The 49,278-nt window shown below is 71.9% G+C and carries 47 protein-coding genes; 20 read left to right on the forward strand and 27 right to left on the reverse strand.

The features are described from left to right. Positions 1–85: 85 nt before the first annotated feature. Positions 86–487, reverse strand: a complete 402-nt coding sequence (locus IEY93_RS01875) for a YbaB/EbfC family nucleoid-associated protein (RefSeq protein ID WP_189161175.1) — start codon at positions 485–487, stop codon at positions 86–88. Positions 488–678: 191 nt separating this feature from the next. Here IEY93_RS01875 and IEY93_RS01880 point away from each other — a divergent pair, with 191 nt between their 5' ends. From IEY93_RS01880 to IEY93_RS01890, 3 genes are read left to right on the forward strand one after another with little or no spacing between them, the layout of a single operon-like run. Beyond that, complete coding sequence (locus IEY93_RS01880) at positions 679–1,008, forward strand: hypothetical protein (RefSeq protein ID WP_189161176.1); 330 nt, start codon at positions 679–681, stop codon at positions 1,006–1,008. A 1-nt stretch (position 1,009) separates the two neighbouring features. Then, entirely contained in the window at positions 1,010–1,885 is an 876-nt protein-coding gene (locus IEY93_RS01885; protein WP_189161177.1) for a hypothetical protein, read from the forward strand. 12 nt (positions 1,886–1,897) lie between these two features. Then, positions 1,898–2,413: a hypothetical protein gene (locus IEY93_RS01890; RefSeq protein WP_189161178.1), complete on the forward strand. Its 516-nt coding sequence runs from the start codon at positions 1,898–1,900 to the stop codon at positions 2,411–2,413. A 422-nt stretch (positions 2,414–2,835) separates the two neighbouring features. Here the strand turns inward: IEY93_RS01890 and IEY93_RS01895 are convergent, their stop codons facing one another. Beyond that, on the reverse strand, positions 2,836–3,831 hold the full coding sequence (locus tag IEY93_RS01895; RefSeq protein ID WP_189161179.1) for a threonine ammonia-lyase: 996 nt from the start codon (positions 3,829–3,831) through the stop codon (positions 2,836–2,838). Positions 3,832–3,906: 75 nt separating this feature from the next. On the opposite strand from IEY93_RS01895, the gene IEY93_RS01900 reads away from it, so the two are divergent. Beyond that, positions 3,907–4,791, forward strand: a complete 885-nt coding sequence (locus IEY93_RS01900; RefSeq protein ID WP_189161180.1) for a LysR family transcriptional regulator — start codon at positions 3,907–3,909, stop codon at positions 4,789–4,791. 119 nt (positions 4,792–4,910) lie between these two features. Further along, positions 4,911–5,549 (forward strand): LysE family translocator, encoded by a 639-nt coding sequence (locus IEY93_RS01905; RefSeq protein ID WP_189161181.1) that lies wholly within the window; start codon positions 4,911–4,913, stop codon positions 5,547–5,549. A gap of 82 nt (positions 5,550–5,631) precedes the next feature. On the opposite strand, the gene IEY93_RS01910 is transcribed toward IEY93_RS01905, so the two are convergent. The 3 genes from IEY93_RS01910 to IEY93_RS01920 all read right to left on the reverse strand — a co-directional run bounded on the left by IEY93_RS01910 (position 5,632) and on the right by IEY93_RS01920 (position 9,474). Next, on the reverse strand, positions 5,632–7,293 hold the full coding sequence (locus tag IEY93_RS01910; RefSeq protein WP_203968341.1) for an amidase: 1,662 nt from the start codon (positions 7,291–7,293) through the stop codon (positions 5,632–5,634). Further along, positions 7,290–7,598: a hypothetical protein gene (locus tag IEY93_RS01915; RefSeq protein ID WP_189161182.1), complete on the reverse strand. Its 309-nt coding sequence runs from the start codon at positions 7,596–7,598 to the stop codon at positions 7,290–7,292. The genes IEY93_RS01910 and IEY93_RS01915 overlap by 4 nt, the downstream gene beginning before the upstream one ends. A 463-nt stretch (positions 7,599–8,061) precedes the next feature. Further along, a complete protein-coding gene (locus IEY93_RS01920; protein WP_189161183.1) occupies positions 8,062–9,474 on the reverse strand; it encodes an acyl-CoA carboxylase subunit beta in 1,413 nt (470 codons plus the stop codon). Between the two features lie 257 nt (positions 9,475–9,731). Between IEY93_RS01920 and IEY93_RS01925 the strand changes: the two genes are divergently transcribed. Beyond that, positions 9,732–9,989, forward strand: coding sequence for a hypothetical protein (locus tag IEY93_RS01925; RefSeq protein WP_203968340.1), 258 nt, complete (start codon positions 9,732–9,734; stop codon positions 9,987–9,989). Positions 9,990–10,026: 37 nt separating this feature from the next. On the opposite strand, the gene IEY93_RS01930 is transcribed toward IEY93_RS01925, so the two are convergent. The 6 genes from IEY93_RS01930 to IEY93_RS01955 all read right to left on the reverse strand — a co-directional run bounded on the left by IEY93_RS01930 (position 10,027) and on the right by IEY93_RS01955 (position 17,063). Continuing rightward, positions 10,027–10,632, reverse strand: coding sequence for a TetR/AcrR family transcriptional regulator (locus tag IEY93_RS01930; protein WP_189161184.1), 606 nt, complete (start codon positions 10,630–10,632; stop codon positions 10,027–10,029). 45 nt (positions 10,633–10,677) lie between these two features. Continuing rightward, entirely contained in the window at positions 10,678–12,276 is a 1,599-nt protein-coding gene (locus IEY93_RS01935; RefSeq protein WP_189161185.1) for an acyl-CoA synthetase, read from the reverse strand. 120 nt (positions 12,277–12,396) lie between these two features. Next, entirely contained in the window at positions 12,397–13,545 is a 1,149-nt protein-coding gene (locus IEY93_RS01940; protein ID WP_189161186.1) for a thiolase family protein, read from the reverse strand. Between the two features lie 4 nt (positions 13,546–13,549). Further along, a complete protein-coding gene (locus tag IEY93_RS01945; RefSeq protein ID WP_189161187.1) occupies positions 13,550–14,581 on the reverse strand; it encodes a thiolase family protein in 1,032 nt (343 codons plus the stop codon). A gap of 12 nt (positions 14,582–14,593) precedes the next feature. After that, the gene (locus IEY93_RS01950) at positions 14,594–15,529 is read right to left on the reverse strand and encodes a Zn-ribbon domain-containing OB-fold protein (RefSeq protein ID WP_229690805.1); all 936 of its coding nucleotides are present in this window, start codon (positions 15,527–15,529) and stop codon (positions 14,594–14,596) included. After that, positions 15,519–17,063, reverse strand: coding sequence for an acyl-CoA synthetase (locus IEY93_RS01955; RefSeq protein WP_189161188.1), 1,545 nt, complete (start codon positions 17,061–17,063; stop codon positions 15,519–15,521). The genes IEY93_RS01950 and IEY93_RS01955 overlap by 11 nt, the downstream gene beginning before the upstream one ends. A gap of 210 nt (positions 17,064–17,273) precedes the next feature. Here IEY93_RS01955 and IEY93_RS01960 point away from each other — a divergent pair, with 210 nt between their 5' ends. Then, positions 17,274–18,089, forward strand: a complete 816-nt coding sequence (locus IEY93_RS01960; protein WP_189161189.1) for a crotonase/enoyl-CoA hydratase family protein — start codon at positions 17,274–17,276, stop codon at positions 18,087–18,089. Between the two features lie 12 nt (positions 18,090–18,101). On the opposite strand, the gene IEY93_RS01965 is transcribed toward IEY93_RS01960, so the two are convergent. Next, positions 18,102–18,710, reverse strand: a complete 609-nt coding sequence (locus IEY93_RS01965) for a PadR family transcriptional regulator (RefSeq protein ID WP_189161190.1) — start codon at positions 18,708–18,710, stop codon at positions 18,102–18,104. Between the two features lie 78 nt (positions 18,711–18,788). Between IEY93_RS01965 and IEY93_RS01970 the strand changes: the two genes are divergently transcribed. Both IEY93_RS01970 and IEY93_RS01975 read left to right on the forward strand, forming a co-directional pair. Then, on the forward strand, positions 18,789–19,490 hold the full coding sequence (locus IEY93_RS01970) for an ABC transporter ATP-binding protein (RefSeq protein ID WP_189161191.1): 702 nt from the start codon (positions 18,789–18,791) through the stop codon (positions 19,488–19,490). Continuing rightward, on the forward strand, positions 19,487–22,258 hold the full coding sequence (locus IEY93_RS01975) for an ABC transporter permease (RefSeq protein WP_189161192.1): 2,772 nt from the start codon (positions 19,487–19,489) through the stop codon (positions 22,256–22,258). The genes IEY93_RS01970 and IEY93_RS01975 overlap by 4 nt, the downstream gene beginning before the upstream one ends. Positions 22,259–22,299: 41 nt before the next feature. Here IEY93_RS01975 and IEY93_RS01980 read toward each other — a convergent pair whose 3' ends face one another. The 3 genes from IEY93_RS01980 to pgfA all read right to left on the reverse strand — a co-directional run bounded on the left by IEY93_RS01980 (position 22,300) and on the right by pgfA (position 25,724). After that, positions 22,300–23,466, reverse strand: coding sequence for a damage-control phosphatase ARMT1 family protein (locus IEY93_RS01980; RefSeq protein WP_189161193.1), 1,167 nt, complete (start codon positions 23,464–23,466; stop codon positions 22,300–22,302). Positions 23,467–23,616: 150 nt separating this feature from the next. Continuing rightward, the gene (locus IEY93_RS01985; protein ID WP_189161194.1) at positions 23,617–24,732 is read right to left on the reverse strand and encodes an NAD(P)H-dependent flavin oxidoreductase; all 1,116 of its coding nucleotides are present in this window, start codon (positions 24,730–24,732) and stop codon (positions 23,617–23,619) included. Positions 24,733–24,800: 68 nt separating this feature from the next. Further along, entirely contained in the window at positions 24,801–25,724 is a 924-nt protein-coding gene (gene pgfA / locus IEY93_RS01990) for a cell envelope lipid trafficking protein PgfA (protein ID WP_229690777.1), read from the reverse strand. Between the two features lie 375 nt (positions 25,725–26,099). Between pgfA and IEY93_RS01995 the strand changes: the two genes are divergently transcribed. Both IEY93_RS01995 and IEY93_RS02000 read left to right on the forward strand, forming a co-directional pair. Next, positions 26,100–27,059: a LysR family transcriptional regulator gene (locus tag IEY93_RS01995; RefSeq protein ID WP_189161196.1), complete on the forward strand. Its 960-nt coding sequence runs from the start codon at positions 26,100–26,102 to the stop codon at positions 27,057–27,059. Between the two features lie 188 nt (positions 27,060–27,247). Then, positions 27,248–28,399: a S1 family peptidase gene (locus tag IEY93_RS02000; protein ID WP_189161197.1), complete on the forward strand. Its 1,152-nt coding sequence runs from the start codon at positions 27,248–27,250 to the stop codon at positions 28,397–28,399. 113 nt (positions 28,400–28,512) lie between these two features. Here IEY93_RS02000 and IEY93_RS02005 read toward each other — a convergent pair whose 3' ends face one another. Beyond that, positions 28,513–29,469 (reverse strand): sugar kinase, encoded by a 957-nt coding sequence (locus IEY93_RS02005; RefSeq protein ID WP_189161198.1) that lies wholly within the window; start codon positions 29,467–29,469, stop codon positions 28,513–28,515. Continuing rightward, positions 29,462–30,340: a hypothetical protein gene (locus IEY93_RS02010; protein ID WP_189161199.1), complete on the reverse strand. Its 879-nt coding sequence runs from the start codon at positions 30,338–30,340 to the stop codon at positions 29,462–29,464. The genes IEY93_RS02005 and IEY93_RS02010 overlap by 8 nt, the downstream gene beginning before the upstream one ends. 167 nt (positions 30,341–30,507) lie before the next feature. On the opposite strand from IEY93_RS02010, the gene IEY93_RS02015 reads away from it, so the two are divergent. Beyond that, a complete protein-coding gene (locus IEY93_RS02015) occupies positions 30,508–31,371 on the forward strand; it encodes a helix-turn-helix domain-containing protein (protein WP_189161200.1) in 864 nt (287 codons plus the stop codon). Between the two features lie 39 nt (positions 31,372–31,410). On the opposite strand, the gene IEY93_RS02020 is transcribed toward IEY93_RS02015, so the two are convergent. The 5 genes from IEY93_RS02020 to IEY93_RS02040 form a co-directional block, all read right to left on the reverse strand. Further along, positions 31,411–33,585, reverse strand: coding sequence for an alpha-galactosidase (locus IEY93_RS02020; protein ID WP_189161201.1), 2,175 nt, complete (start codon positions 33,583–33,585; stop codon positions 31,411–31,413). A gap of 125 nt (positions 33,586–33,710) precedes the next feature. Next, positions 33,711–34,571 (reverse strand): carbohydrate ABC transporter permease, encoded by an 861-nt coding sequence (locus IEY93_RS02025; RefSeq protein WP_189161202.1) that lies wholly within the window; start codon positions 34,569–34,571, stop codon positions 33,711–33,713. Next, on the reverse strand, positions 34,564–35,493 hold the full coding sequence (locus IEY93_RS02030) for a carbohydrate ABC transporter permease (protein ID WP_189161203.1): 930 nt from the start codon (positions 35,491–35,493) through the stop codon (positions 34,564–34,566). Before IEY93_RS02030 ends, IEY93_RS02025 begins: the two co-directional genes overlap by 8 nt. Next, the gene (locus IEY93_RS02035; protein ID WP_189161204.1) at positions 35,490–36,749 is read right to left on the reverse strand and encodes an ABC transporter substrate-binding protein; all 1,260 of its coding nucleotides are present in this window, start codon (positions 36,747–36,749) and stop codon (positions 35,490–35,492) included. The genes IEY93_RS02030 and IEY93_RS02035 overlap by 4 nt, the downstream gene beginning before the upstream one ends. A gap of 48 nt (positions 36,750–36,797) precedes the next feature. Continuing rightward, positions 36,798–39,425: a glycoside hydrolase family 97 catalytic domain-containing protein gene (locus IEY93_RS02040; protein WP_189161205.1), complete on the reverse strand. Its 2,628-nt coding sequence runs from the start codon at positions 39,423–39,425 to the stop codon at positions 36,798–36,800. Positions 39,426–40,066: 641 nt separating this feature from the next. Here IEY93_RS02040 and IEY93_RS02045 point away from each other — a divergent pair. The 3 genes from IEY93_RS02045 to IEY93_RS02055 all read left to right on the forward strand — a co-directional run bounded on the left by IEY93_RS02045 (position 40,067) and on the right by IEY93_RS02055 (position 43,211). Next, on the forward strand, positions 40,067–41,341 hold the full coding sequence (locus IEY93_RS02045) for an AAA family ATPase (protein WP_189161206.1): 1,275 nt from the start codon (positions 40,067–40,069) through the stop codon (positions 41,339–41,341). After that, a complete protein-coding gene (locus IEY93_RS02050) occupies positions 41,338–42,156 on the forward strand; it encodes an RloB family protein (RefSeq protein WP_189161207.1) in 819 nt (272 codons plus the stop codon). The genes IEY93_RS02045 and IEY93_RS02050 overlap by 4 nt, the downstream gene beginning before the upstream one ends. Positions 42,157–42,335: 179 nt before the next feature. Next, on the forward strand, positions 42,336–43,211 hold the full coding sequence (locus IEY93_RS02055) for an aminoglycoside phosphotransferase family protein (RefSeq protein WP_189161208.1): 876 nt from the start codon (positions 42,336–42,338) through the stop codon (positions 43,209–43,211). Positions 43,212–43,233: 22 nt separating this feature from the next. On the opposite strand, the gene IEY93_RS02060 is transcribed toward IEY93_RS02055, so the two are convergent. Together IEY93_RS02060 and IEY93_RS02065 are read right to left on the reverse strand one after the other, a co-directional pair. Beyond that, positions 43,234–44,277: a hypothetical protein gene (locus tag IEY93_RS02060; protein ID WP_189161209.1), complete on the reverse strand. Its 1,044-nt coding sequence runs from the start codon at positions 44,275–44,277 to the stop codon at positions 43,234–43,236. Beyond that, on the reverse strand, positions 44,274–44,762 hold the full coding sequence (locus IEY93_RS02065) for a SigE family RNA polymerase sigma factor (protein WP_229690779.1): 489 nt from the start codon (positions 44,760–44,762) through the stop codon (positions 44,274–44,276). Before IEY93_RS02065 ends, IEY93_RS02060 begins: the two co-directional genes overlap by 4 nt. A 212-nt stretch (positions 44,763–44,974) precedes the next feature. On the opposite strand from IEY93_RS02065, the gene IEY93_RS02070 reads away from it, so the two are divergent. Both IEY93_RS02070 and IEY93_RS02075 read left to right on the forward strand, forming a co-directional pair. After that, entirely contained in the window at positions 44,975–45,439 is a 465-nt protein-coding gene (locus IEY93_RS02070; RefSeq protein WP_189161211.1) for a MerR family transcriptional regulator, read from the forward strand. Further along, a complete protein-coding gene (locus IEY93_RS02075) occupies positions 45,436–45,867 on the forward strand; it encodes a carboxymuconolactone decarboxylase family protein (protein ID WP_189161212.1) in 432 nt (143 codons plus the stop codon). The genes IEY93_RS02070 and IEY93_RS02075 overlap by 4 nt, the downstream gene beginning before the upstream one ends. A 93-nt stretch (positions 45,868–45,960) precedes the next feature. On the opposite strand, the gene IEY93_RS02080 is transcribed toward IEY93_RS02075, so the two are convergent. The 3 genes from IEY93_RS02080 to IEY93_RS02090 all read right to left on the reverse strand — a co-directional run bounded on the left by IEY93_RS02080 (position 45,961) and on the right by IEY93_RS02090 (position 47,657). Further along, positions 45,961–46,389 (reverse strand): hypothetical protein, encoded by a 429-nt coding sequence (locus tag IEY93_RS02080; protein ID WP_189161213.1) that lies wholly within the window; start codon positions 46,387–46,389, stop codon positions 45,961–45,963. Between the two features lie 139 nt (positions 46,390–46,528). Then, positions 46,529–46,786 (reverse strand): DUF397 domain-containing protein, encoded by a 258-nt coding sequence (locus tag IEY93_RS02085; RefSeq protein ID WP_189161214.1) that lies wholly within the window; start codon positions 46,784–46,786, stop codon positions 46,529–46,531. 22 nt (positions 46,787–46,808) lie between these two features. Continuing rightward, positions 46,809–47,657: a helix-turn-helix domain-containing protein gene (locus tag IEY93_RS02090; RefSeq protein WP_189161215.1), complete on the reverse strand. Its 849-nt coding sequence runs from the start codon at positions 47,655–47,657 to the stop codon at positions 46,809–46,811. Positions 47,658–47,815: 158 nt separating this feature from the next. Here IEY93_RS02090 and IEY93_RS02095 point away from each other — a divergent pair, with 158 nt between their 5' ends. From IEY93_RS02095 to IEY93_RS37720, 3 genes are all read left to right on the forward strand, one after another. Continuing rightward, positions 47,816–48,229 carry an ATP-binding protein gene (locus IEY93_RS02095; RefSeq protein WP_189161216.1) on the forward strand — a complete coding sequence of 138 codons (414 nt, stop codon included), beginning with the start codon at positions 47,816–47,818 and terminating at the stop codon, positions 48,227–48,229. Between the two features lie 119 nt (positions 48,230–48,348). Then, on the forward strand, positions 48,349–48,837 hold the full coding sequence (locus IEY93_RS02100; protein ID WP_189161217.1) for a hypothetical protein: 489 nt from the start codon (positions 48,349–48,351) through the stop codon (positions 48,835–48,837). 230 nt (positions 48,838–49,067) lie between these two features. Continuing rightward, on the forward strand, positions 49,068–49,278 hold a 211-nt coding region (locus IEY93_RS37720; RefSeq protein ID WP_229690780.1), incomplete at its 3' end, for an acyltransferase family protein.

Raw genomic sequence — 49,278 nt, forward strand, 5'->3', positions numbered from 1 at the left:
TGTGAAGGCCGGGCGCACGCCGGGGTTTCCCCGTTTCAAGGGGCTCGGCCGGTTCGACACGGTCGAGTGGCCGAAGGGGCGCGTGTCACTCGATCTCGCGGGCGACCTGTTCGACCCGGCGCCGCACGAACTCCTCGTCGAGCGGCTCGGGGAAGGCCTCGGCGTGCTCCCGCGCCCGCTCGGCGATCTCCTGAGCCTGTCGCCCTGCGGCCTCCTGGGCGTCCTGGATGGCCTTCAGCGCCTCCGTCGCGAGCGCCCCGGCGGGCAGCCGCATGACCCGCGGGTCGAGGTCGACGCCGGTGAGCCGCCCGCGGCCGTCGGCGGCCACCCGGATCATGCCGCCGGCTCCCCGTCCCTCCGCCGTGACGGCGCCGATCGCGGCCTGCGCCTCCCGCAGGCCGCGCATCACCTCCTCGGTCTGCCGGACGATCCGCTCCAGATGTCGCAGATCATCTGCTTCATCCGGCCACGGAGTGGGTGATGACACGACATGCTCCTTCGCCGAACGCCCGGACGTCCGGACGCGGGAGCACCGGACGGCGTGCTCGCCAGGATGCTACCGGCGCTCGGAGCGACGCCTCATCCGGATTGCGGGATAAAGATCGGTTGGAGGGTGAAAGGCACTGAACGTCGGCATTGCCGGAGCGAACGTCGTCGATCATGGCTAGCCTGCCGAGCATGGAACGGGGATTCGACATGACCCACGGGACGTTGCGCGCGGCGGCCACGCACCTCGGCGTCCACGGGGAGGAGTACGCCTCGGCGGTGCGGCGCCTGCTGGACAACGACCCCCGGTCATGGGGGGACGACGGCCTGATGGGCCCGTTCGTCTCGGCCTACGCCGAGTGCAAGAACGTCGCCCTGGCCACCTACACCCATATGGGCGACGTCATCACCGGCACCGGCGACGGGCTGTCGGCCGCCAGCGTGCGGGTCTCGGCCATCGAGGACGACACGGCGGGCGGCGTGCTGCGGCTGGGCGAGGACACCGGCACGGCCTGGACCTGACATGGACGTGATGCTGCCGCAGTGGGGCGCCGACATCCTCAACATGGCCGGCGTCCCGTGGATCAACATCAGCGAGACCAAGATGCGCGTGGACGCGCAGGCGTGGCGTGATCTCACCGGCCACGCCGGCAGCGCGTCGGAGGGCGCCGACCAGACGGTGCGGCGGACGGGCACCGGCTACCGGGGAGCCTCCGCCACCGCTCTGGACGGCCACTGGGAACGGACCGGCGGCACCGGGTACCTCGGCCTGGCCACCCGGGCGAGCGGCTACGCGCCCGTCCTGCTCGACGGCGCGGCCACCGTGGTCACCGGCACGAAGATCGCGGTGATCTCGCAGGCCGCCGTGGCCGCCGTGAAGATCGCCACCAGCATGCTCACCGGCGGCCCGCTCGCCCTCGGCACGGCGACGGCCGCCGTCCTGTCCGCCCGGTACGCGATGGGCCGGATCCTGCGCGAGGCCGGCGAGGGCGGCGCGCGCGTGCTGGCCCCCGGTCTCGCCCGCCGGGTCACCCAGCCGCTGGAACGCGTCCTGCGCAACGCCCGCGGCCCCTGGGGCGGCCCTCCGCTCGCCATGGCCGGCGGGCCGCGGCACCTGCCCCCCGGCCTTCCCCGCGCCCGGCCGCCCGGGGTGGACGGGCCGCGCAGGCCGGACATCGCGCTGATGGCCCGGCGGAGGAACTCCGCCGGCAAGACCAACTCCGGTGTGCGCAGAGCCGCGACCCGGGCGGACGCCGAGCGGCAGGCCCGGCAGGCGGCGGCCGACGGCGGCAGCAGGGCGGTGTTCCGCGGCCCGTGCTCCTCAGGCGACCACTTCCACGTGGACTTCCTGAACAACAAGGGTGAGATCATGCACACCAGGCACTTCCCGTTCTCGTAGGAGCTGACGATCGTGAACGAGTCCCAGACCGGCGGCCAGGCGACCGGAGGCGGCGACCTGCTGGCCGGCGCCCGCGATCTCGGCTCGGCCATCGAAGAGCACGCCCGGGTCCTCACCGAGGCCCCCGACGACTACCCGCGGGTGGTCGAGGCGGTCAACCACCTGCGCGCCACGGCCATCGCCTACGCCGACCTGTGCGCGCGGGAGGCCGGGTGGGGCGATCCGTTCAGCAACCTGGCGAGTGACCGGCGCGCCGACGAGGAGGCGGAGGCCGAAGAGCCGGCCGGTGCGGCGGGCGAGCAGGCTCCGGTGGTCGACCTGGAGGTCGACTACCGCATCCGGGTGCACGACGTGGCGGGCGCCGCCCGGCTGATCGGCGAGGAGGTGTCCCCGGACCTGCCGGGCGCCGCGTCCGACGTGGTGGCACGGCTCTTCCAGCGCGACGGCTGGGACCCGTCCCGGTACGGCGACATCTTCGAGGTGCTGGACCACACCTGGTCCTGCGGCCCCGACGACCCGGTGAACTGACGCACCCCGCCCCGCCCGACGACCCGCTGAACTGACCCGCCCCGCCCAACGATCCGGTGAAGTGACCAGCGGCCTGGCCGACGACCCGTGAATCGACGCCTCGGGCTCGCAGCGACGGCTCAAGCTGCGCGGTACGAATCCGGTGGCCGGTGGGCTGTCCACGAACGTTCACCGGTCGGACGCCGTAGCCGGCGCCGGCATCGCCGTACCACGACCCGCCGACCCGGCGCCGATCACATCCAGCACATGACCGGGGTGCGGAGCCGTGCCCGGTGAACCTCTGTGGTCATCGCGCTAGTGTCCTGCGCCGGAGATCCGTCGGGTAAATCATGCGGTTTCCCGCCAGGCGGAATCCATGGGACCGCTCGCCGGCCTGGTCATTTGAGCCATCGACTTAGAGGACGAACTTCTGGCGCGGGACACTAGGCGAGGAGCCGGCGCAGCTCGGCCGGGCCGGCGTTCGCGCCGCTGCAGACGACGGCGACCTTCCGGCCGGTGAACTCCTCCTTCCGCGCGAGCAGCCCGGCCAGGGCGGCGGCGCCGGCCAGTTCGGTCAGGGTGTGCGCCTCGGTGAGCAGGACGCGCTGTGCGGCGCGCAGGTCGTCGTCGTGCACCAGGACGAAGTCGTGCAGGCCGCGCATCAGGCTCTGCGGCAGGGCGAACGCCGAGCCGGTCGCCAGGCCGTCCGCGACGGTGCCGACCGCGCGGCGCACCGGCGCGCCGGACCGCCAGGAGTCGTGGGCCGCGGGCGCCAGCGCCGACTGCACGGCGATCACCCGGCACCGCGGCGCGACGGCGGCGGCGACCAGGCAGGCGGCCGCCGCACCCGTTCCCGATCCGACCGGGACGAACACCGCGTCCAGGTCCGGCACGCGGGCGAGCATCTCCAGGTAGAGCGTCCCGACGCCCGCGATGAGGCCGGGCTCGTCGGCCGGGCTGATCAGCCGGTCCCCGCGCTCCTCGGCGAGCGAGCGCGCGTGCACGGCGGCCTCCACCATCGTCGCGCCGCTGATCTCGACCGCCGCGCCGAGCGCCTCGACCGCCGCGACCTTGGCGGGGTTCGGGTTCTCCGGCATGACGATCGTGCACGGCAGTCCGTACAGCCGTGCCGCGTACGCGATGGACTGGGCGTGGTTGCCGGTGGAGTAGGTGAGCACCCCGGCCTTCCCCTGTGCCGCGGGCAGGCCGGCGAGCAGGGTGAGGCCGCCGCGCACCTTGAAGGCGCCGGTCGGCTGGACGTTCTCGTGCTTGACGTGGACCTCGGCGCCCACATGCGCGTTCAGCACCGGATAGGACCACATCGGCGTCTCGGGAAGGTGCGGGGCGATGAGGCGCGCGGCGCGCAGCACGTCGGTGATGGACGGCGGCGGGGCGGCGGAGGCCGCGGGCCGGTCGGCTGGTGTGGTGGTCGGTCGCATGACATCCACACTGGCCCAGCCATATCCATAGGTCCAATGCCAATGTTCATGGGAACTCATAGATAAGATTGATGAATGCTCGACATCCAGCGGTTGCGCGTCCTGGACGCCGTCGCCCGGCTCGGGTCGGTGACGGCCGCCGCTCGCGAGCTGAACTATTCGCAGCCCTCCGTGAGCCACCATCTGGCCCGGCTGGAGGCCGAGACCGGGGCGCGGCTGGTGCAGCGGGCCGGACGGGGCGTCCGGCTGACCGAGGCGGGCAGGGTCCTCGCCGACCGGGCCGCCGAGATCATCGGGCGGCTCGACTCCGCCGCGGCCGAGCTGGCCGCGCACGTCGGCCTGCGGGCCGGACGGGTGCGCCTGGCCGCCTTCCCCTCGGCGCTCGGCACCGTCGTTCCCGCCGCGGCCGTCCGGCTCTCCCGCGCGCATCCCGGGCTCGACCTGAGCCTCGCCGAGGCGGAGCCGCCCCAGGCGCTCGCCATGCTCCGCGCCGGCCAGGTGGACGTGGCCGTCGCCTTCCACTACGACCCGCCCGAGCCGGCGCAGGACGGCGTGCGGGTCACTCCGCTGTTCGACGACCCCGGCTTCCTGGTCACCCCGCCGGAGGTTCCGCCGGGCGCGACTCCGGCCGCGCACGCCGGCGCGAAGTGGATCGCGGGATGCGACCGGTGCCGCGGCCACCTGCTCGACCTGTGCGCCGGCGAAGGCTTCGCGCCGGCCATCGCGTTCACCACCGACGACTACGTGGCCGTGCAGGCGATGGTCGCGGCCGGGCTCGGCGTGACCGTGCTGCCCGGCCTCGCGCTCTCGGCCCACCGGCATCCGGAGGTGCGGGTCGGGCCGATCACCGGCTCGACGCGGCGCGTCTTCGCCGCGACGTACGGCGAGCCGCCCGAGCCTCCGGCGACGGCGGCCCTGCTGTCCGCCCTCGTCCAGACCGCCCCGCCGCCATCTCCCTGACCACCCCACGGCGGTGTTCCCGTCCTGACGGCCCCGGCGGCCAGGCCGCGGATCGGGGACGCGCCAGGGGTGCGGAATTCGATGGACGCCCCAGCGGCGCCATTCTTACTATCGGCGACATGCCGCCCATATCCACGCTCGCGGTCTTCGCGGTCGCGACGCTCGCGCTGTTGCTCGTGCCCGGGCCCGCCGTCGTCTACATCGTCACCCGCAGCGTCGCGCAGGGCAGGACGGCCGGCCTGGTGTCGGTCGCCGGCATCCACGCGGGCTCCATCGTCCACGTGGCCGCCGCCGCGCTCGGCGTGAGCGCGCTGATCGCCGCCTCCGCCGCGGCGTTCACGGCGGTGAAGTACGCCGGCGCGGCGTACCTGGTCTATCTCGGCGTGCGCAAGCTGCTCACCCGGTCCGAAGCCCTGGACCGGGAGGTCGCCCCGGTCTCCCGCTCCCGCCTGTTCGGCGAGGGCTTCGTGGTGAACGTGCTCAACCCGAAGACGGCGCTGTTCTTCCTGGCCTTCCTGCCGCAGTTCGCCGACCCGGCGCGCGGCCCGGTCGCGGCGCAGATCGTCCTGCTCGGCCTCATCTGGATCATCCTCGGCATGGCGAGCGACGGCGGCTACGCCCTGCTGTCGTCCGCCCTCGCGGGCCGGCTGCGCCGCTCCCCCGTCGCCGCCCGCCGGCTGGACGTCGCGGGTGGCCTCGTCTACATCGGCCTCGGCGCCGCCGCCGCCCTCTCCGGCGACGGCCCCCGCACCGCCTGAGCACCGTCTCCTCCGCTGACGGCGGGTGCCGGTACGGGACGCCGCGCGCGACCTTCCCGTACCGGCTCCGCAGGTGCGCAGGTCACTGGGTCTGCTCGGCGGCCTCCTCGGGGGTGAGGCGGCCGCGGGGGCGGGTGGCGCGCAGGTGGGCGGCCGGCGGGTCGGCCGGACGGCGCCAGTGCCAGTCCGAGACGGCCTGGTAGGCGGCGACGACGGACAGCAGCCGGTCCTCCGCGTACGGCGAGCCGCCGAGGATGGTCCCGATCGGCCGGCCGGTCGCGGTGAACCCGATCGGGAAGCCGATCTCCGGCAGGCCGATGCCGTCGAACGGCGTCGGCGAGGTCTGCACCACCACGTCACAGCGCTCGAAGATCTGGTCCAGCACCCGCTCGAGCAGCAGCAGCTTGGCCCGCTGCCCGGTGACGAACTCGTTCGCGCCCATCAGCGCGCCCTGCAGCCAGCTCGTCAGCGACACCCCGAACCCGCGCAGGTCGGAGCGCAGGTACGGCATGAACGGCTCGCTGCGCTCGGGCAGGCGGACGTTGTTGAAGTCACCGCCGGTCAGCAGGTCCCAGTCGGTGGGGAACGGCACGTCGACCAGCGTGACGCCGCGGATCGCCGCCATGGCGCTCAGGAAGCCCCGGCGGGCGGCCGCGGTCTCGGAGGTGCCATCGGCGTATCCGGGCAGCACGCCGATGCGGGTGTTCCACCGCATCTTGACCCGGCCGCCGCTGTGGACCGGAGTGGCGGCGGTGATGAGGTCGGGCACCTTCGGCAGCCCTTGCGTACGCGGGTCGTTCGGGTCCTCGCCGGCCATCGCGGTCAGCATGATCGCCGCGTCCTTGGCGTCCCGGGCCAGCGTCCCCGGGTGGTCGCGGGTGTAGGTGAGCGGGATGATGCCGTACAGCGAGACCCGTCCCATCGTCGGCTTGAGGCCGGTGAGGTTCTGGGCGTTGGACGGCGCGGTGATGGAGCCGCCCGTCTGGGTCCCGGTCCCGGACGTCGCGAGCCGCGCGGCCACCGAGGTCGCGGTGCCGGTGGACGAGCCGCCGGGATCCACGGCCGGGTCGCCCGGCGTCCAGGCGTTCACCGTGGTGATCTCGCCGGCCGGGGTCGTGGCGCGGGTCGTGGCGAGCGGGCCCATCTGGGTCTTGCCGAGCACGATCGCGCCCGCGGCCTTGAGCCCGGCGACGGCGGTGGCGTCGAACGGCGGCACGAAGTCCTTGAACAGGGAGGAGTTCGCCGTGGTGCGGACGCCCTGGGTGTAGTAGTTGTCCTTGATCGCGAGCGGGACGCCGTGCAGCGGGCCGCGGTACCGCTGGCGGGCGAAGGACGTGGCAGCCGCACGGGCCGCGTCACCGAGCACCGTGTTGAAGGCCAGATAGGTGGCCTCGAAGGCGTCGATCCGCGCCAGGTAGGCCTCGACCAGCTCCAGAGGGCTGATCTTCCGCTCACGGATCATCCAGGCCGCCTCGGCCAGGGTCAGCTCGGTGGGATCGGCCATCGCCTCGGGCCGCGGCTTGACGTAGGCACCGGGCACATCGAGCGACGGCTTGCCGTGCCTGGCGCCGCCGGCCCACGCGGGAACGGCCGGCAGGGCCGCCACCACGCCGGCGCCCGCGCCCAGGGCGGCGGTCCGCGCCAGGAAGGCGCGCCGGTCCACGAAGCGGTCCAGGGGCTGTCCGGCCCCCTCGTCCACGTCCGGGGTGCGCGTCGCGGCCGGGCGTGCCGTCATCTCGCTCATCGCCGCCACTCCGTACTGATCGAGGGGTACATCATGGGCGCGCGCTGCTGGGACAGCGCGGCCGCGGCGGCCGGGTCGACCGGAACGGTCCCGGACGGCGGCGGCAACTGGTAGGCGGCGATGCGCGCGACCGTGCCGCGCATGAACGACCGGAGCGAGGCGAGCACCGCGTCACGGCCGGGCGATCCGGTCTCGGGGTCGGAGGCGGTGCCGGCGGGGAGCTGGGAGAGGTCGATGCCCAGCGAAGCGAGCCGGGCGATGATCAGGGAGTTGAGTTCCGCGTCTGTGGGGGGCACTGGTGTCACGTGGTACTCCAGAGGAAGGAAGTCACCCCACAGTCAGATCATCACGTATCACCGATATGTCCCATAGATCACTTATTCGTGAACACTTTCCCCTGGGCGAAGCCGAGGTGGCGGTAACCGCCTCGCCTGCCTTCGAAGGCGCCTGCACGGAGCCGTACCCCCGCCGGTCACCGGTCCCGGACGATGGCACGCCGGCTGCCGGCACTTCCCCATCGGCCGGTCGCCGCCGGAAAGCCGCCGCCGGATCGGCGCCGTGACCCGCTCGAATTTCCGGCCACCGACGGACGCGGGTGTCGGCCGCGGCATGCCCGCCGGAACGGGAGATGCGCCACTTCCGAGGCTGCGGTAATCCACGGCCATTTCCACCGGACGTTCATACCTCGCGCGTATCACGTCCTTGCCGAAAGGCGGCGCGGGCGATGAATCGAATTAGGCCTTCCCCTTCGACCGGAAGGGAAGCGGGTCATAGGGGGATGTTGCCGTGGAGGCCGCCGCGGCCGGGTGGGGCGGCGGCTAGCGTCTCGGCGAGCCTGCGGCGGGTGTCGGCGGGGTCGATCACCTCGTCGATGACGCCGAGCGCGACGCCGCGTTCCAGCCCGCCCACGGCGTGGCGGTGCTCCTCGACGAGCCGGGTCCGCAGCGCCTCGCGCTCGTCCTCGGGGGCGGCGGCGAGCACCTTGCGGCGCAGGACGCCGACCGCCGCCTCGGCGCCCATCACCGCGACCTCCGCGCCCGGCCAGGCGAACACCGCGGTCGCGCCCAGCGAACGGGAGTTCATGGCCACGCACGCGCCGCCGTACGACTTGCGGGTCACCAGCGTCACGCGCGGCACCTGGGCCTCGCCGAAGGCGTACAGCAGCTTGGCGCCGCGCCGGACCACGCCCTCCCACTCCTGCCGCACACCCGGCAGGTAGCCGGGCACGTCGACGATCACCACGAGTGGGATGCCGAACGAGTCGCACATGCGGACGAACCGCGCGGCCTTCTCGGCGGCGAGGGAGTCCAGGCAGCCGCCCTTGCGCAACGGGTTGTTCGCGACGAGCCCGACCGTCCGGCCCGCCAGCCTGCCGAGTCCCACCACCATGTTCGGCGCCCATTTGGGCTGCAGCTCGATGAAGGTGCCGGCGTCCGTGACCCGCCGGGCCAGCGGCCGGACGTCGTAGGCTCTGCGCACCCGGCGGGGCAGCAGGGCCTCCAAATCCTCGGGGGCGCCGAGCGAGGCCAGGTCGAAGAAGCCGGGCCGGGTGAACAGGTCCATGACCCTGCGGGCCGCCGCGTAGACGTCCTCCTCGGTGTCCTCGACGAGGTGGGCGACGCCGGAGTTGCCGCCGTGCACCTCGGGACCGCCGAGGCCCGCCATGTCGACCTGCTCGCCGGTGACACTGCGCACCACGTCCGGGCCGGTGACGAACATCCGGCCGGCCGACCCCATGATCACCACGTCGTTCAGCGCGGGGCCGTAGGCGGCGCCGCCCGCGGCCGGGCCGAGCACCAGCGAGAGCTGCGGCACCTTCCCCGAGGCGTGGATCATCGCGGCGAACATCTGGCCGAACCCGTCCATCGACTCGACGCCTTCGGCGAGCCGCGCGCCTCCGGAGTGCCACAGTCCGATCACCGGGCACCGGTCCCGTACCGCCGTGTGGATGGCGCCGGCGATCCGCCTGCTGCCCGCCGATCCGATCGCCCCGCCCATCACCGTGGCGTCGGTGCAGTAGGCGATGACGGGGGCTCCGTCGAGCCGGCCGCGCACCGCGCGCACCCCATCGCCGTCCGCCTCGCCGAGCGGCGTCTGGGAACCCTCGTCCAGCAGCGCGGCCAGCCGGTGCTCCGGGTCCCGCGCGTCGATGGGCGCCGGACGGGTGTCGAGTCGCGTCATTTCCACCTCGTGTGTGACGGGACGGCCGCGGCCGGCGTCTGATCGGCGGACGGATTTTCAGCTGCGGCCGGAACCGCCTCGAAAACACGTCGGCGGAATTTCGCAATAATGCTAATTGTCGCGGGCACCCCTAGCGGTACCCCAGAAAGCGACACAGGAAGTGACACCGGTAAATGCGATTAACGGCGAAGAACGACGGCGGTCTTCTCCCGGCCGCGGGCCGCGCGGGGCGGTGGATCGGCGGTTAGGGTCAAGGCGTGCTGAAGCCTGATCCCAACCTCTGCCTCACGGTGCCGGCGGACTTCGACGACGCGGACGCCGACAGCCAAGTCCATCCGATGGCCAGGTTGATCCTCGCCGGGGCCACCGCCGCTGACGCCTTCGGCCAGGCCCAGGAGTGGGTGGCCGCGCACAACGTGTTCCTGGTGGACGTGTCGTGGTCCTACGAGACCGGAGAAGATCGCCCCTTCGTTCTGTCCATCTACTTCGTCTTCGAAGACCCGTCCGAGGAATAGCCGAGCAGGAGCACGCCGGACGGCCGGTGGGCGAGGTTCAGTGCGCGACGGGGCGTGCGCCGAGCAGGGCCAGGGTGTTGCTCCACATCGGGGCAAGGCGCCGGGTGTCGTTGTAGAGCTTGGCGAACAGCACCTGGCCTTCGAGCTGCGCGACGACCGACCGGGCGGCCTCGCGGGTGTCGGGCACGCCGACCTCGCCGCGTTCCTGGGCCTCGATGATGACCTTGTCCACCAGGTCGACCTGCACGTCGAAGATCTGCTGCAGGCGTTCGCGGATGGCCTCGGTCTGGTTGCTCATCTCCAGGGTCAGGTTGCCGAACAGGCAGCCCGAGACGGTGCCGCAGGTCTGCTGACCGGCGAGCTGACGGGCCTCGGTCGCCTCGAAGAGCCGCCGCAGCCGATCGAGCGGCTCGGCGTCGTCGCGCAGGATGCGCGTCCAGTCGTGGAGCTGGGTGGCCCAGTGCTCGTCCATGACGGCCAGGGCGAGCGCCTCCTTGGATTCGAAGAAGTAGTAGAAGCTGCCCTTCGGCACACCCGCGGCCTTGCAGATCTCGGCCACCCCGAGCGCGGAGTAGCCGCGCAGCTCGATGAGCGAGTGCGCGGCACCGAGGATCTTCTCCCTGGCGTCACTGGTCCGTCCCACGCCCCAAGTGTACGACCGCACGGCCAGAGATAAGCGACCGGTCGGCTAGTGGGATCCCCCGCGCGGGCGCGTGGCCACCTGCCTGGCCCAGCGGTAGTCGGCCTTACCGGCCGGGGTGCGGACCATCCGGTCCACGAACGCGTACGACCGGGGCACCTTGTAGCCGGAGAGGCGTTCGCGGCAGTGGGCGTCGAGCTCGGCGACCGTGGGGCCGGCGCCGGCGCGGGGCTCGACGACGGCGGCGACCCGGCTGCCCCACCGCTCGTCCGGGACGCCGGTGACCACGGCGTCGAACACGGCCGGGTGGCCTTTGAGCACCGCCTCGACCTCCTCGGGGAAGACCTTCTCGCCGCCGCTGTTGATGCACTGCGAGCCCCGGCCGAAGACCAGGATGGTGCCGTCCTCCTCCACCCGGGCGAGGTCGCCGGTGAGCAGCCAGCGGGTGCCGGCGGCGTCGGTGACGAACGTGCGGGCGGTCTTGTCCGGGTCGTTGTAGTAGCCGAAGGCGATGTCGCCGGCCTTGGCGACGGTGCCCATCTCCCCCGAGCCCGGTTCGACCGGTCGCAGGGCCTCGTTCAGCACCGCGAGGGTGGCGGTGGCGTTCGGCTTGTACTTCAGGCCGGACTCCGGGGAGGAGCCCGCGACGGCGGAGGCGGTGTAGCCGGACTCGGTGGAGCCGAAGCTGTCCATGATGACGACGCCGGGCAGCAGTTCCTCCAGCCGGGCGCGGACGGTGCCGGTCAGGATGGCCCCGGTCGAGCTGAGCACCAGCAGGGACGACAGGTCGTAGCCGTCGGCGGCGATCTCCTCGGCGAGCGGCCGCGCCATGGCGTCCCCGGTGATGTTGACGCTGAGCACCCGCTCGCGTTCGATGGCGCGCAGCACGTCGGCGGCGTCGAACCTGCGGGTGTAGACGACGGTCGCGCCCATCCAGAAGGCGATGAACGTGGCCATCTGCGCGGCTCCGTGCATCAGCGGCGCGGCGGGCAGCATGACGATGGGGGTGGCGTTCACGGCGGTCTCGATGACCTGGGCCGGCCGCGTGTGCGGTTCGCCGTACGGGTTGCCGCCGCCGAACGCCATGAACAGGTCCCGCGTGCGCCACATGACGCCCTTGGGCATGCCGGTGGTGCCGCCGGTGTAGATGATGTACACGTCCTCGCCCGACCGCGCGGGAAAGCCGTCGCGGCCGTCCGGACGCCCGGCGAGTGCCTGCTCGTACGGCACCGCGCCGGGCACGCGCGAGGCGCCGCCGACCGAGATCAGGGTGGTGAGCTTAGGGCACCGCGGCACGGTGGCGGCCACCCGGTCGTCGAACTCGGTGTCGTACAGCAGGGCGACGATGTCTGCGTCGGTGTACAGGTAGAGCAGCTCGGCGGCGACGTACCGGTAGTTCACGTTCACCGGCACGGCCCTGATCTTGAGGGTGGCGAGCAGCCCGGCGACGTACTCGACGCCGTTGTACATCTGGATGCCGACGTGGTCGCCCGCGCCCACCCCCCGTTCGATGAGGTGGTGCGCGAGCCGGTTGGCCTGCGCCTCCAGCTCGGCGTAGGTCAGCCGGGAGTCGCCGCAGACGACCGCCACGCGGTCCCCGATCGCGTCGGCCAATCCCTCGAACAGGTCGGCGTGGTTGAACTCCATCGGGGACTCCTCACAACTCGGTCGCTGGTGGTCCGCACTGGTCCCCCGATGGCTCGCGGCGCGGCCCGGCCGGCGGGCCGCGCGCGCCCCCTTCCACCCGCTACGCGGGTCTCACGCTCGTCATGGCCGGTCGCTTCCGACGATCCACATGGCGAAGAACTGGGCGCCGCCGCCGTAGGCGTGGCCGAGCGCGCGGCGCGCCCCCTCGACCTGGTGCTCCCCCGCGCGACCTCGCACCTGGAGGGCCGCCTCGGCGAAGCGGATCAGGCCGGAGGCGCCGATGGGGTTGGAGCTGAGCACGCCGCCGGAGGCGTTCCACGGGATGTCGCCGGACAGCGCCGTCGCCCCCGCCTCGGTGAGCTTCCAGCCCTCGCCCTCGCCGGCGAAGCCGAGGTTCTCCAGCCACATCGGCTCGTACCAGGAGAACGGCACGTACACCTCGGCGACGTCGATCTCGCGCCGCGGGTCGCTGATCCCGGCCTGGCGGTAGACGTCGGCCGCGCAGTCCTTGCCGCCCTGCGGGTTCACCGTGTCGCGGCCGGCCCGGAAGATGGGCTCGGAGCGCATGGCGCCGCCGTGGATCCACGCCGGGGTGCCGGTCACCTTGTGCTCGGCGGCCAGCACCATCGCGCACGCGCCGTCGGAGGACGGGCAGGTCTCCAGGTAGCGGATCGGCTCCCACAGCATCGGCGTCGACTCGACCATGGCCCGGTCGATGCCGGGGATGCGCAGGTGCGCGTACGGGTTCTTCAGCGCGTTCAGCCGGTCCTTGACGGCGACCAGGGTGCCGATGTGGCCCGGCGCGCCCGAGCGGCGCATGTACTCGCGGATGTGCGGCGCGAAGTAGCCGCCGGCCCCGACGACCAGGGACGCGGTGAACGGCAGGTGGGTGGACAGCGCCCAGGTGGCGTTGGACTCCGACTGCTTCTCGAACGCGACCACCAGCACGCGGTCGTGCACGCCGCCCTGGACCAGCGAGGCGCCGACCAGCGCGGTGGACCCGCCGACGCTCCCCGCGGTGTGCACGCGGGTCACCGGCTTGCCGGCGCCGCCGAGCGCGTCGGCGAGGTAGACCTCCGGCATCATGACGCCCTCGAACAGGTCGGGGGCCTTGCCGATGACGATGGCGTCGATGTCGGTGAAGGTGAGCTCGGCGTCCTCCAGCGCGCGCAGCGCGGCCTCGCGCACCAGGCCGGCGATGGAGACGTCGCGGCGCTTGGTCTGGTACTTGGTCTGCCCGACGCCGATGACGGCGCAGCGGTTGGCCATGTGGTCAGGCCTCCAGGACGGTGACGAGGTTCTGCTGCAGGCACGGCCCCGAGGTGGCGTGGGCGACGGCGCGGCGCGCGGTGCCGTCCATGACCCGCCGGGCGGCCTCGCCGACGCGGATCAACCCGGTGGCCATCACGGGGTTGGCGGCGAGCGGGCCGCCGGAGGGGTTGACGACGGTGCCGGAGGACAGCCCGAGCGCCTGCCGCAGGATGACCTCCTCATGGCTGAACTGGGCGTGCAACTCGGCGATGTCGACCGGGCCCTTGCCCACGCCGGCCGCCCGCGCGGCGCCGGCGGCGGAGGGCGAGCGGGCGAGGTCGCGCACGCCCAGGTAGTGCGGCTCGGCGCGGTGCGCGATGCCGGTGATCCAGGCGGGCCGTTCGGCCAGGTCACGGGCCAGGTCACCGGCGGCCAGCACGATCGCGGCGGCCCCGTCGGTGGGGGGCGCGACGTCGATCGGGCGCAGCGGGTGCACCGCGTGTTCCTGGCCGGCGGGTTCGTCCGCCGGGTCGGGCAGGTCCAGCGCGTACGGGTTGGCGCGGCCGTCGGCCCGGCTGCGCCGCACGATGCCGGTCAGCTCGCTCTCGGGGGCGCCGAGCGCGCTCGCCTGCAGCGCCGCGTAGGAGACCTGGTCCAGGCCGAGCGGGGCCAGGTAGTACGGGTCGAGCTGGAGGGTCATGATCTCGCGCAGGTCGCCCTGGGAGCTCTTGCCGTACCCGTAGACCAGCGCCGAGTCGACGTCGCCGTGCTGCAGCCGCACCCACGCCTCGTACAGCGCCCAGGCGGCGTCCATCTCGACGTGGCTCTCGGAGATGGGCGGCCAGGCGCCGACGGCGTCCAGGGCCGAGACGAACGAGAACGGCGCGCCGGCCAGGTAGTCGCAGCTCCCGGAGCAGGTGAAGCCGAACCGGGTCAGCCCGGTGGCCCGCCTGACCTCCTGGAGGATCGGCGAGATCAGCTCGGGCTCGGTCAGGCCCTCGTCGTACCCGGTGTGCCGCGTCTGGGCGAACGCGACGACCGCCACCTCACGCACGCGGACCCCCCCTCACAGTCGCACGTCCGGCTCGCCGGTCGGGGCGAACCACCTGATGTTGCCCATGGACAGGGTGCGCTCCTCCGGCGGCACCCAGACGGCCCGCACCCGCATGCCCTGCCGCACGTCGCGCGCGGGGACGTCGCCGAGCAGCACGATCATCGGGACGTCGGCGCCGTCGAGCACGACATAGGCCGACACGAACGGCACCTGCGGCGCGCGGGGGTCGGGCAGGTTGTTGATGGCGAAGGTCGTGACGGTCCCGGTATCGGGCAGCTCGACCTCCTCGCCGATGGTGGAGCCGCACTCGGGGCAGGTGGTGCGGTAGGGGACGTACACCTTGTCGCAGTGCGCGCACCGCCCGCCGAGGAAGACCCCGTCGCGGACGCCCTCCAGGAAGCGGGCCAGCGAGCGGCCGGGCCGGACGCGGTACTCGGTGCGGATCGGCGCGGCCATCGTGCTGACCTCGGGGACGAAGCAGGCGATGTCGGTGATGTGCCCGGCGCGCTCGGCCTCGGGCCGGAATCGGGGGCGCACCCGCAGCCCGGGGCGCATCGCCTTGACGGTGCCGGCGTCGACGGCGTGCACGAGCGCGGTGCCGGCGCCGTCCAGCTCGATCAGCGCCCAGGCGAACGGCCGGTCGAGCGGGTGGCCCTTGCGGGGGGTGCCCACCCAGGCCCAGCTCCGCACGGTGCCGGCCGGGCCGACCTGGACGTACTCCCCGGTGACCGGGTCGCCGGTCTCCGGGTCGTACTCCAGCGGGGGCACCAGGACGCGGCCGGCCGCGGTGCGGACCCCGACGATGCGCCCTTCGCGCAGTTCGGTGAGGAAGCGGCCGATCACCGGGCCGGTGGTGCGGGTGTACCCGCCGGGGAACTCCAGCACGTGCTCGGCGACCAGCGACTCGGCGGACGACTCCTCGGGGGCCGGGGGGTGGTCAGATGGCACGGTCACGGCCCTCCCAGTAGGGGTCGCGGAGCTTGCGTTTGAGCAGCTTGCCGTTCGGCTCGCGCGGCATATCGGTCACGAAGTCGATCGAGCGCGGCCACTTCATCCGGGCCAGCCTGCCCTCCAGCGACCGGAGGATCTCCCCGGCCAGCTCCGGGCCGGGGGCAACACCCTCGGCGGGCTCGACGACGGCCTTGATCTGCTCGCCCCACTCGTCGTCCGGGACGCCGAAGACCGCGACGTCGGCGACCTTGGGGTGCAGGATCAGCTCGTTCTCGATCTCGGCCGGGTAGATGTTCGTGCCGCCGGAGATGATCAGGTCGGCCTTGCGGTCGCAGAGGTACAGGAAGCCGTCCTCGTCCAGGTAGCCGATGTCGCCCACCGTGAAGTACTCCCGGAGGCGGGCCGCCGCGGTCTTGGCCGGGTCGCCCTTGTACTCGAAGCCGGACCCGGACATCTTCATGTACACCGTGCCGGGAGTGCCGGCAGGGACGGGGTTCAACTCGTCGTCCACGATGAGCAGCGCGCTGAACGGCCAGGCCGAGCCGACCGTGCCGGGGTGTTTCTTCCAGTCCTCGGGCGTGGCCACGGTGCCGCCGCCCTCGGTGGCCGCGTAGTACTCGTACACGCAGTCGCCCCACCACTCCAGCATGGCCCATTTGACCGGTACGGGGCAGGGCGCGGCCGCGTGGATCATCCATCTCAGCGAGGACAGGTCGTAGCGGTTCCTGACCTCCTCGGGCAGGGAGAGCAGCCGCTTGAAGTGCGTGGGCACCATGTGCGAGCTGGTGATCCGGTGCCGCTCGCACAGCCGCAGCATCTCCTCGGCGTCCCAGCGGTCCATGTAGACCAGGGTGTGGCCCATGTGCAGGGCCGTGCCGCCGAACTGGGTGACCGCGGTGTGGTAGCTCGGCGAGGTGACCAGGTGGGCGTTCGGCCGGCCGGGCGTGATGCCGAACAGGCGCAGCAGGCCGGTCATCAGCTCGGCCGCGTCGTCGGGGTCGAGCCCGCTGAGCGGCCGGCGCACGCCCTTGGGCCTGCCGGTCGTGCCCGAGGTGTAGTGCATGGTGGCGCCCGCGGTGCGGTCCGGCGGCGGGGTGCCGGGGTGCCCGGCGGTGAGCTCGGCGACCGGGCGGAAGCCGTCCACCCGGCCGAAGGAGAACCGGCGGGCGGGCTCGACGGCCGCGGCACCCTTCGTGCCCGCCTCGGCGTACCGCTCGTGCAGGAAGAACGCCTTGGCCTCGCTGTCGGCGAGGATGTAGGCGATCTCGGGGCCGGTGAGGTGCCAGTTGACCGGGGTGTAGTACCAGCCCGCCTGCAGCGCGGCGAGGTACAGGGTGAGACCGTCGGCGCCGTTGGGCACCAGGCCGCAGATGCCGTCGCCGGGCCGCAGCCCGAGGGCGCGAAGGGCGTGCACGAGGCGGTCGGCATCCGCGAGCAACTCGCCCGCGGTGTGTTCGGTCCCGTCCGGGTCCACCGCCGCGATCCAGCCGGGATCGTCCTGCGCGAGCCTCCAGAAGCCGAGCGAGCCCATCGGAACTCCCTTGTCCGGTTTCGCGGTACCTTCCCGGGATGCGCCGAAGTGAAGCACGTTCTCGGTTTCCCGACAACCCTGGCGCGACAGGAGGGTTACCAACAAGAATCTGTTCTAGTTCGTCCCCGGTTCCAGCCGCAGGTTAACCCGGCGGGCCTCGACGAACAAGCGCTTGATAACCCTTGGCGCGATCGTCCGAGGAGGGTGCCTGTGGAACTTCTGCCCATCAGCACGCCGCACTGCCGGATCGAGCGGGACGGCCACGTCGTGATCGTCACCATGGACCGCCCGGAGGCCAGGAACGCCCTGTCCACCGACATGCTCGTCGGCCTCGCCGACGCCTGGGCCTACATCTCGGCCGAGCCGGACGTCCGGGTGGGCATCCTCACCGGGGCGAACGGCACCTTCTGCGCGGGCGCCGACCTCAAGGCGATGGGCACCCCCTCAGCCGACCCTCGGGTGGCGCGGCGGGCCCAGGAGATCACCGACTACCACTGGAAGGGACTGCTGCGCGACGGCGACGCGCTGCCTGCCAAGCCGATCATCTGCGCGGTCGAGGGGTACGCCGTCGCGGGCGGCACCGAGTTGCTCGTCGGCACCGACCTGCGGGTCGTCGCCGAGTCGGCCACGCTCGGCCTGTTCGAGGCCAGGCGGGCGCTGTTCCCCATGGGCGGCAGCGCGATCAGGCTGCCACGGCAGATCCCCTACGCGTTCGCCATGGACATCCTGCTGACCGGCCGGGCCGTGACCGCCCGGGAGGCGCTGGCAATGGGCCTGGTCAACCGGGTCGTACCGGACGGCGAGGCGCTGGCGGCGGCACGCGAGCTGGCCGCCGAGGTCGCCGCCTGCGGCCCGCTCGCCGTCCAGGCCATCCTGCGCGCCTACCGCGAGACGATCGGCCTGCCCGAGCCGGAGGCGCTCAAGGTCTCCGACGCGATCGGCTGGCCGGTGATCGGCTCGCAGGACGCCAAGGAGGGCTCCCGCGCCTTCCGGGAGAAGCGCCCGCCCGTCTACCGCGGCGAATAGCGATCTCCGGCGTCATCGCGGTGCGGGGGCGACGGCGGCATCCGGCCCATCGCCCTCCGCACCGCCGGCGGCGGCGCCGGTCACGACCGGACCGGCCTGGCCGGCGACGGAGGCCAGGCGCCGCTCGGCGGTGTCGATCACCTGCAGGTCGGCCTTGGTGTGCGCGATGGCCGCGTCCACCAGCAGGGCGACCAGCGGGTCGTCGGCGTTGTCGCGGCGCAGCCGGGTGAGTCCGGCCAGGTCGGACAGGCACGCCTGCCGCTGCGCGGAGGCGTACTCGGTGAGCGCCCGCGGGCCGAGCCGGGTCGCGGCGAGCAGCTTGAGGAACATCTCGTCCCGGAACCCGGACGCGCGCACGTGCGGCGCCACGACCCAGGAGCGCAGCTCGCCGGCGCCGCCCGCGGTCAGCTCGTAGAGCGTCTTGTCCGGCCGGTCGTTCTGCGCCACATGGGTGCGGACCACGTGTCCGTCCCTGACCAGGCGGTCCAGGATCTGGTAGAGGTGGCCGATGTTGAGGCCGCCCCACTGCGGGCCGATCGCCATCTCGAAACGGCTCTTGAGCTCGTATCCATGGCTCGGGCCGTCCGCCAGCAGGGCGAGCACGGCGTGACTCAGCGGCATCTTCCGACCTTCCGTAGATTGTCACAATCTATCGCTGACTCTCCCTAACGCTCCCTACATTGTGACAATGTATGGCCCATGGGAGCACAAGTCGCGTTACGCGGCGTCAGCCGCGTCTACGGAGCCGCCAAGGCGCTCGACGACGTCAGCGTGGAGATCGAGCCCGAGAGCGCGGTCGCGCTGATGGGCCAGTCGGGAGCGGGGAAGTCCACCCTGCTGCACCTCGTGGGCGGCATGGACCTGCCCGACGGCGGCGAGGTGGAGATCGACGGCCGGTCGCTGCCGCGCAGGCGGCTGGACGCGCACCGGCGGCGCGTGGGCTTCGTGTTCCAGCGCTTCCACCTGTTGCCCGCGCTCAGCGTGCTGGACAACGTGCTCGCGCCCGTCCTGCCGTACCGGGTGGACTTCGACCGCAGGGCACGGGCCCGCGAGCTGCTCGAGGCGGTCGGGCTCGACGGCCGCGAGCGGGCGCTGCCCGGTGAGCTGTCCGGCGGCCAGCAGCAGCGGGTGGCCATCGCCCGCGCGCTCATCGGCCACCCTCCCCTGCTGCTCGCCGACGAGCCGACCGGCAACCTCGACAGCGCCACCGGCGAGGAGATCATGGAGCTGCTCGGGACCCTGCGCCGCCACTACGGCATGACCATGATGATCGCCACGCACAACCCCGAGCTGGCGGCGTCCTGCGACCGGCTGATCCGGCTGCAGGACGGCCGCGTCGTGAGCGACGACCGGCTGGAGCCGTCCGAGGACGTGCTGCACCGCATCGGGCGACTCGGATGATCCGGCTCGCCGCGTCCCGGCTGCGCCACCGCGCCGGGCGCGCCCTGGTGCTCCTGCTCGGCCTGCTGGTCGCCGCCACCGGCTTCACCGTCCTCACCGGCACCGCCGAGACCCAGCGGCTGGAGCTCGTCGGCACGGTCAAGCAGAACTACCGGGCGCAGTACGACATCCTGGTCCGCCCGAAGGGGACCACGACGGACCTCGAACGCTCGGCGAACCTGGTGCGGGCCAACTACCTGTCCGGCATCCACGGCGGCATCACCGAGGCCCAGCTCGACCGGATCAGGAAACTGGACGGGATCGAGGTGGCCGCCCCCATCGCGATGATCGGCTACATGACCGGCAACGGATACGTCGACCTCCCCGTGACGGACCTGATGGGCGCGGGCGATCGCACGCTGCTGCGCGTCGACCGCACCCGGGTGGCCGACCGCGGGCTCACCCGCATCCCGTACGCCCCCCAGTACGCCTACCTCACCCGGCGGCCGCTCGCCCACTCCGCCGCGGGCGGCGCGCAACTGGAGCACACCAGCGAGGAGGTGGCGCCGGGCGAGCACGTGGCGGTGGGCACCTCCCTCTATTGGCCGAGGCTCGCACCGCCTTCGGGTCCGTTCCCCTTCGACCACGGGCCCGCCGCGAGCGCCTGGTCCACCGCGAACGGGCGGGGCGACGGGCTGCCCGACAAGATCGGCCGGGGCAGGCCGGGCGAGGCGAGCATCATGCTCGAGCAGGAGTTCCCCCTGCTGCTCGCGGCGATCGACCCGGCGGCGGAGGCCGAGCTGGCGGGCCTGGACACGGCGATGGTGGACGGCCGCTACCTGGACCCGGCACAGGACACTCCGCGCGGCGAGATCCCGCTGATCGCCGCCGCCCGGCCCTACGCCGACCAGCAGGACGAGCTCGTCATCAGCAGGCTGCCCGCGCAGGCCGCGCGGAAGGTGGTCGCCGGTCTGCCGGCCAAGGCCCTGCGCTCGTACGTCACCGGGCAGACCGGCCCGGTCGTGAAGCGGGTCACCGTGGAGGCGGACCGGTTCTACGCCGACATGCTGCGGACGTGGCAGCATCCCGTCAGCAGCGCCGCCATGCAGCAGTACGTCGCGATGACCCGCTACTGGACCGCCGGCCCGGTCATGTACCGCCGGAGCGCGGACGGCCGGGTCACGCCGGTGCCGGTGACCAACGATCCCAAGGTCTGGCAGGACCCGTTCCTCGCCGCGGTGGTCCCCGAACTGGGCAAGGCGGGGTCGGCGCCCATCGGCTCGGCCGACACGCAGTTCCGCCGGCTAGAGCTGCGCACCATGGGGGGCGACGTGGTGCGCGACAACGCCATGCTGGTCGTGGGCCGCTTCGACCCCGAACGGCTCCCCGGGTTCTCCGCCCTCTCCTCGCTGCCGATGGAGACCTACAATCCTCCGTCGGTCGTCCCCGGCGACGACCGGGCGAACGCCCTGCTGAAGGGGCGCAGCCTGCTGCCGGACGACAACCTCGCCGGATACCTCCAGCCGTCGCCCCTGCTGCTGACCGACCTCGGCGGCCTGCGGAAGGTCGCCCGGTTCTCCCAGGGCGGGCAGCTCGCCAAAGCCCCGCTGAGCGTGATCCGCGTCCGGGTCAAGGGAGTGACCGGCCCCGACGCGGTGAGCAGGGAACGCATCAGCCAGGTGGCCCGCGACATCGTGGCCGCCACCGGCCTCGACGTCGACATCACGCTGGGGTCCTCGCCCACGCCGGTCACCGTGGACCTGCCCGCCGGGTCGTACGGCCGGCCCGCGCTCACCGTCAAGGAGGGCTGGGTCAACAAGGGGGTCGCCTACCGGATCCTGTACGAGGCCGACCGCAAGTCGCTCATCCTGTTCGTGCTGATCCTGGCGGTGTGCGGGCTGTTCGCGGTCAACGCGGCCTCGGCCGCCGTACGCGCCGACCGCGCGCAGCTGGGGGTGCTCGCCTGCCTGGGCTGGTCACGGCGCAAGCTCTTCGGCACGGTGCTGACCGAGACGGGTGTGATCGGCCTGCTCGCCGGCCTGCTGTCGGCGGGCGTCGCCGTACTCCTGTCGTCGTGGTCCGGGCTCCAGGTGTCGATGCCGCGCGCGCTGCTCGCCGTGCCGGCCGCGGTCGTGCTGGCCCTGCTCGCGGGGCTCGTCCCGGCGTGGCGCGCGTCGGCCGTCCCCCCGATCGAGGCGGTACGCCCGGCGGTACGGGTCACCCGGCGGGCCCGCTCGCCCCGCGGGGTCACCGGCCTGGCCGTGGCCGGGCTCACCCGGGTGCCCGGCCGCACGCTGCTCGGCGCCACGACGCTGCTGGTGTGCGTGTCCGCGCTGACCGTGCTGCTCGGGGTGACCTACGGCTTCCGCGGCCGGGTGGTCGGCTCGCTGCTCGGGGACGCGATCGTGGTGCAGGCCCGGCCCGCGGACTACGCGGCGACGGCGGTGATGTTCGCGCTCGGCGCGCTCGCCGTCGCCGACGTGCTCTACCTGAGCGTGCGCGAGCGTGACACCGAGCTGGCCGCGCTGCGGGCCACCGGCTGGCGCAGCCGCTCGCTGGCCAGGCTGGTGCTGTCGGAGGGCGCGTTCATCGGGCTGCTCGGCGGGGTCGCGGGGGCCTGCGCCGGGCTGGCGGCGACGGCGGCGCTGGCCGGGAGCGTGCCTCCGGCGGTCATCGCCGGCGCGCTGGGGGCCGGTGCGCTGGCGGTGCTGCTGGCCGTCCTCGCCTCGGCGCTGCCGGCGATGCTGGTGCAGCGCCTGCCCCTGGCGGCGATCCTCGCCCAGGGCTGACCGGAAAGGGCCGCCCCGTGACGATCGCCGGCACCGGGTCGTCAGGGGCGGCCCTGGATCATGGCGTGGGTGCCGGTGGTGCGCCACGGCCGGCCGGCGGCGTCCAGCGCGGCCGTCGTGCGCTCGCCGACGCCCACCAGCACGTCGGACTTCAGGGTGCGCAGGGCGACGACCGGGCCGGGGAAGTAGGCGGTGACCGCGGCGAAGGGGGTGGCCGGCGGCCAGAACCGGTCGCCGGCCAGCCGCCGGTAGTTCAGGTCGCCCTTGGTGATCGTCAGGCTCGCCGAGGCGAAGTCGGCGCGCAGGTCGTCCGGCATGTCGGTGTAGGGCAGTGGAGCGCAGGCGAACGGGTGGGCGCGCAGCGCGAGGCGTCCGGTGCCCATCGCCTGCCAGAGCCGGCCGCCGACCTTCCCGGCCTGGCCGGGCGCGGCGGTCAGCCGGCGCAGGGCCGCGGCCACGTCGGCGGGTGTGGCGTCGGAGACGAAGTACGGCTGCGGCTTGACGTGCAGGACGACCTCGGCCGCGAGGCCCCGCTCCAGCAGGTGGTCGATCAGCACGAGGTCGGGCAGCAGCTCGCGCCCGGCGTTGTCGGCGACCAGGCAGACCTTCCCGGCGGGCCGGTCGCCCAGCAGCGACCAGAGCAGCGCGCTGTCGTCCACGACGAGCTCGGCCACCCGCTCGCCCTCGCCCGTCGCGGTGATCGCGTGCGACAGATCGGCGCGGTTGCCCCACAGCGACCCGAGCAGGACGCCGGTCGCCTGCTCCTCCTGGGCGAGCGTGGCGGCGCGGTCGAGCCCGGCCAGCTCGTCGTCCACCGCCGTCCCGTGCAGCTCGGCCTGCTTGACCGGGCCGAACGGGTCGACACCCCGCCACGGGCCGTCCCCGAAGTAGCCGGTGGCCTCCAGCACCTTGCGGTAGAAGTAGCTCTCGCCCCACAGGAACGGCACGTCCACCCACCGGCCGCCGAACCTGCCCCGTCCCCACTCGGCCCACGCGTCGTGGTCGTGCGCGGAGGCGGGAAGCGGCTCCATCACGTCGCGCACGACCTCGTCGAGCAGCCGGTCGAGCGCGCGGAGCCGGTCGGGCGGGTAGGGCAGCGCGTCCCTGACCTGGCGCACTAGGATGGGATGCCGGTCGCGGAACACTCCGAGCGCGTACGAGCCCGGCACGTTCCCCATGATCACCGGCGGGTTCGTCGGTTCCGGCATCGGCTTCCCTTCCACTCCTTTGCTCGGGTGCGTCCGCCCAAGTAAACCGCACGCCTCGCACCCACCCCGGACCCCGGGGGCGGGGGCGGACGCGCTGAGCGGGATCCACCGGCCGGCACCCCCGGGAGCGGACGAGAAGAGCGGGCCGGGTCAGTCGCCGGTGAGGCGCTCCAGGCGCTCGACGGCCTCGATGTACTCCTCGACCAGGTCGAACACCACGTCCTTGGCCGACTTGACCTGGTTCATCGCGCCGATGATCTGCCCGGCCGGGAACGTCGCCAGCTCGGCGGCGTCGGAGTCGCCGATGCGGCGCAGCGCCGGGGAGATGAGCATGAACTGCAGCGGCATCGGCAGCGTGCCCGGTGACTCGGCGGACTCCCAGGCGTCGGTCCACTCGTTCTTGAGCAGCCGCGCGGGCTTGCCGGTCCACGAGCGGGAGCGGACGGTGTCGCGCGAGGTCGCCGCGAGGATCTTCTGCCGGGCGAGCTCGGGGGTGTCGGCCTCCTCGACGGTGAGCCACAGCGAGCCGGTCCAGACGCCCTCGGCGCCGAGGGCCATGCCCGCGGCCATCTGGCGGCCGGAGCCGATGCCGCCGGCCGCCAGGACGGGAACGTCCACGGCGTCGACGACCTGCGGGATCAGCACCATCGTGGAGATCTCGCCGGTGTGCCCGCCGGCCTCGGTGCCCTGGGCGACGACCACGTCCACGCCGACCTCGACCTGCTTGACGGCGTGCCGGGGGGTGGAGGCGAGCGCGGCGACCTTGACGCCGTGGGCGTGGGCGAGGTCCACCACGTCCGCGGGCGGCGGTCCGAGCGCGTTGGCGAGCAGGGCGATCGGGTGCCTCAGCGCGGTCTCCACCTGCGGTCGCGCGGTGGCGTCGGTCCAGCCGAGCAGCACCCGTCCGGCGTCGGCGCCGGCCGACAGCGGGGGGACGCCGTGCCTGGCCAGCAGGTCCTCCACGAACGCGCGGTGCCCGTCTGGGATCATCGCCTGGAGGCGCGCCACCAGCTCTTCGGGGGAGTCGACGCCGAGGTCGGCTCCCGCGTAGGAGGCGGGCATGACGACGTCCACGCCGTACGGCTTGCCGTCGACGTGCTCGTCGATCCACTTGAGCTCCATTTCGAGCTCTTCCGGGGTGAAGTAGAGGGCCCCGAGCACACCCATGCCGCCGGCGCGGCTGACCGCGGCGACGACGTCCCGGCAGTGGCTGAAGGCGAAGATCGGCAGCTCGATCCCGAACATGTCGGTGACACGTGTCCGCATGGCTCGAATGTACGACCGGCACACCGGAAACTGCAACGTGTTCTACATATGGCCGGCGGCCAGCCGGGTCAGGAGCTCCGGGAGGCGCGGCGCCCGCGGCCGGCCAGCAGCGTGACCACACCGGCGACCGCCACCACCAGGCCGATGACCAGCGACACCAGCGGAATCGTGTCCTTCAGCAGGGTGATCTGATCCTTGCCGTCGATCGCGCCCTGGACCAGCCGGTCGACGGTCTCGGGGGTCATCTTGGCGTCGGCCACCAGGGCCTCCGAGCGCTCCACCCCGTCCTCGGTCTTGAGCACGTCGTGCCGGCGCTGCTCCTGCTTCACCGGCGAGCCGCTGACCGGCTCCACCCAGTAGGTGACGACACCGTCGTAGAACCGGTTCACCCGCACGTCGCCGGACTTCTTCATGCCGATCGCCGAGGCGGGAGCGGTCAGCGTATCGATCTTCGTGGGCGGCACCGTCTGCTCGAACTTGTAGACCGGCAGGCCGTTGACCATGTCCTCGCCGACGAACCTGGCGTCGAACGACTGCCGGGCCGTGGCGTTGAACACCTGGTAGGTCCGCTTCTGCGTGCCGAACGGGAACAGATAGATCTGGCCGGACATCTGGACCGGCTCCTTGTCCACGTTCACGCCGCAGCAGTCGACGCCCTCCCCGGTGTACTTGTTGAACGCGCTGCGGCGCTGGTCGAGCTGGATGCCGGACGCGGAGTTGGTGACGTCGTTGACGGCGGTGAACTCGTCCCAGACGACGTGGTCGCCCTTGGACTCCTCGACGTCGCCGCGGGTGGTCACCGTGATGTCCAGGTCGGCGGTGAGCACCTTCACCTTGGGAACGCTGAAGTACCGCGCGTTCTGGGCGCGCAGCTCGGACACTCCGTAGTAGTCGGCCGGCGCGGCGATCAGCTTGTCCGCCGCCTGGAAGCGGATGAGCGGCGCCAGTGTGACGAGGAACGCCCCGATCGCGATGAGAACGACTCCAGTCATGCGTCGCATCTGAATCCTCCGGGGTAGACCGATGACGCCGGTACTCAGACCCTTTGTCCAATAACGAGGGTGTTGTCGGCGATCGTAGTGCCGAGTGTGGACCCCGTCACGACCGGCCGCCAAATTGCTGGAAACGTGTTCTACCTGGACGCCGGGCGGACGCTCACCCGGCCTGGCGCGACGCCCGCCGGGCACCGGCGCACCACGCCCAGGGCCGCCTTGACAGAAGGGCGGGCCGGTTGCACATCAATTTCAACGATCTTCATCGGCATATCAGCAGGTGGGAGACACTTACGGCGTGATCCAACAATTCGGAGTCAAATTTAGTGACATATCAGCATTGCGGGTATAACACCGCGGCCGTACGTTCGCGGTATGGATCTGGAGCTCCGTCACCTCAAGATCGTGCGCGCGGTCGCGGAGGCCGGGAGCGTCACCAAGGCGGCCACCCAGCTCGGACTGGCCCAGCCCTCGCTGACCGCGCAGCTCAAAAGGATCGAACGCACCCTCGGAGGCGCCCTCTTCGAACGTGACCGCAACGGCGCCCGCCCGACCCCCCTCGGCGAACTCGTCCTCACCCGTGCCCGCGTCCTGCTGCCCGCCGTACGGGAACTGCAGGAAGAGGCGGTGCGCTTCGCCAACCGCTACGCCGGAGTGCCCGGCTTCCGCATCGGCGCGACGCACGGGCCGATCCTCGGCGGCCTGGTCGAACGCCTCACCGCCGCCCATCCCACCACCCCCGTCAGCACCCGAACGTCCTGGTCGGCGCGTGAGCTGACCGCCCTGGTCGGCGCCGGCCGGCTGGACTTCGCCCTCGTCGGCGCGTGCGGCGAGTCGGCGCCCCCGGCCACCGACGTCATGACCTGGACCGTCATCGGCACCGACCCGGTGTTCGCGCTCGTGCGCGAGGACCACCCGCTCGCCGGGGACAAGGAGATCGAGCTGTCCGGGCTCGCCGGCGAAGGCTGGGTGGTCGCACCCGGCGACGGCTGCTTCGCCGACTGCTTCGCCGCGGCGTGCGCGCGATCCGGGTTCGTCCCCCGCCACATGTACGAGACCGACGTGGCGACCTGCCTGCACCTGGTCAAGGCGGGCAAGGCGGTGGCCCTGTGCCAGGCGACCTTCGAGCTCACCGCCGGGCTCGCCATGATGCCCATCGCCGGGACCCCCCTGCGGTGGCGGCACCTGCTCGGCTGGCACTCCGACTCGCTCCCGGCCCGCACCGCCCCGCTGATCGCCGACCACGCCCGCGAGGCGCACGCCGAGGCGGTGCGGCGCAGCACTCCCTACGCCGACTGGCTCGCGGCCAACCCCCGGTTCGGCGTCACCCCCTGACGCCGGCCCCTTCCACGCGGCGCCGTCCCTGACCCCCGACGGCACCGTCCCTCCGGACCGCTGGTCCGGCACGTCCCGTGACACCTCGAACGGTTCCATAACCCGGCGATAGGGGCTAAACGATAGCTCCGCGTCTGGCGTGAGCCCAGTTACGGTGACGGCACCCCCCAACACCGAGGAGAGAACACATGCTCCGCAGACGCACGGTCACCACCGGATGCGCTCTTGCAATCAGCGTCCTCACCCTCATGGCCGCCCCGGCCGTCGCAGAACGCGCACCGGCCGCGGCGCCCGCCGCTTCAGCACCCGCCCCCGCCATGATCGACGCGATGAGCCGCGATCTCGGCATCACCCGGGAACAGGCCGAGTCGCGCCTGCTCAACGAGGCCCGGTTCACCGGCGTCGAGGCGGCGGCCACCGCCAAGCTCGGCGCGAGCTACGCCGGATCCTGGCTCAGCGGCCCGACCTCCGCCACGCTCACCGTCGCCGCCACCGACGCCGCCGCCCTGGACGGCGTCCAGAGCGCCGGTGTCGAGCGCAAGCTCGTCGCGCACAGCCTGGCCTCGCTCGACGCGACCAAGGCCGCCCTCGACAAGGCCGCCGCCAAGGCGCCCAAGTCCACCCCGGTCTGGTACGTCGACGTACGCACCAACAGCGTCGTCGTGGAGTCCGCCCAGCCGGCCGAGGCCGCGGCGTTCATCGCCGCCAGCGGCGCGGACGCCTCGATGATCCGCGTCGAGCGGTCCGCCGAGGCGCCGCAGACCTTCTACGACCTGCGTGGCGGCGACGCGTACTACATCAACAACTCGGCCCGCTGCTCCATCGGCTTCTCGGTGCGCAAGGGCAGCACGCCCGGCTTCGTCTCCGCCGGCCACTGCGGCCGCGCCGGGAACAGCACCACCGGCTACAACGGCGTCGCTCAGGGCACCTTCCAGGGCTCGTCCTTCCCGACCAACGACTACTCCTGGGTCGCGGTGAACAGCAACTGGACGCCCAGGCCCTGGGTGCGCGGCAGCAGCGGCAACGTGACCGTCAGCGGCTCCACCGTCGCAGGAGTCGGCGCCTCCATCTGCCGGTCCGGCTCGACCACCGGCTGGCACTGTGGCACCGTCCTGCAGCGCAACACCAGCGTCACCTACTCGCAGGGCACGGTGTACGAGGTCACCCGCACCAACGTCTGCGCCGAGCCGGGCGACTCCGGCGGCTCCTACATCAGCGGCAGCCAGGCCCAGGGCGTGACCTCCGGCGGCTCGGGCAACTGCAGCAGCGGCGGCACGACCTTCTTCCAGCCGGTGAACGAGATCCTCTCGGTGTACGGCCTCACCCTGGTGACCGGGTAGCACCCCCCGACAACCCGGTTATCACGAAGCGCCGCCCTCCGCCGGGGGCGGCGCTTCCCCTTTTCCGTCTCGGCACCCGGAGTCACCGCCCTGCCGGGCCGCGCTTCGGCCGGTCAGCGCAGGGTGGTGCCGGGGAGGGCGTCGAGCAGGGCGAGCTCCGATCGGGCCGGCAGTCCTTCCCAGTCGCCGGGAGTGGCGACCGCGAAGGCGCCGGTGACGGTGGCGCGGTCGAGGCGTCCGGCGAGACCGAGACCGTCGAGCAGGCCCGAGAGGTAGCCGGCGACGAAGGCGTCCCCGGCCCCGACGACGTCCGCGACCCGCACCGGACGGGCGGGGCGGTGCACGGTCTCCGCGCTGGTGTACGCGCTGGCGCCGGCCGCACCGCGCTTGACCACGACCTGCGCCACGCCCGCCGCGAGCAGCGCGGACACCCGCTCCTCCTCGGTCGCCGCCCCGGCCGGGGCCAGCAGGTCCAGCTCGTCCTCGGAGGCGACGGCCACCGTGAGGTGCGGCGCCAGCGGGCGGAGCGCGTTCGCCGCCCGCTCCCGGTCCCACAGCCGGGAGCGGTGGTTGACGTCGAGGCAGACCGGCACGTCCAGCTCGGCCGCCGCGCGCACGGCCGCCGCGGGGCCCGGGCCGAGCGCGGGGGTGATGCCGGTGAGGTGCAGCATCCTCGGCGGCGGGTCGAGCGCGGGCAGCACGTCCGGCGGGCCGAGGAAGGACGCCGCCGAGCCGGACCGGTGGTAGATCACCCGGGTCAGCTCGCCGAGCCGCCGTTCGACCAGCATCAGCCCGGTCGGCCCGCGCGGGTCCGTACGGGCGTGCGTGACGTCCACGCCCTCGGCCCGCAGCGTGCGCAGCACCAGCTCGCCGGTCTCGTCGTCGCCGACCAGCCCGGTCCAGCGGGCCCGGTGGCCGAGCCGGGCCAGGCCGATGGCGACGTTGGACTCGGCGCCCGCCACCGACAGCCGCATGCCGCCGCCCAGCCTGATCAGCCCCTCGGCGCGCACGGTGGCCATGGTCTCGCCGAAGGTCGCCACGTCGATCGCGGCGGGGGACGGCTCAGTCATCGATCCTCCGTTCCGCGGCCAGCACCAGCCGCCAGGTCAGCTCGCCGGAGGCCGGGACGACCGCGGCGTCCCCCGGCCCGGCCTCGGCCAGGTCGAAGACCGCGCCGAGCATGGGCTCCACCCCGATGCTGCGGTACGGCGCGTCAGCGGGATACCCGCCGAGGTTGCGCCACAGCGCGGTGGACACCGGGACCTCTCCGGGGGCCTCCAGCCGCAGGGCCAGGACGTCGGGGCCGTCCACCACCCGGACGGCGGCGCAGCGCAGCACCGCCCCCACCGCCGTGCCGTCGTCGGGGCCGAAGCGGCCGAGCGGCAGGCCGAGCGGCGCGGGCCAGTGTCCCGAAAGGTAGGGGGCATCGGCGGGCCAGCCGGCCCGGTCATCGGGCCGAAGACCCGGGGGACCGGCGAGGCGCCGGCGGTCGAGCAGCGCGGCGGCCTCGGGATAGACGCGGGCGGTGGCGCCCTCGGGCGCGAGGAGCCGGGCATCGTCACCGACGTCGAGCAGCGCGTGCGCGGCCCAGACGAACGCGTACCCCGGGTCGGCCGACAGCCGGTAGTCGGCGACCACCGCGCCCGCGCGCCCGCCGACCCTGCGGAGCAGTTCGAAACCCGCGCCCTGAACGACACTCTCGGCGGGCGAGCCGCGCCACGGGCGGCTCCACACGTCGCCGTGGTCGGGCAGGCCGCGCACGGTGGGCAGGCACTCCTCCAGGCCGCCGGCGTCGACGAACTCCGCGCCGGGCACCACCGTCGCGCGCGCCGGGTCGGGCCGCGACCACAGCCACTCGCGCCCGCCGCCGGCCAGCGAGGTCCATCTGCCGCCGAGGGCCAGGTCGACGGCGGCGGTCAGCGGGACGGGGACCGTCACCATGGGCGCATCCCCCGGTCGAGCCGCCGTGCCGCGGAACCGCGCGGGCGCCCGGCGGCGCGTGTGTCGTGTCTCATCGCGATCAGTCAACCCTGCGCGGCAGGGCGCGGGGAATGTCCGATGCGCGCCATCACCTGGACGATCCGCTGACAAGTTGCGATACTGAGCCGGTGCCGATCCAGGAGGGGTTCCGCGACCAGCGGCTGACCGTCGTCCCGCGCCGCGTCGTCGCGGAGGCGCAGGCGCGGCCGGTGACCAGGCGGCTGACCGTCACCGACTGCGGCTACTACCCGAGTGCCGCCGACCACATGATGACCAGGCCGAACGGCACCGAGGAGACCATCCTCATCCTGTGCGCCGCCGGGGCGGGGTGGGCGCGGGTGGCCGGCGCGCAGCACCGCGTCGGGCCGAACGCCGCGCTGGTCATCCCGCGCGGCGCGCCGCACTCCTACGGCGCCTCACCCGAGGCACCCTGGACGATCTGGTGGTGCCATCTGCGTGGCAGCGACCTGCCGGAGCTGGTGGAGGAGATCGGCGCGAGCGCGTCCAGGCCGGTGCTGCCGGTCCGGCGCATCGACCGGGCGATCGCGCTGCTCGACGAGATCGTCACCATCCTGGAGCGCGACCACTCCCCCGCCGCGCTGATGGGCGCGGCGGGCGCGGCGTGGAAGCTGCTGACCCAGATCGTGGTCGACCGCGCCATGCCCGCGCCGGGCGACCCGCTGCAGCGCGCGATGGCCTACCTCGCCGAACGGCTGGACAGCACGGTGCGGGTCGCCGACCTGGCGGCGATGGTCGGGGTCTCACCGTCCCATCTGAGCGCGCTGTTCCGCCGCGCGACCGGCGGCGGGGTGCTCGCCCACCAGACGGCGCTGCGCATGGCGCAGGCGCGCAACCTGCTCGACACCACCGACGCGACCGTCGCCGCCATCGCCCGCGAGGTCGGCTACCACGACCCGTTCTACTTCTCCCGGCACTTCAAGCGCATGCACGAGGCCAGCCCCACCGAGTACCGCAACCGCGCCAAGGGGTGAGGCGGGAGCCCGCCCGGTGGCAGGGGCGGGCTCCGCGGGTCACGCGGGGGCCGGCGCGGTGGTGACGTGCAGCAGCGCCGAGCGGTCGGGGTCCAGGGAGTGCGCCTCGATGCCGGTGAGCCGCAGCACCCGCCCGGGCAGGGTCACCCCGTCGTGCTGCCACGGCGGCGGCACCGGCCCCGGGCCGGGCTCGGCCCCGGGCGCCCTGCCGGGGTGCACGACCCGCACCGTGTAGAGACGGTCGTCGTCCAGGCCGGGCAGCCGCACCCGGCCCGGCGGCCAGGTGGCCGGCCGGGAGACGACGCTGAACGCGTAGAGCGCCTCGCCCCGGTCCCGCGCCACGACGCCTTCCAGGCGCAGCGCGTCGCCGGGCAGGTCGGCGTGCACGACGTCGCCGGTGTGCAGCAGCGCCCGGTGCTGCTTGTGGAACGCCACCCAGCGCGCGAGGGCCGCCCGGGTCTCGTCGTCGACCTTGAGCAGGTCCACCTCCAGGCCCAGGTGCCCCCACAGCGCCTTCTCCGCCCGGTAGTCCAGCGGGTGCACGCGGTGGGTGGTGTGCGACTCCTCGGCGCCGATGTGGGTGCCCTGCATCTCGGGCGGCACCAGCAGCCCGGTCCAGCGCTGGATCTCCAGCCGCTCGTGCGGGTCGTTGCAGTCGCTCGGCCAGACCCGGTCGGTGTACTCAAGGACACCGAGGTCGACGCGCCCGCCGCCGCTTGCGCACGACTCGATCTCAAGGCCCGGGTGGGCGGCCTTGAGCTCGGCCATCAGCCGGTAGGCCTGCTCGACCTGCCGGCGCACCCCCGGCTCGCCGCCCGGAGTGTGCCCGGCGTCGAGCAGGTACCGGTTGTGGTCCCACTTGATGTACGCGATGCCGAGCCCGCCGACCAGGGCGCTGATCCGCTCGAAGAGGTAGGCGTACGCCTCGGGGTGGCCGAGGTCGAGCACGTGCTGCCGGCGGGAGGGCACGCCGGGGCCGTGCCCCGCGTCGAAGATCCATTCGGGGTGGGCGCGGGCCAGCTCGGAGTCGAGGTTGACCATCTCCGGCTCGAACCACAGCCCGAAGTCCATGCCGAGCTCGCGCACCCGGGCGACCAGCGGTTCGAGGCCGTCCGGCCAGACCGCCGGGTCCACCGTCCAGTCGCCGAGCGAGCTGGTGTCGTCTCTGCGGCCGAGGAACCAGCCGTCGTCCAGCACGAACCGCTCGGCGCCGATCCGCGCTCCCTGCTCGGCGAGGGCGGCCAGTGTGGCGAGGTCGTGCTGGAAGTACACCGCCTCCCAGGTGTTCAGCACGACGGGACGGGGCGTGGCGGGGTGGCCGGGCCGCGCCCGCAGGTGCCGGTGGAAGCGCGCGGCGAGCTCGTCCAGCCCGTCGCCCCACGACCCGTACTGCCAGGGGCTGTGGTAGGTGTCGCCCTGACCGAGCACGACCTCCTCGGGGAGTAGCGTCTCTCCCGCGGCCAGGTGGCGGATGCCGGCCGGGGTGTGCTCGGCGGCGAGCACCTGGTTGCCGCTCCACGCCAGGTGGGTGGCCCACACCGTCCCGTGCCGGAAGCCGAACCCCGCCTCGCCGGCGGCCAGCAGGAGGGTGTGCTCCAGGCCGGGCTTGCCGCCCCGGGACGCGCGGACCCACTCGCCGACGTGGAAGGGGCGCCGCTGCGGGACGCGTTCGAGCGACCAGCGGCCGGTCAGGTCGAGGACCTCGGTGGCCTGCGGCGGGACGGGCAGGGCCAGCTCGACGCCGCCCACGCGGTACGGCGCCGCGCCGTCGTTGCGCAGCCGCGCTCGCTGGCGGACCAGGCCGCTCGCGGCGAGCACCTGGATCTCGATCTCGGCGGACAGGCCGTACTCGGGGTCGCGGGCCGTGCTGAGCAGCACCGGCCCGCCGTCCGCCCCGGCGTCCAGGTCGTGGGTCGCGTGCCGGAACTTCGGCGCCCAGCGGCGGCCGTCGCTGTCCCCGGTGAGCCCAGGGCGGCCGAGCCAGCCCTCGGCGAGCTGCGGGAGCACCGGCACGGGCTGCGGGTAGGCGATCGTGCTGTCGAAGATGGCGGGCAGCGCGGCCCGGTGCAGGTCGGCGAGGGCGTCGCCGGTGAGCGTCCCGAGGTCCGGCCCCCAGTGCAGGATGCGTGGCAACCGGCCGTCGTCGACGGCGACGACCACGCTGGTGCCGCCCGCTCGCAGATGGACCGGCACGGGCCGGCCGTCGTTCGTCACAGGTTCTTCCCCTTCTCCCCGGGCGGCCTTTCCTCCCGGTTCATCCCTTCTCTCCCGGTCGCCGCTTCCGCCCGGGAGGTTCCCGCGCCGTCACCGGACGCCGGGTCCGCAAAGGTCATGTTCCATCAGCCTTTGAGCCCGCTGCTCGCGATGCCCGCGAAGAACTGCCGCTGCAGCACCAGGAAGACCACCACCAGGGGGATCGAGCACACGAACGCGCCGGCCATCAGCGTCGGGTAGTCCGTACCGAACTGGCCCTGCAGGCCCGCGAGCCCGACCGGCAGCGGCCGGTTCTCCCCCGAGGGGGAGACGATGAGCGGCCACAGCAGGTCGTTCCACGAGTACAGGCCGGTCAGCACCGCGAGCGCGGCGAGCGTCGGCCTGGCCATCGGCAGCATGACGTGCCAGAACACCTGGAAGGTGCCGGCGCCGTCCAGCCGCGCGGCCTCCTCGTAGTCCTTGGGCATCGTCCGGAACGCCTGGCGCATCAGGAACGTGCCGAACGCGGAGAACAGTCCGGGGATGGCGAGCGCCGGCAGCGTGTCCAGCATCCCGAGGCCGCGGACGATCTCGTACTGGCCGATCAAAAACAGCTGGCTCGGCACCATCAGCATGGCGATGAACAGGCCGAACACCGCCTCACGCCCCGGGAAGGGAATGCGCGCGAAGGCGTACCCGGCCAGCGAGGCGACCGCCAGCTGCCCCGCGACCCGCAGGACGAGCGCGCCCGCCGAGACCGCGAACATCGACCAGAACGGCACGGTGCCGAAGAACGTGGCGAACGCGTGCCCGCTGAACTCCTCCGGCAGCACGGTCGGCGGGACCCTGCTCGCCTCGGGAGTGGTCTTGAACATGGTGAGGATCTGCCAGGCGAACGGCGTGACCATGACCAGCGCCGCGACGACGAGAACGGCGTGCACCGGCCAGGTGACCGGCCCTCCCCCGCGCCGCCGCCCGCGAGGCGCGGAACGGACGGACTCAGCCATAGAACACCCATCTTCTCTGCAGCCGGAACTGCACGGCCGTGGCGATCATGATCACGATGAGCAGCACGATCGCCACCGCGGCGCCGTATCCCTGGTCGAACTGGACGAACGCCTTCTCGTAGAAGAGGTAGACGATCGTCTTGGAGTCGGCGAGGGCGGTGTTGTTCACCCCGCGCAGCATCACGAAGATCAGGTCGAACATCTGCAGCGCGCCGATCACGCTGAGGATCGTCACGAAGAAGATGCTCGGCGTGAGCAGCGGCACGGTGATGTGGAAGAACTGCCGGACGCGCCCGGCGCCGTCAAGGGAGGCGGCCTCGTACAGGTCCTTCGGCACGGCCTGCAGCCCGGCACCCAGGATGATCATGTTGATGCCGAGGCTCATCCAGATGCCGACGACGCCGAACGCGTAGATCGTGAACCGCGCGTCGGCCACCCAGAACTGCCCGTGCACGCCGAACCACGCCAGCACGGTGTTCAGCAGCCCGAAGTCGCCGTTGTAGATGAACCGCCACACCATGCCGACCGCCACCGGCAGCGTGACCACCGGCAGGAAGAACAGCACCCGGTACACCGCCCGCCCGCGGCCGGCCTGCTCCACCAGCGCGGCCAGCACGACGGCGAGCGGGACCCCGAGCAGGATGATCGCCGTGTAGAGCGCGGAGTTGCCGAACGCCTTCCAGAACTCCTCGTCGCCCAGCAGTGCCGTGTAGTTGCCCGCCCCCACGAAGGTGGCCGGTCCGAACGCGGGCACGTCCTGGAAGCTCTTGACGAAGGTGGACAGGAACGGCCACAGGTACAGGGCGGCCAGGCCGATCACCGCGGGCGCGATGAACACCAGCGCCCACCCGGCGCCGGGCTCGCTGACACCCGCGCGGCGGCGCCCGAGCCGCCGCGCCGGCGTGGTCGTCGTGGACGTCATCGCTTCGCGAGCACCTTGTCGACCGCGTCCTGGTACTCCTTCGCCGCCTGCTCCACCGGCTTGGCGCCGTCCCAGGCGGGCGCGAGGTACTGCGCGGCCAGGCCCTGCCACTCGGCGGCGTTGCCGGCGACCGGCAGCGGCACGCTGTAGTCGATGGCGTCGATGAACACCTTCAGGTCGAACTCGGGCATCGCCTTCAGCCACGGCTCCTGAGTGCCCTGGTAGGCGGGCAGCACGGTCCCGGTGGCGGCCTGGATCTCTGCGGCCTTGGTACCACCCAGGAAGGCCAGGAACTTCTTCAGCTCCTCGGGGTGCTTGCTGCCCGCGTAGCCGGCGTTGCCGATGCCGCTGGTGACCGTGGCGCGCTTGACGCCCTGCGGCAGCGGCGCCACGTCGACCTTGCCCTTCAGACCGGCGTTGTTGTGGAAGCGGAACGCCCAGTACGCGCCGGAGAAGTACATGGCGACCTTCTGGTTCTCGAACATCGAGACGGCCTCGGTGTCCGACAACTGCTTCAGCGTCGGCGAGACGCCGGCCGCCTGCAGGTCGGTCCAGAACTTCAGCCCGGCGACGCTCGCCGGGCTCGCGAAGTCCGACGCCGTGCCGTCCGGCTTGATGATCTGCCCGCCGGCCTGCAGGATCGTGTTGTAGTAGCCGCCCTGCGGGTCGATCGGCGCGGCGATCCCCCACACGCCCTTGGCCTTGTCGGTGAGCTTCTTGGCCGCGTCCTGCACGTCCTGCCAGGTCCAGCTGTCGTCGGGGTAGGCGACCTTGGCCGCGTCGAACAGCGCCTTGTTGTACCAGATGCCGTTGGTGTCGAAGTCCTTGGGCAGCGCGAAGACCTTGCCCTCGTAGGTGTAGGAGTCGGTGACGGCCTTGGGGTAGACGCCCAGGTCGAGCCCGGCGGACTTCACGCTCTCGGTCAGGTCGACGAGCTGGCCGCCCTTGGCGTACTCGCGGAAGTGGTCGGCGAGCATCCAGAACGCGTCCGGCGCGGTGCCGCCCGCGGCGCCGACCTGGAGCGTCGACCAGTACTCCGTCCAGGGCAGCGTCTGGATCCTGACATCGATGTCCGGGTTCGCCTTCTCGAACTCCGCGGCGATCTGCTCCATCGCCGGAGACTGGTCCTCACTCCAGTTGGCGTAGGTGAGCGTGACCTTCTCCGTCGACGCGGCACCGGACCCACCGCCCGAGCAGGCGGTGAGCATCGCCGTCGCCGCGGCCAGCGCCACGGCGGCCGTCCACTTGCGTGTCATGGTGTTCCTTCGATCGTGCTGCGCGCCGGTCGCGGTGACCGGCGCTGTTTACCGGCTGGGGGGCGTGACGTGCAGGGCCGGATCGACCCAGTCGACGTGCACGCCGGTGTCGTCCGGGGACGCGGCCTCGCCGCGCAGGCACAGGCTCCGCACCCCTCGGACGTCCAGGTGGAAGGGAGTGACGGGCTTGCCCGCCTCGACCACGGCGGTGAAGATCTCCCGGTCGTCGGCCAGGACGGCGACCTTCGCCCGTCCGGCCGACTCGTCGTCGACGCCGACGGCGCCGGTGAACGTCGCGGCGCGCCCGCCGAGGTGGAAGCGCGCCTCGGAGCGGGGGGCCGTACCGAGCCCCCGGTCGTACCCCTGGCCCGCGACGCGCATGGGCCGGCCGTCCCCGGGGTTGCCCCCGCCGTTGGACTGGTCACGCTCGACGGGCCCGTCCTCGTTGACGAACGCGATCATCGGCAGCCCGGACAGCGCGTGCGTTCCGGGGGTCAGCGGGCGGACGACACGGACGTGCGCGACCACCGGCACCGGCCCGTCCCCGTCCTGCTCCACGGTCACCACGCCGAGACGCCCCGGCGGCAGCGACGAGACGGGCCGGATCTCCCACCGGACCCCACCGGCCCCGCTCTCAACGGTCCCGGTCTCTGGGGACACGGTCTCAGCCGAACCGGCGGCGCCGGACCCGGCGTGGCCGGCTTCGAGGTCGCCGGACGCGGGTTCTCCGGTGCGGCGGGCCGTCCAGCCCGGGGGGAGGCGCAGCCGGGCGCCGGGGTCGACGGTGACGGACGCGGTCCCGTCCGGCCCCACCTCGGCGACCGCCGGGAACACCCGCGGCGCCGGCAGGACCGGCCGGGGCACGGCCCGGAACGGCTCGGCGCCGGCCGGGGTGACGATGGCCACGAACCCGCCGTCCCGGGCCACCTCGACCCCGATCTGTCTCGCGTCGCCGGCGGTCGTGATGGTCTCGGCGAGCCCGGTGGCCGGCACCCCGGCGGTGCCCGGCGCGGCGTCGCCGACGACCCACACCTGGGCGTCCGGCGCCACGCCCAGCCGGTCCAGCGGCACGCGGACCGTCCGGGCCGCGCCGGTGGCGATGCCCCCCAGGAACCACCGGTCCCCGGCGCGGCGGGCGATGACGGCGTGACTGTCGGGGTCGCCGGTCAGCAGCACCGTCTCCTCCCACCACGGCGCGACCTCCGCCAGGAACCGGGCCGCGAGCGGCCGGGCCGTGTAGGCGTCGACGTGGTCGGCGAAGTGGGTGATCCCGCACTCGAACGCCACCGACAGCCCGAGTTCGTGACCGTCGCTCGTCGTGCGGTTCGCCGCGCCGAAGGCGACCGGCGTCGCGTCCATGCCGCCGGCGACGTTGCGGGTGAACGGCTGGACGACGTTGTGCGCGGCGGTGAGCGCCTGGTTCTCGAAGAACACGTAGTACTCGGCTCCGCGGATCGCCTCGTACCCAATGACCTGGGGGAACGTGCGCGCCCAGCCGCGCGGGATCACCGAGCCGTGGAAGTTCACCATGAGCCCGAGCCGCGCGGTCTCGGCGAGGATCGTGTCGTACCAGCGGTAGCGGTCCTTGGACTCCGACTCCATGAAGTCGACCTTGATCCCGGCCACGCCCCACGACCGCCACAGCGCGAGCCTGCGCAGATCCTCCGGACTGTTGAGATCACGCCAGATCGTCCACAGGTGCACCTGGACGCCCCGGCGGCTCGCGTAGGCGACGATCTCGGGAACCCAGGTCTCCTCCCACCCGCAGTCGATCAGCAGGTGCTCCCAGCCGAGGCGCGCGGCGACGTCCACGAAGTGCTTCTGCTCCTCCAGCTGCGCACCGGAGTAGAAGCCGGACCACCACGACCAGGCCGCGCGCCCCGGCCGCACCCAGGTGGCCTCCTCCAGCTCGGGCGCGGCGGCCGGCGCCAGCTCGTCCACGAACAGCGAGGACACCAGCCGGTCCAACGTCCCGACCAGGAAGACCCGCCACGGCGTCACCGGACCCCGGGTGACCTCGACGGCCTCGTCGGCGAGCGCGAAGCGCAGCGTCCGCTCGCCGGCCGTCCCCGGCTCGCCCACCTCGGCGTGCGCGCCGCAGAACCGGCCGTCGATGCCGGACTCGGTGACCAGCAGATGCCCGGGGGCGTCGAGCCGGGTCAGGAAGGGGAACCCGTAGGCGCCACTCGGCAGGTCGGCGGCGTCGGCGCCGAAGCGCGGCGTCTCGTACCAGGTCTGGTAGTCCAGCACCCAGCTCCGCGACCCGGCCGGCAGCGTGACGGCGGTGCGGTCGCCGGTCAGGCGGGCGGTGCCGTCCAGGGCGGGCAGCGCGTAACGGACGGCCACGCCGTCGGGTCCGGTGCGCAGAATGACCTGCCACTCGACGCCGGCCTCGCGGAAGGTGCAGACGGTCTCGCGGTGCTCGTAGTGGTGCTCGCCCACGGCCTTGCCCGAGCGGGCGCGGAACCGGTCGCGGACCGTACGCTCCACGACGCCCGCCGGTTCGGCGTGCGGGCCGAGCTCGACGCCGTCCAGCGAGAACCCGAGCGGGACCCCGTCAAGGACGACCTCGCCGTCGCACGTGACGGTCAGCCGCACACCCGTGTCCGTGGCACGGACCCAGGCGCTCACCGCACCCGGACCCGTCACGGGCCGGGGACGTACTTCGTCGGTCACCAGGTTCTCCATCACGATGCCGTCCGACTCTCTGCCTTGGCGGCTCACCGCCACATATCGACGACGCTATTGATCACGTCATCGCTCGTAACACGGGCTTTCACACGTACCAGATAGACGATCCGACGACTCCGGCGGGACGGCGTTCGGCTCCGCGCCCAGCGGGGGCCGACGGTCACGAAGGCGCCGCCACCACCGGCCGCGTACGTTCCGCCATCGGGCCTCCGAGGGAGCGGTCGACATGACTTCCTGGACTTCACCGAGCCGTGTCCGCTCGGGTGAGGTAACTATGAGCCCAGGTCGGAGCCAACAGGAATGGTCGAACCCGCGAATGACCTGGACGATCCGACTATCACGCTCTCCCCCATTCCTCCCCCCGGCCAGGCACAGCGGAGAACGACCGCCCACGAGCACACTCCCCACAGACCCGACCACCCCGGCCCCCGTCCGCCCCCTTCAGCCGACATCCAAACCGCACTGGAGACCGTCCCCCGGGTGCCCACGACCGCACGCTCCCGCAGAACGCCCGCTCGCTCACCGCTGGCGCTCATCCTGATGGCGTCATAGGCTGTCTCATGCAGATTTCACGCATGAAACGTCGGATAAGGCCCTAGTTGACCTGGTATCCGAAGGAGGTCGGGATGCTGATCCGGTTCCGGATGGCCAATCATCGTTCCGTCCGCGCAGATCACGAGTTGTCGCTGGTCGCCACGGAGTTCGACGAGGGGACGGCACGACGGACCGGCCTCAGACACCGAGGCCGAGATGTCCTCGCGCAGCCCGTCATCGGCCTCTTCGGTGCCAACGCGTCGGGAAAGTCCAACGTGCTGAGCGCTTTCCGGTTCATGCGAGACGCGGTCCTCGGCTCCTTCGCCGACTGGGCCAAGACGCCGGACGCCGTGCCTCGTGAGCCGTTCAAGCTCGACGCGACATCGCGCGCGGAGACGAGCCTCTTCGAAGTGGACCTCGCTCTGGGCCGCGACCCTGTCCGCTATACCTACGGTTTCGAGCTGTCCGATGAGCGGGTCGAGGCGGAATGGCTGCACGCCTACCCCCATGGCCGACGCAACATCTGGTTCGACCGAGAAGCGGATCGCCCGAACTCCGAAGGCGGAACGTTCATCTTCAAAGGGGAAGGGCTGAAGGGCGAACGAGACGCCCTGGTCAGACTGACTCGGCCGAACGCCCTGTTCCTCTCCGTCGGCGCGGCCCTCAACGACCCACAGCTGTCCCTGGTGCACAAGTGGTTCGTGAACAATCTCTGGCCGGTGACGCCAGGAGCGGACCTCGGCGCCAGGGTGGAGTGGAGCAGAAACCTGCTGACCTTGCCTGATCGGGCAGAGCATTACCGGCGGCGGATCGTACGCCTGCTCCAGTCGGCCGACCTCGGCATCACCCGCCTGGACAACGATCCCGAAACCGGTGAGATCCGGCTTTGGCATCGCACCGCGGACGGCGGAGAAGCACCTCTCGACTTCCACGCCGAGGAGTCATTGGGGACGCACGCCTGGTTCGCGTTCCTGGGCCCGATGCTCACCGTCCTGGAACGTGGATCGGTCCTGTTGGTGGACGAACTGGACTCAAGCCTGCATCCCGCGCTCGCAGCCGAGGTGGTGCGGGCCTTCCAGGATCCGGCCGCGAATCCACGGGGTGCGCAGCTGATCTTCACGACGCAAGACGCCACCCTGCTGGGCAGCGCCGTCCTCGACCGCCCCCTCGGCCGGGACCAGGTCTGGATGACGGTGAAACGACGCTCGGGAGAGACCGAGTTGTACCCGCTGACGGAGGCCAAGCCGCGCAAGGAGGAGAACCTCGAACGCGGCTACCTACGCGGTCGCTATGGCGGCGTCCCCGGAGTGACCGCGGGCGAGATCGTACGCGAACTGTCCTGGCAGGAGGCGAAGACATCGGCGTGAGCAAGCAGGCCGGCGATGGACGGCGAGAGACCGGACGACGCAGGCGCGGACGCCTGGACGACGCCCGTCCGCTCAGGCCGAGAACCAGCGCACGCTCGCGCGGGGTACGCGTTGTGTACGTCGCGTGCGAGGGCGAGTCCACTGAACCTGACTATCTGCAGTACCTGAACGAGCAGTTCGGGGAGGGTGGTGACCATGACCGCCCCCCGTTCCGGATCCAGCCGGTGTACCGCAAGAACGGTATGAGCCCGCTGCGGGTCGTGGAGGCCGTACGGGAAATCGCGGGCGAAGACGAGGCATGGGCGCTTTTCGACCGGGACCAGTGGGACGAGATTCCCGCCGCCATCAGAGTCGCCGCCGAGGCCAGGATCGAGATCGCGATGTCACACCCGTCGTTCGACCTGTGGCTCCTCCTGCACTTTCAGCCATTCGGCGGTGCACAAAGCGGGAGCAGCAAACTCGTGGTCGAGAAGCTGCGACGAGCCGCCGGCACGGACGCGTTCAAGGATTACGACAAGAGAGACGACAAGAGAGACGACAAGAGCGTGCGCCACGCCCGCCGTGACGCGCTGAAAGGACGAGAGACCAAAGCGGTGGCCAACGCCCGCCGATTGGTCGCCTCGTGCCCTCACGGGCTCTGCACTCCTGTCAACGCGATGACCGAGCCGATCGGCCGCGATTCCCCGGCACAGTCACCATGGCAGTGGTCGGCGCGCTCTGGGCATCATGAGGACTGCCCGGTTCTCGGCCGTGATCCGTCGACCGACGTGTGGCGCCTGCTGACCAGCCTGGGCATACGCACGGACGGCGGCTGAGGCCATTCTCATGCCGGCGACGGCAGGGACTGCGGCGCCGTCCTTCTCCAGCGGATCCGGCCGGAAAATCAGAGTCGGCAGAGGCACGTGGCGGCGTAGGCTTCCTGTCCGGCGGGGCGCGGACCCCCGCTCGTCCGTCTCGGGCGTACCGTCGTCAAGAAACGGCTCCAGGTCTGATCGTGATCGACATAACCGCCGACCTCGTACGCACCCTGGTCTCTGATCAGTTCCACGAGTGGAGCGGCCTGCCGGTCGAGCCCGTGGCCCGCCAGGGCTGGGACAATCGGACCTTCCGGCTCGGTGACCGGTTGACCGTGCGCCTGCCCAGCGCCGAAGGCTACGTCGCCGCGGTCGAGAAGGAGAACCGCTGCCTGCCGATCCTGGCCGCGCATCTCCCCCTGCCGGTGCCGGCGCCGGTCGCGGCGGGAAAACCTGCGGCCGGATATCCGTTTCCCTGGTCGGTACGGCGCTGGCTGCCGGGAGACACCGTCGAGGCGGCCACCGGCCTCGACGGCTCCGAGCTGGCACGGGACCTCGGCGGCTTCCTGACCGCGCTGCGGCGCGTCCCGGCGGACCAGGGGCCGGCAGCCGGTCGGCACTCCTTCTTCCGTGGCTGTCACCCCAGTGCCTACAGCGACCAGGTCCAGCACGCCCTCGACCGGCTCAAGGGAGTGGTCGACGTGGCCGCCTGCGAGTCCGTCTGGGCGAGCGCGCTGATCTCGGCCTGGCCGCACCCGCCGGTGTGGTTCCACGGCGACGTGGCCGCCGGCAACCTGCTCACCACCGGCGGGAGGCTGTCAGCGGTCATCGACTTCGGCACCTGCGGGGTCGGCGACCCGGCGTGTGACCTCGTCATGGCGTGGACGCACTTCACCAGCGACGAGCGGAAGATCTTCCGTGCGGCGGCCGGCCTTCCCGACGACGCCTGGAGACGCGCACGCGGATGGGCGCTGTGGAAGGCGCTGGTGACCATGGCCGCCCTGTCCAGTCCCGACCCCGATGCCTTCCAGGCCCGCGTCCTCCCCCACGTACTGGACGATCCGGTCATCGAATGACCTCCGCCGCACGATCACTTTTCTATCGGCGACGCCACAGGCCGACCGACCAGCGGACCGGGCGGTTCGGCGCCTCGGGTGACATGCCGAGCTTCACGGTGATGACCGCCTTCCTGCCCTTCGGTACCTTCAATTCGGGCAGTGCCCCCGGGAACGGCCCGCTCGTCCACACGCCGCACGTGGCTCGCGAGGCGAGGCGGCCGTTCACCTTCACCGTGAATGACAGCCGTGAAGCCACGTCCCCGGTGCAGATCTGGTCGATGGCGAGCGGTCTCCCATCGCCGAGCACGTCGAACGCCAGTGACCTGTCGCGCGGCCAGGTGCCGGTCCGGGTGTCGGCCAGCCGATAGCCCCTGATCTCGGGCAGGGCTCGCGGCGCCGGCGGCTCGATCGGACGCTCGGGCGGCGCCCACTCGTACACGGCCAGCGAGAAGGCGACCTTCCGGTTATCCGGCGGCACACAGGAGCCCTTCGCCATAATGCAACCGCTCAGCCGGTTGACCAGCTCGAAGGAGACCTTGATCCGATCGCCGGCACCCGCGGGCACGACGAGCGGCGCCAACCGCCTGCCCTTTTCGCACGGCAGCAGGTTCCCTGTGGGCGCGGAGCCGATGCGGATCCGCACCCCCATACTTGATCGGACGCCCCCGGAGCAGACCGCCGCGACGTCCAGCGGCCTGCCCGAGACCGGCACCGTCACGGTGGCCTTCGTGGAGCCGGCGGCCGCGACGGCGGCCACGGCCAGGCGCCGGTACTCGGCGCTGTCGGCCGCGGTGAAGGCCCTCGGCAGCGGTTCCTGCCGCTCGGCGGGCCTGGAACGTGGAGTGGACGTCCGGTCCGGCGACGGGGCGACCGCCACCGTGTCCGGACCCGGCTGTGCACGGCCCGGCAGGAAGGCCAGTGCCACGACCGCGACCGCGCTCAACGCCGCGCCCGTGGCGGCCGCGCGTCTGCGCCGTCGTATCGCGCGGATGCGCGCCTGGACCTGTTCATGCCGAACGGGGTTGGCGGGGGCGGGGCCTTCGCCATGGGAGCGCAGGACGTCCCGGAGATCTTGTACGGTCACGGATGCAACTCCTTAACGATCGAGTCGTCCACGCGCAGCTTGGCCAGCGCCTTGGCGGTCTGGCTCTTGACGGTGCCGGGCTCGCAGTCCATCAGCCGCGCCACCTCGGCTACCGGCAGGTCCTCGTAGAAGCGCAGCACCACCACGGCCCGCTGCCGGGCGGGCAACCGTCCTATGGCCTGCCAGAGCGCCTCGCGTTCGGCGAGGCCGCCGGAGCCCTCCGGGGCAGGGGTGTCGGGGATATCGTCGCGGGGCACCTCCCGCCGCCACCGCCTGCGCCACCACGAGGTGTACGTGGTGACCAGCACCCTGCGCACGTACGCCTCGGGCTCCTGCACACCCGGCCAGGCGAACCATGCCTTGGCCAGGGATTCCTGCAACAGGTCCTCCGCCAGCCCCCAGTCGCGGGTCAGCAGATAGGCCGTGCGTAACAGCCGGTCGGACCTCGCCAGCACGAAGTCCTCATACGACGCCCGATCGGCCACGCGCATCCTCCCGTCCGCCGGCACCCCCGGCCACGTCGCCGGAGCCCTTCATCCGGCCCGTCCTCCCTGGTGACGCATCGACCCGCACCCCAGGTTGCCCACCCCGCCCGACCGTCGGCGCCACCCGACCGCTCGGAGAGATCGAGATGTACTGACGGGGGACATTCGGCGCGCTTGCCTTTGAGTACGCTCACACGCCTAGCGTCTTGGCCATGGAGTCAGATGACGCGCTGCGTGAAGCGCTCCGCCTGGCGGTCGACCCGCCAGGCGGGGTCTCGATCGAGGCATTGCGCGAGCTTGCCCGCGATGATGACGCGACCGATTGGGACATCGCCACGACGGCTGCACATCTCGCGGTGAATCCCCACACTCTGCGCTACTACGAGCGCATCGGCCTCGTCCGTGTCACTCGGAACAAGGCCGGCCATCGTCGCTACGACGCGGCCGCGATCCGGCGCCTCGTGTTCTTGACCCGAATGCGCACCTCAGGCATGCCGATCAGCGATCTGCGCCACTATGTCGACCTCGTTGACGCCGGACACGACACCGTCCCCGAGCGCATGGAGATGATGCTGGAGCACCGCGACACCCTGCGCTCTCAGATCGCCCAACTGCAACTCGCCCTTGCCGCCACCGAATACAAGATCGCCACCTATCAGGGAGCCCCTCTACCATGACGACCACCGTCGGCCCTCAGTACGACATCGACAGCCCTGACAATCTCGCCCGCCGCCGTCACGGACAGGCGGTGCTGTCCCGGATCGACGGCCACCAGGGCGAAGCAGTCATCGACTCGCTCGCCGACATGAACCCGGCGCTGGGGCACCACATCGCCGCATTCGGCTTCGGCGATATCTACGACCGGCCAGGACTTGACCCCCGCAGCCGCCAACTTGTCACCCTCGGGGCCTTGATCGCGCTCGGTGGCTGCGAGCCCCAACTCAAGGTGCACATCGGAGCGGCACTGAACGTCGGCATCAGCCGCGAAGAGATCACCGAGGCGATCCTGCACGCCGCCTGCTATTGCGGCTTCCCCCGCGCCGTCAACGCCACCTTCGCCGCTCGCGAGGTCTTCACCGAACGCGACGCCCCGCCCGCCAACTGAACCCGGCTCCCTCCCCTGGCCCAGTAGCCGACGCGGCTGCCGACCCTCCCTTCCCCGGAGTCCACCCGTATGTCCCATTCGAGCGCGAGAGGCTCACCTGGTCTGGGCACCGCGAGCCGCAGCTCGTCCGGCGAAGAGCCCGGCGGCCATCCCGATACCGCAGGCCAGCAGCGGCCAACCGTACGGACGACGTGGCTCCCACTTGTCGAGCACGACCAACAGCCCGGACACCAGGACGCACGCCGTGGCTAACCATGCGAAACCGCGACCCAGAGCTCGAAAACTGGCGCTACCGACCATGGCCAGGAGAAGAGTGGCCAGCACCACACCTGGCAGCGCCAGCTGCACGTAGTAGAGGACCTGCCGGACCTCGTACGACTGCGCCTCCACGACCGGACCAAGGGGAATTTCGATGAGCAGGGTCACGATGGACAGCGGAAAGGCCATCAGCAACATAAGGAGCCATCCGTAGACGGTGTCTCCCAATCGACCTTCCATGGTCATCCAGGTGAGCACCCCCACCGCTGCCAGATAGCACACAAGAGCCGCCATCTCCGGCAGCGCGCGCCTTCGACCCCCGCTGTGCGGCATAGGAGCCTTTCATAGGAAGTAGGGGGTCAGGGCCCACGGACGAGGTCAAGCGTCAACCGGATAGCGAGAACTACCCCAGATGATCCGCCCAGCCGCCCTTGATGCCGCCGATGAAAGCTCCCCATGCGCTAGGCCTGAAGGCGAGCACCGGCCCCTGCGGATTCTTCGAGTCGCGGACCAAGCACAGTTTTCCGTCTTCCTCCCGGTGCCACAACGGGGTACCCTCCACCGCCTCGGCGATGGCGAGCTCGACGCAGCCATTCGCACCCTCGCTGAAGCTACTCTTTCGCCAGCTTCGGATGATGACCGGTTCCACTGTCCGCGACATGCGATGTCTCCTTACCTGGCACCTAGAGCTCCCCAGCGATGCGACCGATCATTGCGAGTGATTCGTCCGGGCCGAGCGCCATGGCACGCAGCTGGTCGAATACCAGGCCATATCGGTGCACATCCGTATCATCCTCGATGTACAAGCTGCTCGCCATGGTCTCGACGTAGACAACAGAAGGATCATGCCTGCCGGAGAACTCCATGATCGAAAAGGCGCCGACCGCGCCGGGGTGCGCTCCAAGCGCGTTCGGCAATACCTGGATCGTCACGTTCGGCCGCTCGGCTTGTTCCACAAGGTACTTGCACTGATCGCGCATGACATCGGGACCGCCGGTGACCCGTCGCAAAGCGGCTTCGTCCAGAACCACCCAAAGGTTCAGCGGATCGGGCCGCCGCAACGCTTCCTGCCTGGTCAGCCGGATCTCCACTCGCCGGTCGACCTCCTGCGCCGGGGCGAGGGACATCAACCCTGACCGGATGATCGCACGAGCGTACGCCTCCGTCTGCAATAGGCCGTGGACCAGAAGCAGGTCGTAACGCTTGATCGCACTCACCGAGGCTTCGAGGCTGATGTAGTTGGTGTACTCAGTGGGGATCGAGTCGTACATGTCCCACCAGCCCCGCCGATGATCAGTGCGCGCCAGCGTCAGCAAGGCTTCACGCCGACTTTCCGGCACGTTGTACAGATCGAGAAGCGCCCGCAGGTCCTTCGCCCGCACACCGACACGGGCCGTCTCCATACGGCTCAGCTTCGACGCCGACCAGCCGACCGCCTCCGCCACCTGGTCGCCGGTCAGGCCAGCGCGTTCACGAAGCGCCCTCAGCTCACCGGCCAGCCTGCGCCGCCGGACACTCGGCCCCTGAGCCACTCTCCATCACCTCTTCCGACACGGCGTCAGTGTCGCGCACGGACGGTGATCGTGAGGACGACATCACCCCAGAAAGCTGGAGCTGCAATTCTTGCAGTTCTCTTGCCGCACCAAACGCCGTAAGTATTCTCTCGATTACTCACAGCGATGGGAGCGGTATGACCACAGACGGTTTCGCGGCAACGATCAACCTGACCGGCACGAGGACCTCGGTTCGGCGCGCACGACACTTCGCTCAGGACCTCTTGGGCGAGGGACACCCCGCGCTGGATGACATAGTGCTCGTGGTCAGCGAGTTGGTGACCAACGCATTGACCCATTCACGCTCAGGCGAAGGAGGCGGAACGGTGAACCTGACCATCAGGAACACCGATCGCACGGTCCGCGTCGAGGTCAGCGATGAGGGGTCTGCTACGAGCGTTCCGCACGTGCGGAACGAGCCCGAGGCCGAGGGAGGGCGAGGGCTGCACATCATCAGCGCCCTGGCCAAGGAGTGGGGGGTGACCCACCGCAAGTCGGGCGTGACCATCTGGTGTGAGGTATCCACGGGTGACGGTGCCTCTGACCCGTGATGTTGTGGCGAGATTCCCGGTACGAAGACGATCCTTGGGAGAGGCTCGTTCTGAAGCGTGTTCGGCCATGTCAGGCCAGTACGCTGGCTGCGGTTGTTCGCGCGGTGAAGGAGTCGCTCATGACCACCGATCCAACGATGACCCGCATCGGCCAGGGGGTGGAGTTACACCACCAGCAGGGTCAGCGTGATGCCGCTCGCGAGCTGTTCGCGCAGATCTGGGATGACATCGGCGGCGAGCAGGGCGATCCGCTGCATGTGTGCGTCCTCGCCCACTCGATGGCCGACGTGCAGGACGATGTGCGCCAGGAGCTGATGTGGGATCTGCGCGCACTTGCCGCCGCCGATCTGGTCACCGACGAGCGGGTGGCCGAAGCCGGGGTGCCGCTGTCCGTGGCCGGCCTGTATCCGTCGTTGCACCTGAACTTGAGCGAGTGTTATCGCAAGCTGGGCGAGATCGACCGCGCCCGTGAGCACCTCCGGCAGGCGCGGGCCGGGATCGGCGCGCTCGGCGACGACGACTACGGGCGGCTCATCAAGGGTGGCCTTGAGCGACTGGCCGGCCGGTTGGGCGATGATCCCGTGCCATCAGGGGATACGGAGAAGTGACGGAAGCCGCTTCCGGCTCGCACGTCCCGGAAGAGCCAACACCCGGCCGTGCGTCTTCCGGCTCGCGCCTCCAAGGAGACACCCCCCCTGGCCCTGCGTCCACCGGCTCCCGCGTACCAGGAGAGGCCGGGCCCGGTCGTGCGTCGACCGGCTCGGGTGCCACCTCCGTTCGTGAGCGCGCTGCCGGCGGCGGGCCGTCTGCGTCGGGGCATCTGGACGCGCTGGACGGGATGCGGGCCGTCGCGGCGTTCGCGGTGCTGACCTTCCACGTCGCCATCGAGTCGGCGACGGCGCTGCAGGACGACTTCCTCGGCGCTCTGCTGGCCCGGGGCGATGTCGCCGTACCCGTCTTCTTCACCCTGTCCGGCCTGCTGCTGTACCGGCCGTACGCCAGGGCCGTGCTGGAGGGCACTCCTCGGCCGGCCACCGGAACCTACCTGG

Origin of the sequence: Sphaerisporangium melleum (assembly GCF_014646695.1) — a bacterium.
GTDB classification, from domain to species: Bacteria; Actinomycetota; Actinomycetes; order Streptosporangiales; family Streptosporangiaceae; genus Sphaerisporangium; species Sphaerisporangium melleum.

Excerpts from the sequence above, each read along its gene's own strand:
- IEY93_RS02005 (WP_189161198.1), bottom strand. The coding sequence starts at position 29,469 with ATGACTGAGCCGTCCCCCGCCGCGATCGACGTGGCGACCTTCGGCGAG.
- IEY93_RS01940 (WP_189161186.1), bottom strand. The coding sequence starts at position 13,545 with ATGGCCAACCGCTGCGCCGTCATCGGCGTCGGGCAGACCAAGTACCAG.
- IEY93_RS02095 (WP_189161216.1), top strand. The coding sequence starts at position 47,816 with ATGACCACAGACGGTTTCGCGGCAACGATCAACCTGACCGGCACGAGG.
- IEY93_RS02000 (WP_189161197.1), top strand. The coding sequence starts at position 27,248 with ATGCTCCGCAGACGCACGGTCACCACCGGATGCGCTCTTGCAATCAGC.
- IEY93_RS01900 (WP_189161180.1), top strand. The coding sequence starts at position 3,907 with ATGCTCGACATCCAGCGGTTGCGCGTCCTGGACGCCGTCGCCCGGCTC.
- IEY93_RS01985 (WP_189161194.1), bottom strand. The coding sequence starts at position 24,732 with ATGCGGACACGTGTCACCGACATGTTCGGGATCGAGCTGCCGATCTTC.
- IEY93_RS01955 (WP_189161188.1), bottom strand. The coding sequence starts at position 17,063 with ATGGGCTCGCTCGGCTTCTGGAGGCTCGCGCAGGACGATCCCGGCTGG.
- IEY93_RS01895 (WP_189161179.1), bottom strand. The coding sequence starts at position 3,831 with ATGCGACCGACCACCACACCAGCCGACCGGCCCGCGGCCTCCGCCGCC.
- IEY93_RS01885 (WP_189161177.1), top strand. The coding sequence starts at position 1,010 with ATGGACGTGATGCTGCCGCAGTGGGGCGCCGACATCCTCAACATGGCC.
- IEY93_RS01975 (WP_189161192.1), top strand. The coding sequence starts at position 19,487 with ATGATCCGGCTCGCCGCGTCCCGGCTGCGCCACCGCGCCGGGCGCGCC.
- IEY93_RS01935 (WP_189161185.1), bottom strand. The coding sequence starts at position 12,276 with ATGGAGTTCAACCACGCCGACCTGTTCGAGGGATTGGCCGACGCGATC.
- pgfA (WP_229690777.1), bottom strand. The coding sequence starts at position 25,724 with ATGACTGGAGTCGTTCTCATCGCGATCGGGGCGTTCCTCGTCACACTG.
- IEY93_RS01980 (WP_189161193.1), bottom strand. The coding sequence starts at position 23,466 with ATGCCGGAACCGACGAACCCGCCGGTGATCATGGGGAACGTGCCGGGC.
- IEY93_RS01905 (WP_189161181.1), top strand. The coding sequence starts at position 4,911 with ATGCCGCCCATATCCACGCTCGCGGTCTTCGCGGTCGCGACGCTCGCG.
- IEY93_RS02035 (WP_189161204.1), bottom strand. The coding sequence starts at position 36,749 with ATGACACGCAAGTGGACGGCCGCCGTGGCGCTGGCCGCGGCGACGGCG.
- IEY93_RS02085 (WP_189161214.1), bottom strand. The coding sequence starts at position 46,786 with ATGTCGCGGACAGTGGAACCGGTCATCATCCGAAGCTGGCGAAAGAGT.
- IEY93_RS01965 (WP_189161190.1), bottom strand. The coding sequence starts at position 18,710 with ATGCCGCTGAGTCACGCCGTGCTCGCCCTGCTGGCGGACGGCCCGAGC.
- IEY93_RS01880 (WP_189161176.1), top strand. The coding sequence starts at position 679 with ATGGAACGGGGATTCGACATGACCCACGGGACGTTGCGCGCGGCGGCC.
- IEY93_RS01995 (WP_189161196.1), top strand. The coding sequence starts at position 26,100 with ATGGATCTGGAGCTCCGTCACCTCAAGATCGTGCGCGCGGTCGCGGAG.
- IEY93_RS01970 (WP_189161191.1), top strand. The coding sequence starts at position 18,789 with ATGGGAGCACAAGTCGCGTTACGCGGCGTCAGCCGCGTCTACGGAGCC.
- IEY93_RS02100 (WP_189161217.1), top strand. The coding sequence starts at position 48,349 with ATGACCACCGATCCAACGATGACCCGCATCGGCCAGGGGGTGGAGTTA.
- IEY93_RS02030 (WP_189161203.1), bottom strand. The coding sequence starts at position 35,493 with ATGACGTCCACGACGACCACGCCGGCGCGGCGGCTCGGGCGCCGCCGC.
- IEY93_RS02025 (WP_189161202.1), bottom strand. The coding sequence starts at position 34,571 with ATGGCTGAGTCCGTCCGTTCCGCGCCTCGCGGGCGGCGGCGCGGGGGA.
- IEY93_RS02075 (WP_189161212.1), top strand. The coding sequence starts at position 45,436 with ATGACGACCACCGTCGGCCCTCAGTACGACATCGACAGCCCTGACAAT.
- IEY93_RS02010 (WP_189161199.1), bottom strand. The coding sequence starts at position 30,340 with ATGGTGACGGTCCCCGTCCCGCTGACCGCCGCCGTCGACCTGGCCCTC.
- IEY93_RS01920 (WP_189161183.1), bottom strand. The coding sequence starts at position 9,474 with ATGACGCGACTCGACACCCGTCCGGCGCCCATCGACGCGCGGGACCCG.
- IEY93_RS02045 (WP_189161206.1), top strand. The coding sequence starts at position 40,067 with ATGCTGATCCGGTTCCGGATGGCCAATCATCGTTCCGTCCGCGCAGAT.
- IEY93_RS01910 (WP_203968341.1), bottom strand. The coding sequence starts at position 7,293 with ATGAGCGAGATGACGGCACGCCCGGCCGCGACGCGCACCCCGGACGTG.
- IEY93_RS02070 (WP_189161211.1), top strand. The coding sequence starts at position 44,975 with ATGGAGTCAGATGACGCGCTGCGTGAAGCGCTCCGCCTGGCGGTCGAC.